Origin of the sequence: Fredinandcohnia onubensis, assembly GCF_002734285.1 — a bacterium.
Taxonomy (GTDB): Bacteria; Bacillota; Bacilli; order Bacillales; family Bacillaceae_L; genus Ferdinandcohnia; species Ferdinandcohnia onubensis_A.
In genome coordinates this window covers 1-57,671 of record NZ_NSEA01000008.1, presented here as the reverse complement: position 1 = coordinate 57,671, position 57,671 = coordinate 1, and the positions used below count along the sequence as shown (strand labels likewise).

The following is a 57,671-nucleotide window of genomic DNA, read 5'->3' as shown; positions in this document are numbered from 1 at the left end:
TGGTGATTCACTACAAAATCTCCAACTCCCGCCAGTTTCTAGAATGGACCTAATAAAATATTCTGGTGCTTCCAACGATTACAATCCAATCCATACTATAGATGATGAAGCACATAAAGCTGGATTACCAGGAGTAATTGCGCATGGTATGTGGACTATGGGAAATCTAGCTAAACTATTTACACCTTATTATGAGGAAGGCTATATTCAAACCTATTCCATCCGTTTTCGGAATATGGTGTTTTTGAACGATGTGATAACGTTAAAAGCTACATTAAAAGAAATTAATGAAAACGTGTTAACCTTTGATGTTGCTGCATACAATCAGCATGATAAATACGTAATCAAAGGAAAAGTCGTTTTTGAAAAATACTAGTAAACCCATTCTCAAATGGGTTTTTCCAATTTCTCCATACTTTATTAAGGTAGATTACTACTATACTACTATACTAAAATTCCCCAAATCCATTGACAATCGATTTAACTCAAGTTTACAATCTTAATAAGATAATAGATAACAAGAAAATTCAGAAATTAGAGGTTTTTAGTTATGACTCAAAAAATAGCAATTGGAAAGATTGCTGTACTTTTAGCAACATTAACGGAAAACGAGATGGAAACTTTATCATTTACGTTGAAGGATGTTAATTACTGCCAAGGAAAAGTCGGATCGATGAACATGCAGAAGGTAATTGCTGCTGTAGAAACAGCTGCGAAGCGTCATGGCCTTATACATGAGTCACAGTATCGTGAAACACATGCGTTGTATCATGCGATTATTGAAGGAATCGAAGGTGTGACAAGAGGGCAAACGGCAATAGGTGAAATCAGTCGAACAGTCGGTCTACGATTTGCCATTGTCCGAGGTGCTCCTTATACCAATGAGGAAGAGGGAGAATGGATAGCCGTTGCTTTTTACGGAACAATTGGTGCGCCAATTAAGGGACTTGAACACGAAACAATTGGTCTCGGGATTAACCACATTTAAAGCTTGTAGGGCATGCGATGATCAGTTTTATGTCCACGTATATTGAGAATACTACTTACTAAAGGGAAATGACAAAAGCATCTCCTTTTCTAATGTAAGGAGGGGAGTAATATTGAAAGAACATATTGTGGAGATTCTTAATCAAATCGAAAAAGAATACAACGTTAAAATTCTTTACGCTTGTGAAGCTGGAAGCAGGACTTGGGGCATTTCATCCGAAGAAAGTGATTATGATGTTCGTTTTATTTATATCCATCATCCCGATTGGTACCTTTCAATTGATCAGAAGCGAGATGTTCTTGAAATTCCAAAACATGATAAAGTCGGCATCTCTGTCCATCCATTAGTCGATATGAGTGGTTGGGAACTTACAAAGGCACTTCGGCTATTTCGTAAATCTAATCCAGCGATTCTGGAATGGTTGCACTCGAACATCACTTATTTCCAAGCATATTCTTTCTTTGAGAGAATTCAACAATTAGAACCTACCGTTTTTTCACCTATTCCTAGCATGTACCACTATGTAAAAATGGCAAAAGGAAATTTTAAAACCATTCAAGAAAAGGGGGCAAATGTTAAAACGTATATCAATGTGATTCGGCCATTGTTGATGGCAAAATCTATTGAAAAGCATAACAAAATGGTTAGTCTTGATTTGAATAAACTTGTTGCTGAAGCGATAAAAGAGGAAGAGTTAAAAAAGGATATTGAGAAACTTATTAAAGCTAAAACTTCTGTTCAAAAATTAGTAAATCAATTATCCGAACTAAACAAGTTTATTGAACAGGAAATTGATCACCTAGAACTCTACAATTCAAGATTAAAACCAAGTACCCTTAATCCAACTGGCCACCTAAATCAACTTTTTAGAGACATATTAACCGAAGCCTGGAATCCTTGTGAAACGAGCAGCCAGCAATAGGGGTAACAAAGTTATCCCTGTTTCTATGCAATTTTTTCATCTGAGTCATCTTCTATTTTTTCCAGATGAGAGTGTCTAACATCCCAATAATAGACCCTTGGCAGTCCCCAATGTAGCCAATATTCATGAGCTAAAGTTGCTCCGACAAATAAAATCATTTGAATTTCTAGTTGCTTCACTGTATATCTCCCCCTCAAAACAAGTATACGGGTAAATACAGTTGTCCAATAACCAACTAAAAAAGAAAAAACCCGTTCCAATTAACTACTAGCTTAGGAACAGGTCAAATATGTACCGGTACGAAAATTTGCCGAATGTACGTTATATTACTAAATATAAAGTATGTTATTTATTTGTTTTTCTTATTTTCGCGTGCAGCTTTCTTCCTTGCCTTTTTACTTAAGCCTTGCTCTGCGCCAAATTCCGTGTCCATACTATTTGCTCCTGTTTGAGTCTGGTTATTTTTCTTTTTAGCCAATTGTAAGCCTCCTTTCGGTACTTATTTCCGCTGTTTTATACAATATTCTTTTTTCCTATATTTTACAGCGTTATCTATATCATAGGTAAAAATAAGAATAATATACAAATTTCGACAAAAAGATGTTTCTTAAGCAGATTTTTAGTAAAATAAATCACATCTAGAGTATAGAAGGGGAATTTGAACAATGACATCATATCTTGTTATTGGAGCAGGGATACTTGGTTCGTCAACTGCTTATCATCTGGCAAAAGCGGGTAAAAAAGTAATCATTGTCGACCGCAAGGATCAAGGTCAAGCAACTGATGCTGCGGCGGGAATTGTCTGTCCATGGCTTTCTCAACGTCGAAATAAAGCATGGTACGGTTTAGCAAAAGCAGGCGCAAAATATTACTCAACATTAATAAGCGAGCTTGAAGCATTAGGTGAAACTGATACTGGTTATAAAAAGGTAGGAGCGATTAGTCTTCATTTTGATGAAAACAAACTAGATAAAATGGAAGAGCGGGCGCATACCCGTCGGAAAGATGCTCCGGAAATTGGAGAAATTACACGTTTAAGTTCCACAGAGACAACCGAATTGTTTCCACCGTTATCTGAAGAATTTTCAGCTGTACACGTAAGTGGGGCTGCCAGAGTGAATGGACGGGAGCTTCGAAATGCATTGATTCGTGCTGCCAAACATTATGGTGCAATTGAACGAAATGGAAGTGCGAGTCTCGTAAAAAAGGATAAACACGTAACCGGTGTAAAAATAGAAAATCAAATAATTGAGGCTGATAAGATTATTGTAACAGCAGGAGTTTGGGCAAATGAGTTACTTCAGCCTCTCGGTATTGATTTTCTAGTTTCCTCACAGAAAGCTCAAATCGTTCATTTAGGTCTTGAAGATTCAAACACAGACAATTGGCCAGTTGTTATGCCACCAAATGATCAATATATCTTAGCATTTGATGGGGGGAGAGTGGTTGTCGGTGCAACACATGAAAATGATAAGGGACTGGACTACAGAGTAACCGCAGGGGGACTTCATGAAATTTTCGATAAAGCTTTACATATTGCTCCTGGGTTGTCGGAGGGAACGGTATCAGAAACCAGAGTTGGCTATCGGCCGTTCACACCAGACTTCCTACCAGTGATTGGTGGTATCCCTGGCTTCGAGAATCTTTATGCCGCTAATGGACTCGGTGCTTCAGGATTAACAGTTGGCCCATTTTTAGGTGGCGAATTAGCGAAGCTTGCCATGGGAAAAACCCTTGAAATCAACCTGAGTCTCTATGAGATTACAGGGGCAATTAAATCATAAAAATAAGAATACTAAACACTTTTATAACCTGATTCCTATAGGGGTCAGGTCTTTCTATTTCCTCATACCTAAATTAGAAATTATTTCTAAATTTGTAGAGAATAATTTCCAGAATAATGTTAAAATAGGCGTTATTAGCATACAATCTTTTTCAACACAAAATAGGGGGAAGGCAGCTTGAACACAAAATTTTCACGACCAAAGGGATTTGGGGAAATTCTGGATCTTACATTTAGTTTGAGTAAAAATCGCTTTCGTGACTTTTTTACAATCTTACTTATTTTCATGGGACCTGTATACATACTCGAGGCGCTTATCTTATTAGCTTCGGGAACAAGCTTTTTTAGAGAAGTTGGTCCTGGGGATGATTGGTTTACTCAAGTGCTAAATAGCTTTGATGAAACAGTAGTAGCCGAGGAGATTGGATTTGGAGGAGCATTAGGAACCATGTTTGTCGGTTTAGTAGGTGTGGTTTTATTTCCTATTGCTGAGGCTGCAATACTAATAGCATTAAATCATATTCGTAAAAACGAAGAATATACAGTAGGTTCGGTTATAAAAAAGGCATTTACACGTTTTTGGGCAATGCTCGGAAGTAACATTTTGTTTGGTCTAATTGTATTTGGTTTCTTCTTTGTAGCCGTTATGATCTTAGTGCCAATTGGTATCTTTGGTGCCATTGCCATACCTATTATCGGGATTCTGTTTGCAATTGCTTTAGGCTTAGGTCTGTTCGTTGGGATTGGTTATCTACTTACACGGTGGGGCTTTTATTTTGGTTCTGTGGTATTAGACTATGAATCTCCTGGATTTTCTAGGAGTTGGCATTTATCAAAGAAACGTGGTTGGGTCCTTTTTTGTCTATATGTTGTTTTCTTTTTAATTATCAGTGCGATTAGCTTTGCTGTTGAAGCAACTTTCGGAATCTTTATGGGCAACAGTGTTCTATTGACTTTAATTGTTAACTTAACAACCATTTTTACGACCTTACTGTTTGCCGTAGGATATGGTGTAATGTACCTTGATGCAAGGGTTAGACATGATGCAGAGGACTTAGATGAAATGATTGAAGATTTCAATGAACCTAGATAAGTGGTGATCAACAATGGCACAAATAAATGATGCAAGAGATCGGATCGATGAAATATTAAATGAAAAAGAATACCGGATATACTATGACGAGACCAGGAATGTGTTTCAGGAATGGTGGAATAAAGTAAAAGAATGGCTGGCCGATCTACTAGAAAATTTGTTCCCTGCAATAGAATCGGGCAGTGGTGCTGCAGATGTTGTTCTAATCCTGGTCATTCTTGCAGCCATTTTATTAGTAGGAATAGCGGTCTTTTTACTTGTTCGAAATCAAACTAGAAAGTCAAAGTTTAATAAACATAAACCTCTTCATTCAGTTGAGGAATTAAACTGGACCTATCAAAAGCATTTACGTGAAGCGATCAAGCATGAAGAAAATGAACATTTTTCACCTGCAACGCGCCATTTGTTTTTGGCACTGCTCCTTTTTTTTCATGAGAAAGAATGGCTTGAGGCAAGAGTGTGGAAAACAAATTGGGAGTATTATGATGAACTACGCAAAGTAAATCAATCGTGGGCCGTTCAGTTTTATGATTTAGCACTCGTCTTTGATGAAGTTACTTATGGAGAATATGAGATTGATAGAGCGGAGTACAGTCAATTTCGGGAAAAAGCCTTAATCTGGCTAGATGTAAAAGGAGGAGGGGAGAACAATCATGCGCAAAACTAAAGTATGGATTCCCTTAATTGGGCTTATTGGGCTCCTACTCTTTCTAACTTTCTTTATTGAATCCTATAACCCAAAAGCGTATCCAAATTATGTGTCTGATTCACCTTCTCCAACCGGCGTAAAGGCAATCTATACATATTTAAAAGATGAAAGTTCCGTAAAAAGATGGTCACATTCTCCAAATCTTCTCACCAAACAGGATGAGAATCAAATTCTGATTATGGTAGAACCTTATTTCACACCAGAACAAGAAGAGGTAGAAGGTTATTTGAATTTTATAAGGGCTGGAAACAAGATGATCTTGTTTAAGGAAAATCCAAGAGGAATGTTTGATATGAAGACCCTTCCAGCTGATATTGACCCTTTTCTTGATGAGGCGGTTACCATCAGGGATAAAAACGGAGTAGAATTTGATGCGTTTTTTCAGGCTACAACCCGAATTATTCCAAGCGATAAAGAAAAGGTGCTTTTTGAGGATGAAGCAGGTGTAATTGCAACAAGCCAAAAAATCGGAGACGGTGAATTGATTACAACTATTACACCAGAGTGGATGTTAAATGGCAATCTATCAGACTACGATCACATCCCACTTGTATTATCGTTAATTGAGGATAAAGAGGCGTCGATTTATTACTTTGATGAATATGTTCATGGTCCCAAAAATGCTTCTAATTTGACAACATTGTACCCGAGCTGGTTTTTAGTATTGCTTTTACAGGGTGGATTAATCGTCCTACTTTGGCTTTGGAACAGAGGAAAACGGTTTGGGCAGGTTATTGTACCCCGCGAAGAAAATGTTCGTTTTAGTGATGAAGGTATTCGTGCTCTAAGCGCATGGTATATAAGAGGCAGGTACTATCATGAATCGTTAAACATTCAAGCAGATTATGTGAAACAGCTGATTCAGGAAAAATGGGGGATTCCTTCTCATCGGGACTGGGCAGACCTTTGGACGAAGCTTGCACATCGATGGTCAGGTAAAAAAGAAAACGAAGTAAAGCAGTATCTACAGAATCTCACAAAAATCTTAGAAAATAAAAAACTAACCAAACAAGATTATTTAATTTGGTCAAAAAACTTAGATGAATTACGAAATGAGGTGGAGAAAGGATGAGACCAGAACTGACATCCTTACTTGAGAAATACGAGCAACGAATTTTAGGCCAAAATACAAATTTACGACTTTTATTATCTGCCATTTTAGCTGGAGGCCATGTCTTAATTGAAGGTGTACCCGGAACTGGGAAGACACAAATGGTGCGCACACTTGCAACCTTACTTGGTGGTGATTTTACACGTATTCAGTTTACACCCGACCTTTTACCAAGTGATATTACAGGTAGTATGATTTACAACATGAAGGAAGGCAGCTTTGAAACATTAAAAGGGCCTGTTTTCACAAATATCCTTTTAGCCGATGAAATTAACCGTACGCCTGCAAAAACACAAGCAGCACTATTAGAGGCAATGGAAGAAAAACAAGTAACCATACAGGGCGAAACGTATCCGCTACCAGACGTTTTCTTCGTTGTTGCCACCCAAAACCCAATTGAATTTGAAGGTACCTATCGTTTGCCAGAAGCCCAACAGGATCGCTTTTTATTTAAACTACATATTAATTTTCCAGCTTCCGAGGAAGAAAAAAATATTGTGAAGCAAGTAATCGAACAAAGTTTCATTCAATACGATACTCAAAATGTCCTTGACCTTCAAACATTTGTATCGATTCGACAGGAAATTGAAAAAGTGACCTTAGGTGAAGGCGTATTAAATTACATAATCGAGATTGTTCGGAAAACAAGAGAATCCGAAACGATTCAATTTGGTGCGAGTACCAGAGCAGCAATTTCAATCGGAAAAGCTGCACAGTCTTGGGCATATTTAGCGGGAAGAGATTATGTGACTCCTGATGATGTAAAAATGGTCTCAAAACCCGCACTAAGGCACCGAATTCAGCTATCTCCACATGCAGAATTGGAGGGAATCACCATTGACGAGATCATTGAAGAGCTTGTGGGATCGGTTCCTGTTCCTAGATAGAGGCATCCTACCTACAAAACGATTGATTATTTTGTTACTAATCCTGTCTGTTGGTTTTTTGTTAAGTCTTCCATTAAAGCTTTCTTGGGAGCTGATGATTGGGTTAAATCTCTTTATTATCATATGTAGCTTAATAGATTTGTTATTTTCACCGAGGAAAAAACAGCTTTCTGCAAAACGTAAACTACAAGCTGAAATGGAGCGTGGGCTTCCCAGTACCATCGAGATTGAAGTAACAAACCATTCGACTTTTGGGCTATCATACCGATTAATAGACGGCATTCCCGTTTCCTTTACTCAGCCTTTTCCGATCAGTGGATGGATATCAGGTGAAACGACTTCCCGAATCACATATGTTACACGAGCTATGGAGCGCGGCGATTATCAAATGAACAAAATATATTTCCGCTACAAAAGCATCCTAGGCTTATGGGAAAAACAACTCACATTCACAATTAGTAACGAAGTAAGGGTTATACCAGATTTATCCGAAACAAGGCAATATCTTGAAAATGCTCAGAAATTTTTATTATATGAAGGTGTAAAAATCCGAAAACAACAGACAGGTGCTGGTGAGTTTTCAAAAATACGAAGTTATGTCATAGGTGATGACCCCCGAACAATCAATTGGAGGCAAACCGCTAAGCTCCATGAAGTGATGACGAATGAATATGAACCAGAGCATGGGAAGTATATTACGATATTAATAGATTGTGGGAGAATGATGGGTGCTGAGCTAGAGAAGGTAAATCGACTTGAGAAGGCGATGGAATCCGCTATTACAGTTGCAACAGCAGCACTACAAAATGGGGACTATGTTTCTTTTTTAGCTTTTTCAACAGATGTAAAGGTTTTTGTCCCAGCCGGAAAAGGGATGGCACATCTCCAAACCATTTTGAATGCAATATATAATTTAAAAGTAGATGCTGCAGAATCCAATTATGGGGCCGTTTTATCTTATTTGGAAACGATGCAGAAAAAGCGAAGTCTTCTCTTGTTGTTTAGTGATGTTCATACATTTTTAAGGGAAGAAAGCATGTTAATTTATTTAAGAAAACTTAGACAAAGGCATTATTTCCTATTGATCGGTATCCGGGATGCCACATTAAACAAAAGAATTGATGAAAAGCCAACAACTGTTCAAACAGCCATGCTAAAAAGCATGGCACAGCAACAGATGCTTGTGAAAAAGAAGGAGAAACAAAAATGGGAAAAACAAGGCCTCATGATGGTTGAGGCCGATGAGGATAAATTAGCAGTTACTGCTGTTTCCTACTATATCAATATCATGAATCGGAACTTGCTGTAGCTTCTTTTTTTAGTAAAAAGAGTTTTCCTGTTACAGCGTAAAGAATCAATCCAATCACCGTAATGATTGCAACAGCATATTTAGCTTCAAGTGAAATCGCAGCAGGTGTGATAAAACCTTCAATAATACCAGCTATTATAAATAAAGGAATCGTACCTAACAGCAATTGCACAGAGCGTTTTGCCTGATACTTGAGCTGATAGCCTCTTGTATATTGGCCAGGAACGAGCAATTTATAGCCCATTAACAACCCAGCACCACCTGCTATAAAAATAGCTGTAAGCTCAATCATTCCATGAGGGACGATATATGCCCAAAAATCATACGTTTTCCCGTAATGCCAATATAATCCAGCCAATGCACCAACGATGATGCCATTGTAGATTAAAATATAGACGGTTAAGAGACCAAAGGTGATTCCACTGGCAAACGCAAGGATAGCAACTTGAATATTATTTGTCATAATACTTGCGGACATAAGGGATGAATCCACTTCACCATCTGCACTTCCTAAATAGTCTGGATCAACTCCTTGGGCTATTTCTGCGGGCAATATGGAAAACATATGAAGGGGATCCAGTTGAACTGAAAAAAAGCTTCCTACACCACCTAAAGTAAATAATATAAAAGCAGCTACAGCAAATTTCCATTGTTCGAGTAATAGTCCAATAAATTTCGTGCTGAAAAAATAACGAATCTGTTGAAAACTGGATACTTGGTCTTTGTAAAGGAGATTATGAGCTTTAGAGACAAGACCATTTAAATAAGGCGTATTCTCCTCATTTGGAAAATAGGTCTGGCTATACGATAGATGCCCGGCACACTTTTGATAAAGTCTATGAAACTCATTAATATCGGTACTGCTACGCGATTTTCGACGCTTATGTAAGATGGAAATCAATTGCTCAAGCTGCTTCCATTCATCACGATGCTGATTGACAAATTGCTTCATGTTCAATATGTAATCACCTCTTGAAATAGCAATATCCTTATTATAGTAATTTTAGAGAAAAATAGAAACATCATATGTAAAAAACTACCTAGAAAAGGGGGATTCTTTTTGAATCAAGAACAGACCAATATAAAAACACCCGAGTTTGTTTCCATCCAATTTCAGTTAGCAGGGGTAGGTAGCCGAGCTGCAGCTTTTTTTCTAGATACATTAATATTATCAACAGCAAGTCTTCTTGTTTTACTTACTCTATTACTTATTTTACATGGAAGCACCGATCTTTGGTTGCTCGGAGAAAGCTTTTCTTCTGGACCGATCGCCATTACTATCATTCTTTTATTTATCTTAAACTGGGGTTATTTCTTTTTGCTTGAATTTTTTGCAGGAGGGAAGACGATTGGAAAAAAAGTCGTAGGAATCCGAGTTATCCAAGAAAATGGGCATAGCATTACATTGCTATCAAGCTTTATTCGTAATTTTCTTCGCATCATTGATTCCATGCCAGCGGCCTATTTTGTAGGAATCATAATGGTTTTCTTTCATTCAAAACATAAGCGTATTGGCGATTTAGTTGCCGGTACAATCGTTATTCACGAAAGAAGAGCTAAAAATCATAAAAAACAAAGTCCACTTGATAAAGAGATTTGGAAAAGGGGACTTACAAAGAATTCTCTTGCAGTTGATCAATGGGCATTGAAATCATTTGGAAATAAGGAATGGAAGCTGTTACAAACATATTGCAATCGTTTTTTACAATTGAAGGATGATGTAAAAGATAGAAGAACAAAACAAATTGCAGACATTTTGCTACCAAAGGCAGGAATCGAAATAGCTGGAAAAACATATGAACAATTAGAAAATGAGCTATTGGTCCTATACTTAATTTTGAAGGATGAATGGGAATTCGAATTATAATCTCCTACTTTAGACTGACATCTTAGGGTATCCTATGTATAATATATGTGGCAGATTACTTATTACGACATAGGTGGAATGTCCTACAAAAACTAGGATCTAAGATCATACAGGAGATTCGGAAAATGAAATGGAAAACTTTTAGCATTGGACTTTTAATCATCATCCTTTTTTCAGGGTGTTCAGCACACGCGAAGGAAGTAAAAATCGAAAATACGGAGGTAAAGGTGGATTCAGAAGAAATCATTGCTACAACAAATAAATCATTACCGCTTGATTATTCAGAGAATCGTACAAAACAAATCACGCATCTTATGATTCATTTTATTAGCAATGCCGCGCTCAAGCCCGAAGACCCTTATAATGTAGATGATGTCTACTCCCTTTTTGAGGAATATAATGTTTCCGTTCATTATTTAATTGATCGAAATGGAGAGATCTACAGTTTAGTCCCTGAGAACAGGGTTGCTTATCATGCTGGAAAAGGAAGTTTGATTGATTTTCCAGAGTATGAAAATAAAATGAATGAGTACTCAATAGGCATCGAACTTATTGCGATGGGAACAAAAGAGGAAATGACAGCAATTATACCAGAAGACACCTATAATCAAATCAATACATCTTTGGCTGGATATACGGATGCTCAATATCAATCGCTTAACAGATTAGTACATAACATTTTAAAAAGAAATCCAACGATTTTACATGACAGACGCCATATCATTGGCCATGATGAATATGCTCCGGGAAGAAAAACTGATCCTGGGTCATTATTTGATTGGTCTAGAATCGGATTTTGAGTTGTCACTAAACCTATACTTTTTAAAGGAAATTTTCCTTTAGAGTATAGGTTTTTTCATTTGAAATAGTTTGAAAACTTTGGAAATATTCATTATAATGAAAACGTATACACGCTTCGATTTAACTTACTAAAGGGGGAGAACAATTTGTACGTGCCTTTGCTTTTATCACAATTCTTAGATCGAGCTGTCAAACTGTATGGTGCAAAAACGGCGTTAATTGATGACGACAAAAGCTTTACGTATGCAGAAGTAAACGAAAGGGTGAACCAACTTTCACGTGGATTAAGGCATCTTGGTGTGGAAAAAGGAGACCGCGTCGCGTACTTAGCTCCGAATACCTCTGAAATGTTTGAGGGCTTTTATGGTGTATTTCAAATTGGAGCCATCATTGTTCCTTTAAACACAAGACTGATTCCAACGGATTACGAGTATATATTAAATCACAGTGAAACAAAAATATTGTTTGTCGACCATGAGCTAATCGGAAACATTGAACCGATTCGGGATAAACTAAAAACGGTTGAAAAGATCATTGTCCATGGACAAAAGGGTGACACAGAATGGTCTGTTCCTTATGAGGAATGGCTGGCACGTTTTGAAAAAACAGCAATTGAACGTCCAGAGATGGATGAGCAAGACATTGCGACACTATTATATACAAGTGGAACAACTGGAAAGCCAAAGGGTGTTATGCTTTCACATCGCAGTAATTACCTCCATGCGTTAACAACCATGCATCATCTTCGTGTATCTGACCGTGATACATTACTACATATTTTACCCATGTTTCATGTAAATGGCTGGGGCTCACCTTTTTATTATACAGCGAACGGTGCTACACAGGTTTGCTTACGAAGGGTCAAGCCTGATGAGATTTTCAGAAAAATAGATACCTATAAAGTAACCGTTATGCATATGGCACCAACTGTTTTAAATACATTATTACAATATGCTGCCTCCAATGAAGTAGCACACCAGGACCAAGATGTACGAATTGTGATCGCCGGCTCGGCGCCTCCACCAGCGTTTGTTAAACGGGTAGAAGAAGAGCTACAGTGGGAGTTTATCCAAGTGTATGGCATGACAGAAGCTGCGCCACTGATTACAACCTCAATCATACGAGATACACAGAGTGATATTTCCCAAAGTGAAAAATATCGTCTTAAAGCAAAAGCTGGTTATGAATTTATTGGAGCCGACGTACGCGTTGTTAATGAATTTGGGGAAGACGTTGCTCAAGACGGAAAAGAAATTGGAGAAGTCATCGTACGCAGTAACACTGTTATGGAAGGATACTTAAACAATAAAGAAGGCACGGACGAAGTCATTCGCAATGGCTATTATCATACAGGCGATATGGCGATTGTAGACGTACAAGGAAATATTGAAATAGCAGACCGGAAGAAGGATATCATTATCAGTGGCGGTGAAAATATCTCTTCGATTGAGGTTGAAAGCGCACTGTACGACCATCCCGCCGTTTTAGAGGTTGCGGTTATTTCTATACCTCATGAGAAATGGGGAGAAACGCCACAGGCAATTGTGGTCAAACGCGATGGCTTTGATGTAACAGAAGAAGAATTAATTGCATTTTCTCGCAGTCGTTTGGCACATTTTAAAGCACCTACAAAGATTGTCTTTAAGACTGAATTACCAAAAACAGCCTCTGGCAAAATCCAAAAAGTACATCTTCGCAAAGAATACTGGCAGGAAAAAGAAAAGTTTATTAACTAATTAAAAAGACCCCAGTTTCCTAATATGGAAAACGGGGTCTTTTCATGCACCAAGCTTTTGCACGATTTTTTTATCCTTTGAAAAAGTCCAGTTTACTAGAAAGATGCCTAGAAAAATAAATAGTGAGCCAGCATAGACATACCATTCTACTACTTCTTTTAAAAGTATCCATCCAGATAAAACTCCGAAGAAGGGGGCAAGAAATAAGAAGGCTGACGTTTTTCCTGGATCACCGATATTTATTAAATAAAACCAAATGGCAAATTGCACTATTGACGCCATAATTGCAAGCCATAAAATAATAAAAATCGATGTAGGCGCTATAGTTATAGCGGGTGTTTCTAGTGTAAAACTCATTAAGAGAAGCAGAAGGCCACCAAAAAGCATCTGATAAGCCGTTAATACCCAAATATTAAAACGTGCTCCCCATTTTTTAATTAACAATGTTCCAATCGACCATGAAAGTGAGGCACCAAGGCCTAATAAAATTCCAACTTCTAAATGAAGATGAAAGCCAAGTGTAATAAAGACTCCTGCAAAACCAACGATTACCCCAATCCAATGAAAGAGATGATAGCGTATACCAAGAAAAATGGTACTTAAAATGACTACGAGTAATGGATTGCTAAATGTGAGGATGGATGATTCACCAGCAGAGATCGTTCGTAGGCTTAAGAAAATACAGCCCATGACACCTGCTGTTTGAAAGACACCGATTGTAAAAATACGTATCCAATCTAGTACCTTTTTGGGAAGTGGCTTTTTCCAAACGAATACAGCCATAAGAACACCAGCAATTGTAAAACGTAATCCGACAAGAAGAAGCGGTGACACATAATCCAATCCAATTTTACCCACCGCAAAAGATGAGCCCATTAACGCAGTAGTGGTCACAACAAGTACAGCAAATAGATATGGATTCATATTATTACTCCCACTTTTTTCCTCATCATACCATAAATTAAATGTAAATATCTGAATTTCATCTGAAAACAAAGAAAAAGGTAAGCTGGATTTGCTTACCTCTTTCATCATCAATGAGAAATCGAACATACTGATTGAATATCCTTCCTACGCTAGAGCTGGAATTCGTAACAAATACAAAATCTTAGAAGTTAATCTTCTTATGGAGATTGTTAACTTTACGAACGTAAAAAATAACTCTGGGAATAAGCGAAATAGAATATTCATCGTATTTCCCTCCACATTGATATTTTGTGATTGTAAAACTAATCACAGGATTATTGTTTCCTAATCGAGTATTATTAATGTGTACAGGTATGTTTTATCTTTTCACTGGAAAGATAAAAGAGTACATAACTTTTTTTGGGGAGGGTTCAAATATGGAAAAGATTAAAGTTGGAGAAGTATTTTCAATTAGTGATGAAACTGGTGAGGAGCAAGACGTAGAAGTTCTTGGCGTCGTAACAATTGAAGAGACAGAGTATGTGGCAGTTGGTTTTCTTGAAGACTTAGAAGAGGATACTGAAGATGATATCGACATCTTCTTTTTGAAAATCGATGAAGAGGGCGATTTTTCTGCAATTGAAAGTGATGAGGAATTCGAAAAAGTGTCTTCTGCTTTCGATGAGATTTTCGACGAGGAATTAGACGAAGACTAAAATTAAATGGTAACCACTAACTCCACGTGAAAGCGTGGAGTTATTTTCTATTCCTCATCCCATTCTTTAATAATTTCTTTTACCTTCTTTTTATCGATAACATTAATGGCATAGTAAATAATTTCTTTTGTTTTCATTTTCCTTACGGGATGATGTGATACACCGTACAAATCTCCAAGGACTAAAACATCCATCATTGTAAAACCTATTAAAATAATCATCGGCTTCCTGTTTCCTGTCCATGTACCTTTCGTCCCTAGGACCACTGGTAGCGGTTTTTTCCTTTTACTTATGTACTCATATACCCAATCCTGTTCAGTGATTGTTTTAAACATGTACACAACTCCATTAACCAAATTGCATACTTAAGATTCTACAAAAAAGTGCAATTCTATTCAAAAATTAACAAAGTTCATATAAAATGGACGTTATAGCCTAATAAAATTTTCCACTAGAGGTAACATCGACCTGGATGAATCGAATCGTTATGATATGAAATTAAGAGAATGTTCATATTAAGGAGGAAATTATATGAAAAAGGCATTAATAAATGTAGATTATACAAATGATTTTGTCGCTAGTGATGGCGCATTGACTTGTGGAGAACCCGGTCAAGAAATTGAAAAAGAGATTGTTCGCATCACCGAAGAGTTTATCAAAAACGATGACTTTGTTGTATTTGCAATTGATCTTCATAAAGAAGGCGATGAATTACATCCTGAAACGCAACTTTTTCCACCTCATAATATTGAGGATACGTCAGGAAGATTGCTGTATGGTGATTTACAACGTGTGTTTAATGAGCAACAAACCAATTCAAATGTGTACTGGATGGACAAAACGAGATATTCTGCATTTGCAGGCACCAATCTCGAAATTAAATTACGTGAGCGTGGAATCAATGAGGTTCATATTGTAGGGGTTTGTACAGATATATGTGTACTTCATACTGCTGTTGATGCCTATAATCGTGGTTTTAAAATTGTCATTCATAGCTCAGCGGTTGCAAGCTTCAACCAGGCTGGTCATGAATGGGCATTAGGCCATTTTAAGGATTCTATAGGCGCAGAAGTACGTTAAACGGGTCAATTACTGGAGGTATTTTGGATGAATAAATATTTTAAAGACGACAGCTTTGCATTACATACAGATTTATATCAAATTAATATGGCAGAGATTTATTGGAGAGAAGGCTTAAATAACCGAAGAGCCGTTTTTGAAGTAAACTTCAGGAAACTTCCATTTGGAAATGGGTATGCCGTTTTTGCTGGTCTTGAGAGGATCATTCATTTTCTTGAAAATTTCTCGTTCAGTGAAACCGATATTGCTTATTTAAGAGAAGAGGGGTATAAGGAGGATTTTCTGGACTATCTAAAGGATTTACGTTTTACAGGTACGCTTCGATCGATGAAGGAAGGAGAAGTCGTCTTTGCTAATGAACCACTTCTCCGTATTGAAGGCCCGATTTGTGAAGTCGTTTTATTGGAAACGCCTATTTTAAATATTATTAATTATCAAACATTGATTGCGACTAAAGCATCTCGTATCAAACAGGTTGTTGGCGATCAAACTGCGATGGAATTTGGTACAAGACGGGCACATGAATTGGATGCAGCGATTTGGGGTACAAGAGCTGCCTATATTGCTGGCTTTGATTCAACCTCTAACGTTCGGGCAGGTAAATTATTTGATATTCCTATTTCAGGTACCCATGCACACTCCATGATACAAGCATATCGCGATGAATATGAAGCTTTTAAACATTATGCAAAAACCCATAAAAACTGTGTGTTTCTCGTTGATACATATGACACATTGAAATCCGGTGTTCCAAATGCGATTAGGGTTGCAAAAGAAGAAGGAGACAATATAAATTTCATTGGAATTCGCTTAGATAGTGGAGACTTGTCCTATTTATCAAAGGAAGCACGCAAAATGCTGGACGAAGCCGGATTTAAAGATGCCAAAATTGTAGCATCAAATGACCTTGATGAACATACGATTATTAACTTAAAATCACAAGGCGCAAAAATTGACTCATGGGGCATTGGAACAAAGCTGATTACGGCTTATGACCAACCCGCATTAGGTGCAGTCTATAAACTTGTATCCATTGAAGATAAAAACGGAAATATGGTAGACACTATCAAAATAAGTGGAAATCCTGAAAAGGTTTCAACACCAGGCTTAAAGCGCGTGTATAGAATAATTAATAAGAGCAGTCAAAAGTCTGAAGGTGACTATATTACACTTGAACATGAAGATCCACAACACGAAGAACGCCTTAAAATGTTCCATCCTGTTCATACGTTTATCAGCAAGTTTGTTACCAACTTTGAGGCAAGGGAATTACAACATACGATTTATGAAAATGGTACACTCGTATATGAGATTCCAACCCTACAACAAATTCGTGAATATCTAAATGAAAGTTTGGAATTACTTTGGGACGAGTATAAGCGTACGACGATGCCGGAAGAATATCCAGTAGACCTCAGTCAAGAATGCTGGAATAATAAAATGAATCGAATTGAAGAAGTTAAATTAAATATTGAAGAAAAAATTGGTAAGTAAACGGATAAGAGTTTGTTCCTAAACAACCATTAAAGGAGGGAACTTTCATGAGTATTCAACAACAGATTATAAATGATTTACATGTAAATCCTAGTATTGACCCAAAAGAGGAAATAAAACACAGAATAGCTTTTCTAAAAGCGTATCTGTTAAAAAGTAAGACAAAAGGATTTGTATTAGGAATCAGCGGTGGTCAGGATTCAACTTTAGCGGGCAAGCTATGTCAAATGGCTGTAGAAGAATTACGAAATGAAGGGCATGAGGCGAACTTTATAGCTATTCGTTTGCCTTACGGTATTCAAAAGGATGAAGATGATGCCCGGGCTGCACTCTCTTTTATCCAACCAGACCGCTCATTAACCTTTGATATTGCAACAACGGTGGATGCATTTGTCTCTGAGTACAAGCAGGCAACAGGTGAAAAGATTAACGACTTCAATAAAGGAAATGTAAAAGCACGTGAAAGAATGATTGCCCAATATGCAGTTGGAGGCATGCACAATTTATTAGTTGTTGGAACAGATCATGCCGCTGAAGCTGTTACTGGATTCTTTACTAAGTACGGTGACGGTGGGGCTGACGTTTTGCCATTAACAGGGCTAACCAAACGACAAGGTCGTGCCCTTTTAAAGGAATTAGGAGCAGAGGAACGTTTGTATTTGAAAGTCCCGACAGCAGATTTATTAGACAATACACCACAGCAAGCCGACGAAACCGAGCTCGGAATCTCATATGATCTTCTTGATGATTATCTAGAAGGAAAACAGATTTCGCAAGAAGATGCCGATAAAATTGAGAAACGTTACCTCATTACTCAGCATAAACGACAAGTCCCAGCAAGCATGTTCGATGATTGGTGGAAATAGGATAGAGCCTGTTCTAAAATGTGAAAAACATTTGGGGCAGGCTTTTTTTCTATAATTGGCTATTGCATCTTGGAAACTTTTGTTAAAATTAAACAGACTAATAATGCAAAGGAGTCTACCTTTTTGAAAAAACTGTACTTTTTTGTCTCTAGTTTAATAGTCATAATCTTGCTAATTTCAATTTTTAATTATGAAAAATCGTTGAAGGACTCATCACCATCAAAAAACATAGTGGATCCTCCTGTTTCAGAACAGAAACCAACCCCATTGCAACCAACACTTGTCACAAACAGAATCGGATATTCATTGCAAAATAATGAATTAAACATTACATATGACAATGGGAAGGACTGGGTTACAGTTCCAGTTGAAGTGGATCACCTTTTTAGCGGTGAATATAACGGAAACAAAACTGAACTCATTCCTGACAGTTATATACTTTCCGATAAAAGAGCAACATTTCTAACTACTGTAGGTCCAATAAAATTAATAACCTCACTGGATAATGGTGTTACCTGGCAGGAATCAATTGTATATGAAAATGCCCCTGGTATTCGATTTAAAAAGGTGGACTTCCTTAATGACCAATTTGGCTATGTCATTTTATCCGGTGACAGAACAATGTCTCAGGAATGGTCGGCTATTTTCATCACGAATGATGGAGGTAATTCCTTCCGAGAAGCAGCTTATCCTGGTACAACAAGACTTATTTATAATGGAGGTTTTGTCGACGAGAATATTGGCTTTTTATCGTACGGAGTCATTAATCCTGAAGAACCTGACTTTTATGTAACCACAGATGCTGGATACTCATGGAAACAAGCAAGTTTTACTATTCCAGAAATGTATCATAAGGTATTCGTTACGGCAGAGGTACCTTATAAAGAAGATGAACATCTTTCCGTGCTTCTTAATCAAGGGCCAAATGGAGACTATATGGGTGGAAAAGTAAAAGGAAAATTCATTTCATTTGACCAAGGTTTAACCTGGGAGTTTGCATCGGAGGTAGCACCTAATGAAGAACCGTAAAAAACTAATTGGTTGGATTTCGTTTGTAATGGCTATCGGATTATTTTGTCTTCAAATGAGTTATTTTTACCTCCATGCTAATTTTTTTGTGGAGTACAGTGACAATCGTTTATTTTATGTGTTAAATATTGCAATAGCTATATTATTAGGTCTTTCAATGATCGTATTATTTAACATTAAAAAGATGGGGAAATTTATAAGCTTATCCATCTTACTACTATTTATTTTGACTAATACTACATTGCTTTTTAAACATCCAATCCTTCAAATTGTAAGTGTTTCCCCAGATTTAAAGAATATTTTCGTTGTAAAAGAAATAAAGGGAGAAGCCAAGTATTATCGGACCTATTATGGCATTTTCGCACGTCAAAAGGAGACACTTCCGTATCAACTGAAGGGCGAATACAAAATTAACTGGTTAACAAATGATGTTGCTGCGATGACATATAAGGCTATGGATGGTTCACTCCACCAATATATTGGAACTTATGGCGACCGAGGAAGCGGAAATTTTTATTATTATGTAGGTTCAGCCTTACATGGTGATTGGAGAGGGAGCAATAGTTCGATATCTACACAAACAGAAGGAATTACAGTTGAACATGGCGGGAGGAAGGAAACCTTTAACTGGGACCAAATCGTTCAATTTGGCACATTAGCTGTTGTTTTAGTAAAGGATCATGAAGCTAAATGGACAATTGCATTAAATGATGATTTTGGAATGGATTTGAATTCCGGCATAGGTGTGGCTGGTACAATCTCTCTTTTTCAAACATCGATGGAGGATAAGGAAATCCTGATATTAAAAAGATAAGAACGCACATGGGTGCGTTCTAGTAGAGTTTATCTTCTTTTCTTCTTTGGATCTACAAGTGCACTCTTTTTTACAACAGTAGCTAACTCAACCTGAACATGGACATTTCTTCCATCAATGTCTGTTACATTGGTTACTTTTCCTTTTCGACCTTTAATTTTAATTGCATCTTCAACAGCCGGAACATTTTGTACGAGTTGTGTTAATAAGAGATTTTTATTTTCAAAGTAATGAACAACAAACATACATATCACCTCATAAGAAATTGATTTATAAGAGCCCAAATATTCACTTGATAATATATGTACGAAAATACTTTTGGTCCATAAAATATTAGATTTTTTAGGGGAGAGGGGGGAAGTTTTCAAGAATATACATTCGTTTGTTTTGATAAACATTACAGTAGAACATAATATTATTATGTAAACTAGTAAGTCGATTTGAACGCACATTAATTTTGTGCGTTCTTTTTTTAATCGAATAATCACTTCACTTTCAAATAACCTATCTCATAATTAGATTAATTTTATCAAAAAATGATATAAACACTAAAAACTCTTATATTCATCATTCTCCAATCTTGGCTTGCACAACATAAAATTCTAAAACCATACTAAAAACCCACTTATATATACATATTCGAGGTAGGAAGAATAAGGGTTTTGACATGATTATTTTTAATTAATATCAAAATTAGATTGATTTTATGAAAAATTAGCATTGATTAGATGGATAAAAACGGTATAAAATAAAAAACAAGAAAAAGACGATTTCATAATCTAAAATTTCAACTCATAACGAATAAACACATGGAAAGGGTGATTGGATGCAACAAATTAGACAACCAAATAAACAGGGGTTATACGATCCTCAATTTGAACATGATGCTTGCGGGATTGGCTTTATTGCTGATTTGAAAGGAGAAGCCACACATCAAACGGTAGCACAAGGTATATCCATGCTTTGTCGTATGGAACACCGCGGCGCACAAGCTGGTGATTCAAATACAGGAGATGGAGCAGGAATCTTAACTCAAATCCCACATTTGTTTTTCCAAAAGACTTGTTCAAAACTGAGCATGATGGAACCAGGTAGCTATGGTGTAGCAATGGTCTTTTTACCTCAAAACCCTGTCTTAAGGAAGCAATGTCAGGATGCTTTTGAAACAATTGTCGAGGACGAAGGACAGGAAATACTAGGATGGCGGGCGGTTCCTGTAGATGATAAGAGCATCGGTGAAAGCGCAAGAATGAGTCAACCTTTTATTTATCAACTATTTATAAGTAACAATGTAGGAGACGTCGAGGAATTTGAAAGACTCCTTTATGTGATCCGTAAGAGAACGGAAAAAAAGATACGAGAAGCACAGCTAACTAAGAATGAAACATTTTATGTAGCCAGTCTTTCAGCAAGAACCATTGTTTATAAAGGAATGTTAACTCCAGGGCAACTCGATCAATATTATCTTGATCTAAAAGACAACGACTTCCAATCATCCTTTGTACTCGTTCATTCTCGCTATAGCACAAATACTTTTCCTAGCTGGGAAAGAGCACATCCAAACCGAATGTTAGTCCATAATGGTGAAATTAACACACTTAATGGCAATGTCAATTGGATGAAGGCAAGAGAAAAAAAGCTGGAATCACTTATTTGGAAAGAAAAATTATCAGAACTTGTTCCAATCATTGATAAGAATGGAAGTGACTCCGCAGCCTTTGATAACAGTCTAGAATTTCTAACACGTTCCGGAAGATCATTACCACACGCAGCTATGATGATGGTTCCGGAACCATGGGAGAATAATCCTTCTATGGATGAATCGTTAAAAGCTTTTTACGAGTTTCATAGCCATTTAATGGAGCCATGGGATGGACCAGCAGCCTTTGCATTCACAGATGGATTGCAAATTGGTGCTATGCAAGACAGAAACGGTCTACGTCCTGCGCGATATTATGTAACAGTTGATAATACCATCATTTTTGCTTCAGAAGCAGGTGTAATCGACCTTGAAGCTGACCAAATTCTAGAAAAGGGAAGATTAAGTCCAGGAAAAATGCTTCTAGTTGATTTAAAGAAACAGAAAATCATTCAGGATGAAGTAGTCAAAAGCGAGATAGCAAATGAATACCCTTACCAAAAATGGCTAGAGACTAATCGTATTCATATCAATCAATTAAAATCTTTATCTCATGAACAAAAAGAGTTTCCTATCTTAAAATACCAGCAAGTATTCGGTTTTACCTTAGAGGAAATCAACCAAGTAATTGCTGCTATGGCAGTCGAATCAAAGGATCCCATCAATTCAATGGGGAATGATATGCCATTAGCCGTTCTTTCCAATCAATCACAGCTCCTATACAACTATTTTAGACAGCTATTTGCACAAGTAACAAACCCTCCAATCGATGCAATTCGGGAGAAATTTGTGACATCAGCATCCACTCTTCTAGGTGCAGAAGGAAATCTACTCAATCCAACTGAAAGTAGCTGTCAACGTATTCGTCTGGAAACACCAATTTTATCAGATAATGAACTGGCAAGACTTCAAGAACATTTCAGACTAAAAGAAATTCCAATGTTGTTTAGAGCAGAGGATGTTGAAGGTACACTGGAAACGGCTTTACAAGACCTATTTAGTCAGGTTGATGAGGCGATTCAAAAAGGCCACACTCTTATCCAATTATCTGATAGGCATGTCACTCATGAATGGGCACCGATTCCAGCACTCCTTGCAGTGAGTGGACTTCATCACCACCTCGTACGACAGGGAACTAGAACAAATGTAAGCCTTATTGTCGAAACAGGTGAAGCTCGTGACGTTCATCAACTAGCCATGTTAATTGGTTTTGGAGCAGATGCAATTAATCCTTATCTTGCAATGGTAAGTATTTTGAATCTAGTAAAAAATGGAGATTTCCAAGAAGAAATCATTCTTGATAAAGCCATTCATAATTATACAAATGCCATAACAGAAGGTATCGTGAAAATCATGTCAAAAATGGGGATTTCAACGATTCAAAGCTACCGTGGTGCGCAAATATTTGAGGCAGTTGGCATAGCAGAAAGTGTAATCGATCAATATTTTACAGGAACACCTTCAAGTTTAGGTGGGATTACCCTAGATATTATGGCAAAAGAAGTCCTAATGAGACATCAACTCGCCTTTAATGAAGAAGAAATACCATTAAAACCAGGAAATGAGTTCAAATATCGGAAGGATGGAGAACTCCATGCTTTCAACCCAGCCACGACACACGCATTAAAAACGGCTTGCCGAAAAAATGATTATGAACTTTATAAAAAATATGTAGAAAAAGCAAATCAGGAGCAACTTATTTTCATTCGTGACTTGTTTAAATTTAACGCAACGACACCGATTCCAATTGATGAAGTAGAGCCTGTGGAATCAATTGTTCGCCGTTTTAAAACGGGCGCGATGTCCTATGGTTCATTAAGTCAGGAAGCACATGAAACGTTAGCAATTGCAATGAATCGACTTGGAGGAAAAAGCAATAGTGGAGAAGGTGGCGAACATTATGTCCGTTTTACCCCTGATTCCAACGGTGATTCCAGACGTAGTGCAATAAAACAAGTAGCTTCTGGAAGATTTGGAGTTTCCAGTCATTATTTAGTAAATGCTGATGAAATTCAGATTAAAATGGCACAAGGTGCAAAACCAGGTGAAGGCGGGCAACTACCAGGAAATAAGGTGTACCCTTGGATTGCCGAAGTTCGTGGTTCAACGCCGGGAGTCGGCCTAATCTCACCACCACCACACCACGACATTTACTCAATTGAGGATCTTGCACAACTGATTCATGATTTAAAAAATGCAAATCCTTCAGCAAGAATTAGCGTGAAACTTGTTTCGAAAGCAGGGGTGGGGACGATTGCAGCCGGTGTTGCAAAAGGTTTAGCCGATGTCATTTTAATCAGTGGTTCAGACGGAGGAACCGGTGCAGCCCCTAGGTCAAGTATTAAACATGCGGGAATGCCTTGGGAGATTGGACTGGCGGAAACTCACCAAACACTTGTATTAAATGGACTTCGTGATCGTGTGGTACTTGAAGCCGACGGAAAAATGATGACAGGACGCGACATCGTAATGGCAACATTATTGGGGGCAGAAGAATACGGATTTGCAACGTCTGCTTTGGTTGTCCTTGGTTGTGTACTTGTTCGACAGTGTCATTTAGACACATGTCCAGTGGGAATAGCAACACAGGATCCAGAGCTTAGGAAGAAATTCCTTGGTAAACCTGAACATGTTGAAGCATTCATGAGATTTATTGCTCAAGATGTCCGTGAGATCATGGCTCAGTTAGGTTTTAGAACCATTAACGAGATGGTTGGTCGTACTGACTTACTTGTACCAAGTGATCAAGCAACTTCACATTGGAAAGCAAAATATCTAGATTTATCTAAAATAGTTTTTCAACCATTTTCCGGTAAAGGGCCGCAATACAACAAGAAGAAACAAGACCATGGACTTGAACATTCTCTTGATTATAAGAAACTACTAAAAGTATGTAAACCAGCACTCGACATGCAGCAACAAGTGGAAGCACAATTTCCGATCCAAAATACAGACCGAGCAGTTGGAACGATAGTTGGCAGTGAAATCTCCAAGCAGTATGGGCGTGAAGGTCTTCCTGAGGATACCATTCGACTCACGTTCAAAGGATCTGCAGGTCAAAGCTTTGGTGCATTTATACCTAAAGGAATGACATTAGCTCTTGAAGGTGATGCGAATGACTATGTTGGAAAGGGCTTATCTGGAGGAAAAATCATAGTTAACCCATGTGAAAACTCAATCTTTGTTCCCGAAGAAAATACGATAATTGGAAATACTGCCTTCTACGGAGCAACTTCAGGTGAAGCCTATATTCGTGGTCTAGCAGGGGAACGTTTCGCTGTTAGAAATAGTGGCATGAAAGCTGTTGTAGAAGGAATTGGCGATCATGGTCTCGAGTATATGACTGGCGGAGTTGTTGCAGTTCTTGGCACGATTGGAAAAAACTTTGCAGCTGGAATGTCCGGTGGTATGGCTTATGTTTACGCAGACGACTTTGATCATTTCCGAAAGCAGTGCAATGTTACGCTAGTGGATTTAGAATCTATCGGAGAAGAGGATGAGCCCCAGCTTCGACAACTTCTTGAAAACCACTATACATTCACAGGAAGTACAAAAGCATCCATTATTCTGAAACATTGGGATGAACATTTAGAAAATTGGGTTAAAGTCATTCCAAAAGAATACAAAAAAGTAATACAGCAACAAGAACTACCGAATGAAACATTAATAAAATAACAATTTTGCATTGGCTTAGTGATTATTATACGATTCTATCTTTCTATCACACCAGATTTCAAAGGAGGAATTGAAATGTCACCCATACATTCATATTCAAGAGAACAAATTATTCAAATCGTGAAAGAGGAAAATGTTCGGTTTATTCGATTACAATTTACTGATTTATTTGGTCAGATTAAGAATGTTGAAATACCTGTTAGTCAGCTTGAAAAAGCATTGGATAACAAAATGATGTTTGATGGTTCTTCTATCGAAGGCTTTGTTCGAATCGAAGAGTCTGATATGTATTTATACCCAGACTTGAATACATTTGTTATTTTCCCATGGACAGCAGAAAAAGGAAAAGTAGCCCGTTTCATTTGTGACATTTATCATCCAGATGGAACACCATTTGAAGGAGATCCTCGCAGTAACTTAAAAAGAATGTTACATGAAATGAGGGAACTTGGCTTCACAGAGTTCAATGTCGGTCCTGAACCTGAGTTTTTCTTATTTAAATTGGATGAACATGGCGATCCAACTCTCGAATTAAATGATCAAGGAGGCTATTTTGACTTAGCACCTACTGATTTAGGAGAGAATTGCCGTCGAGACATAGTCCTTGAACTTGAAGAAATGGGATTTGAAATTGAGGCTTCCCATCATGAAGTAGCACCAGGCCAACACGAAATTGATTTTAAATACCAAGATGCTTTAAAAGCGTGTGATGACATCCAAACATTCAAGCTAGTCATTAAAACCATTGCACGTAAGCACGGTCTCCATGCAACCTTTATGGCAAAACCTTTGTTTGGCGTTAACGGTTCAGGAATGCATAGTAATCTATCATTATTCAGCAATGGAGAAAATGCTTTTTATGATCAAAATGGAGAATTGGAACTAAGTGAAACAGCGAGACAATTTATTGCAGGAATTATGAAGCATGCAATTAGCTTTACTGCAGTTACAAATCCTACAGTAAATTCCTACAAGCGCTTAGTACCTGGCTATGAAGCGCCATGTTATGTTGCTTGGTCCGCTAGAAATCGAAGTCCACTTATTCGAATTCCAGCGTCCCGTGGTTTAAGTACTCGTGTTGAAGTTCGTAGTGTTGATCCATCCGCAAATCCATATATGGCAATGGCTGTACTTCTAGCTGCAGGTTTAGATGGAATTAAGAATAAATTAACTCCACCAGCACCTGTTGATTCAAATATTTATGTAATGTCAAAAGGGGAAAGGGTTGAAAATGGGATTATAGATTTACCAGCAACCTTATCAGAAGCATTGGAACATCTAAAACAAGATGAGGTCATAAAAAATGCATTAGGTATCCACCTACTAGAACATTTTATTGAAGCAAAAGAAATCGAATGGGATCAATTCCGCACATCTGTTCACCCTTGGGAAAGGGAACAATATATGAAGAATTATTAAAATGAAAGGAACGCACTTTATATGCGTTCCTTTTTCTTGACTTCAAAAATGAGGGAGAATCTATTTAGAAGTCATTCCACCAGATACGACAAATTTCATTGCATCCTCAGGTTTAACGTCAATAATTTCAATTTCATCCTTCGGAATAAGGAAGGTAAAGCCAGCGATTTGGAAAGTTTGTTGAATATATACAGCTACATAATCCTTTAATGGATCATAAAAACTTTCTACATCTTCTGTCGTAATAAAACCAATTGCTTTTACTTCTGTACCCGGTATCGTTACAAGTGCGACTTTTGAGAATGATTTCTTTTCTCCAAGAAATGAGTTAAATGTATCCTTTATAACAGAGTAGAGCGTTTTGATTAACGGAATTCTCTCTAACAGTCTGTCAACCAATCGAAAGAGAGCTCCGGCAAATACTCTCGTTGATAACCAACCCAAGATCGTGATGACTACAAACGTGAGTAAAAGCCCAATACCAGGAATATAATCTTCTCTTAAATAAGGTTTCAGGAAGTTCCCCAATATCCCATCTAAAAACAAAAACACTTTAAAAATAACGTACACAACTAAAATAATCGGAACAATTGTCAAAATACCATTAATAAAGTTTCGTAAAATGCTTTTCATATCATTTTCTCCTCGTATTCCTTTTCGCACAAAATCAGTACTGCTTAAAGATTTTACACTATGGCCAAATAAGAATACAAATGAAAATGGTTCTATTTTTTCATAAATAGGTAGAATAATAAAAAAAGGTGCAAAGCTTAAAAAGTTAGCTTGCCCTTTTTTCAACTAACTTTAGTCGATTTGGTTCAGGTAATAAGAGATTCATAACCGCCGCAATTAGAACAATAAAAATTGAAAGATATAGAGATAAGTCGTAATTCCCATAATTACTAAATAAAAGTCCAGGAATATAAGCACCAAGTGCTGAGCCAATTTGATGACTGAGAGACAGACATCCAACAATAAAACCAATTGAATAATCTTTAAAATATTGGGTTACCAATAATGAAGTTGGTGCAACTGTAGCAAAATCAACAAATCCAAAAATGGCCGCAAAAATTAATAGCAACAAAGTATTATGTGAGTAGATTAGAATTCCAATTGATAATGCGCGTGTAAAATAAATGAACACTAATAATTTTCGGCTACTCCAATAATCAATGATAACACCAGATAGTAGGATTCCAACAATATTACAAGCCGCTAAAATACTTACTGCTGTACCCGTCACAGTTGGTGAAAAGCCATGGTGATGGGATAAAGGTATTAAATGTGTATCCATTAAACCTGTTGTCGTAAACCCACAGACAGCAAATGGGAGCATTATGAACCAAAATTGGCGCATTTTAAAAAGTACCTTAAGTGAAACAGATTTCTTTGAGGAGTCTGACTTTGTTTCTTCTTCCTCGATGATTTTTCCGCCTAAAGGCTCCATTGCTTTTTCATTCGGATGATTCCGTAAAAAGAGTAGAACAACAGGGAACACGATAATAATCAACAATGCCCCTAATATAAAAATGGTTGTTCTCCAGTCAAACCAATGAATCAACATTAATGATCCAGGAACGAGAAGCATTTGACCAAAACCAAAGCCTGCTTCCATAATTCCTAGCGCAAGCCCACGCTTTTTATTAAACCAATTCGTAATAAGAACTGTACCGGCCACATTTGAAGCACCACCGACTCCAACTGATACAAGGGAGTAGAGGACGAATAAGTGCCATGGTTGTGTAACAAAAGTGATAAAAAAGAAACTAACCCCAACAAGTAAGGTACTAATTGATAAAATAAGTCGTGAGCCATACCTGTCTATCAACCTACCAATAAAAGGTTGCGATAATCCATAAATAACAAAACTTAGTGTGGAAATAAGAGATGTTGTTGCACGATCCATATGTAAATCCTTTTCCCAAGGTTCCACGAAAGCCCCGAATGCAAGCCTTCCACCTTGGACAGCTAAGAATGCGAGGAATGTGACAAATACAATCATCCACGCATAATGAAATTTTCTCTTCATTACAATCTCCTTCTTTGAGAGTAGAAATTATATTTAATAAAAAAAGGCAAATGAATATTCCATTGGCCTTGAATAATGGTCAATATATTAGAATAATAGTACCAAACTTTTATCAGATATTTCAATTATTTTTTAATTGTCCTATAGATAATCATGTCAATTGCCCTTCCTTTCATAGAATCAGAACATATTTTATGAATATAGTTCATTACAATAAAAAGGAGGGAGTGTTCATGAGTAGGAGAAGAGGAATTGGTTTTTGTATGCCAGGATATAGATGGTGTGGTCCAGGCTGTGGCGGTACGGGTCCACCGACGAATCGTGTTGATTCATGTTGTATGAGACATGACCTTTGTTATCAAAGATATGGACCGTCACGGGACTGCGACTTAGCTTTTATGGAGTGCTTACGACAACAGCGAAATCGCTATACAAAAGAGGGCAGGGATGCAGCATTTTTTTATAATGTTATGAGATTTCGTACTCTTTTTCGATTATAAAAAAAGTGCCAATCGATTCTTACATAAAGTAGACGATTGGCACTTTTTTATTTAGATTTCTTACGCAGTAACAGCTTCAGTTGGTTCTTCTAATTCACTTGCTGGTCCGAAAAATTCGAAGTGAATGTTTTCAGATGCAACTCCCCATTCTTTTAGTGAACGATACATCACTTTCATGAATGGAACAGGACCGCAGAAATAGAAGTCTGCTTCCTTCGTATCTACAGTTGCTTTTAACCACTCAAGGTCAATAAAACCTTCCTTATCAAAATTCATATCCTGACGGTCTTGTTCAGTAGGCGCAGAGTAAGCAACAAAGTTCTTTACATGATCATGTTTTGCTGCAATACTTGCAACCTCATCCTTTAATGCATGAACTCCACTGTTAAGAGCACCATGGATGAACATGACTTCACGTTCAGGTTGTTGTTCTACAATCGTATTTAACATGCTGACCATTGGCGTTAATCCAACACCACCACTAATTAAAATAGCCGGAGTTTCTTTTGATTCAAGGACAAAGTCACCAGCTGGTGCACTTACAGTAATTACATCGCCCTCATTAATTTCTTGATGTAAGTAATTTGAAACAACACCATGCTCTTCACGTTTTACAGAGATACGGTAATAGTCTTTTCCAGGTGCATCTGAAAGACTATAGTGGCGAATATGAGTATATTCATCACCTTCAGGCTGTACTTTAACAGTTAAGTATTGACCAGCTTGATAAGATGCAATTTCTTTTCCATCTTCAGGCTTTAAGTAGAAAGAAGTAATCACTTCACTTTCTTGTACCTTACGATCAACAACAAAGTTTCTGAAACCTTCCCAGCCACCAGGTTGTTCCTTCGCTTCATTGTACATTTCTTTTTCTACACCGATGAATGCGTCTGCAATTACACCATAAGCTTCAGCCCATGCATTGATGATCTCATCCGTCGCCGCATCGCCTAATACTTCTTTAATTGCACCAAGAAGATTTTCACCAACGATTGGGTAATGCTCTGGTTGAATTCCTAATGCACGGTGTTTTTGACCAATTTGTTTTACAACTGGAATAATCGCCGCTAAATTATCAATATTAGCAGCAGCTGCGTATACTGCGTTTGCTAATGCAGTTTGTTGACGGCCTTGTCTTTGATTTGCATGGTTAAAAATATTTAATAATTCAGGGTTATTAGTGAACATACGCTTGTAAAAATGAGTAGTAATAGCTTTCCCATATTTTTCTAGTACTGGAACTGTGCTTTTCACGATTTCAATTGTTTTTTGGCTAAGCATGGTAAAACGTCCTTTCCTAAACCAATATTTTAAATACATGTTTATAATATAATGACAGTGATAATAAAAGATACCCTTATAATACATCTTTTGAAAAGTTGTCACATTTAAAGTAGAAATAGGACTTTCATGCTATACTTATAAAGAACTCACCAATATAAGGGGTTTTTTAAAATGAAATTAACAAATTATACGGATTATTCACTACGTGTGTTAATGTATCTTGCAATGAAAAAAGACGAAGAATTAACCACAATACAGGAAATTGCGGAAGCTTATAATATATCAAAAAATCATTTAATGAAGATCATACATCATCTAGGAAAACTGGAATATATCAAAACAATTAGAGGGCGTAATGGAGGCTTTAAGCTTGCTAAGCATCCAAAGGAGATTAATATCGGAGAAGTCGTATCGAATACAGAAGACGACTTTAACATCGTTGAATGCTTTAAAGAGGGCGGAGGCTATTGCGCAATTTCACCATCTTGCAAACTAAAACGTGCCCTACACGAAGCATTACAGGCTTTCATTAATGTGCTATATGGATATACATTAGAAGACCTTGTTACGAACAAGAATGATTTACTTGATTTGTTTCGCTTACAAAACCAAGAAGAAGGAAATTAAGACGAACTTATTTATCACTTCGAACGATAAAACCTAAGTAATACTCTATTAGGAACCAATACTAGTCGTTTTACATACATTTAAGTAGACGAAGTAATTAGTAAAATAATGGTTTCAAAGGAGTAGAAGTGAGATGATAAGACATACGTCTGGTTATTACTGCCCTTATTGTCATGGTTACTTAGAACCACGGAATATGTATGATGAGTATTATTTCCAACAATACGTACCACAGTATCCAGCACCTTACTATGGGTGGGATTGGAATCGAAATCCTGATATTATTTTAGGTAAGGCCACTTGGACATGGGGAGGTACGCCAACAAAATGTGAAATTGGGTGGTCCTATGATAACAACATGACTGTAGCCGTAGGAGAAAACAGCCCTTTTAAATGTGGCCAACGTTTACGTATCCGAAATGTTTCGTTTGTCCCGAATCAAGATATCATCGTAACAGTGGTTGATGAAGTGAAGAAATTCCCAGCGAATCGAATCAATCTTCACCGTAAAGCGTTTGAAGCACTGGGTGCAGCGCCAAGTGTTGGTGTACTAAATGTAGAAATTACACCCATTGACTAAATGACAAAAGGAGAACAATGTCTAAATTGTCCTCCTTTTTTATTTTATAATTCTCTATTCAATAGGGACAACTGTTCACGATCAATTTCATCATCATGATCCTCAAGCAAATTTTCTGATTGCAATGCATCATAAGCAGGGTTCGTGATATAAAGTACCTGATTCTTCAGATGTTCATCCTTCTTCATGAAATACCATCCTTTCCCAGTTAGTATTATACTAATATGGCTCTTTCTAGTTCATTTTACGCATAAACTAAAACAAAAAAGCCATCTAGCAGGTAGATGGCGAGATCCTTTATTATAAATAAAGTCTTTTATACAGGAGTCGCTAAAAGTTCTTTAAGGTGTTTATCTATTTGTTCAAAATAAGCTGGACCATCTGCGCCGAACAAGCCAAAATGTCCGCAAATGCTGTTGATTACACGAAGTTCACTGTTAGGAATCAATTTTTGTTCTGCTTCACAATCACGCGGAGGGAAGAACATGTCTTCATCAATTGGCATAACAAATGTTTTTGCTTTGATTCTTCCAAGCGCTTCTTCTAGATTACCATTCGTCATTCGACTTACATCCCCGCGTTGCCATTTCCAAGCCATTGTTAATAGCGCGTTTGGATCCATCGCTGCAAAAAGAGGCTGTAAAAAGTCGTTGACGAATTCATCGACAGAATTGACACCAAATTGACGCCATTTTTCCTGTTTGTAAAATTCCGTACTAAGTCCCATAACAGCCCATATTTTAGCATGCCTGTTTAATCCGTCGACAACTTCTGTACAAGACTGATAGTTTCCATAATTCCAGCCGGGATCTGAAGTAATCGCTTCGATTAGTGTATCTGTAAAGATGAAATCATGTGTCGTATTCTTGGCAGTACCAGCAATCGGAGCAGCACGTTTAACCATATCGGGATATCTAACTGCCCATTCGTATGTTTGTTGTGCTCCCATTGACCCGCCAACAACTAACGCAATTTCATTGATACCATATTTTTCAGTAAGGAATTGATGCTGAGCTCGTACATCATCAGCAATTCTTACATCTAGGAAATCCGACATACTTATTGGAGCAGGGCTGTTATGTGGTGAGCTTGAAAGACCATTTCCAATTTGGTTAATGATTACGATAAAGTATTTAGAAGGGTCCAATGCTCGTCCTTCGCCGATATATGGTTCATAGGCTTTATTTGTACCAGAAAACCAAGTAGGAATGACAATAGCATTATCTTTTGCTTCGTTAAGTTCTCCGAATGTAGCATAGGCGAGTTGACAGTTTGGAATGATGCCACCTTCCTCAAGTTTGAAATCTCCTAAATTAAATAGTTCATAGGGTCCGTGGAATTCTTGTGTATAAAATGAATTTTCGATCAATGTAGCAACCACCTTTCTTTTAATGGAATCTATTAATACAATATATAGGTGAAATCTGTTATTAAGAACTACTAGATGGACAAACTTTAAAATAAAATTGATATTTCTGTTGACCGAGGGGTGCACCCCACACCTTATGATAAAAAGGGAGGGCGAGGATGTACAAAATCAGTGAATTTGCGGAATTGACCGGATTAAGCAAGGAAACTTTGCGATACTATGCGGAAGTTAAACTTCTAGAACCAGCCTATATCGATCCCAAAAATAAGTACCGCTACTATGATGATGGTAGTTTTTTTCTAGCAATACTACTTGTAAAACTGAGGGACCTTGGCTTTTCAATACAAGAAATGATTTCTGTCATGGAGGATGAATCCTTCGCAAATCTAGAAAAATTACTCATTCAAAAAAGAAATAAAATCGAGGACCAAATCGTAGAGCTACGACAACAAATGGAAGAGATTGATGAATTTCTCGCATCTGGTAAGGAGGACAACGAATGATTGAATGGAAAGAAGAAGCGATAATTGAGACCAATATTGAAAAGGTTTGGAATCTATTTTCGGACGAACATATAAAGAAAATAATGCCGAAAGTAGAGGAGCATACCCTGATCGAAAAAACAGAAGGAGAGGTAGGGGCAAAGCACCAACAAAAATATCGGGAAGGAAAACGTGTAGAAACCTATATTGTTGAAACGACACAATATGAAAACACCGATAATAAAAAGATAAAACAAACAAGCTTTGTACTAGGAAAAGCATTCGAGATCACTACAACTTTCACCCTACTAAAAATTGACGAGTCCCACACTAAAATCATATATGAGGGACAAAACAAAGGAGTTAATTTTGTCGGACGTGCCATGCTGAAACTAAGCAGTAAAAATGCAAATAACGATGTTGTAAAGGAATTTATGGACCGCGTCCGTATCGAGGCATTAAAAACGCAAAGCTAAAAATTTTTTTTCATAAGGAAGCACATTTTCGTTACCCAATCATATACTACTTATTGTGTGAGAAAAATGTTAGAAGGGAAGTACGGAAAATGAGCAACGAGATTAAAACACCAGTTACAAATGATTACAAGGATAGTGAAGGGTATAAAGTAATAGAAGTCAACCTCAACAATCCAACAGAAAACCTATTTGCAGTCGTAACTCCTATTAAAATGCAGTAACGGTAACGAATTCGAAATACTATCTTTTCGTACGTATTCTTACATAGAAAAGATAGTATTTTTTTTTTGTAATAAAAGGAGCTTCAAGTACAATTAGGATATCGAATCTTTTAAAGGAGCAATACCAATGGACGATTTAAATTATCTCGTTACGTTATTCGAAAGAAATAGAAATCCCGAAAACGCAGTACCGATGCAAAAGTATATGAAAAACCATTTTCCATTCCTTGGGATAAAAACACCTTTAAGAAGACAATTAACACGTGATTTCTATAAAGAAACAGGTATTTTAAAACAGGATTTAAACCTTGAACTTGTCACACAGTTGTGGATGAAGGATGAACGGGAATACCAATATGCTGCACAGGATTACTTAGTTAAATCTATTAAAAAAATCAATAGTAGCCATTTACCTTTTATAGAGGAGCTCATTACTACAAAATCATGGTGGGATACGGTCGATGTTCTTTCTCCACATCTAGTTGGAAATATAGGTAAAGTAACACCTAGTACAATAGAGGAAAAAATCGAAGGTTGGGCTTTTGGGGAACACTTATGGCTTAAACGTTCATCCATTATTTTCCAGTTAAAATATAAGGAAGAAACAAATGAAACCATCCTCTACAAATACATAAAAGCCAACGCTACTAGTAAAGAATTTTTTATCCAGAAAGCAATTGGCTGGGCTTTGCGCGAGTACTCAAAGACAAACCCAAATTCAGTCCGTCACTTTATAAATGAAACACCATTGCCAAAGCTAAGTGTTAGAGAAGGTAGTAAATATATTTAAGGCCAGGAATCTCCCGGCCTTTACTTAATTACTCCTAAAATGGTGTATTTACCAGATTTAAACTGGTATGTGATTTCATATGTTTCACCTTTACTAAATTGAGCACAAAAATCCTCGACCTCTTTTTTATCTTCACTATAAAACTGATACACGGAGTAAGGATCACTAACATTACAACTGTACTCTCCATCTCCATTTTTTTCGGATGATACTGATACTTCCTGAACAATTATTGAAGTTTCTTTCTCATAGGAGGGGCGAAGATTACCAGAACTCATGGTCACAACAATAATGAATAATCCTATTAAACTTATAATAAACGCTTTTTTCTTTTCCATTTTTACAAAAAACATAAAGATCCCGCAACCAATCGCTCCGATTCCTACTGCAAATAGAGCAATCATTAAATAAAATAACATCCCAGCACTCCTTTCTATAAATAGAATATTCAGACTGTTATCCATATTATACCATATAATGAATCTTAGAATCTTGAATCCATCAAATACCTTTACATTTTTGCAAGTACATACTATCCTTATAGAAAGAATATTCGTAAACTACTAGGGGTGCCCGATTGGGCTGAGAGAAAAGCGTGCGTTTTTTAACCCTTTGGACCTGATCCGGATTATACCGGCGGAGGAAAGTAGAATGGAAAATGTCCATTTTCTCTTGATACCTTAAGCCAGGTCCATTTATGTGGAACTGGCTTTTTTGCGTTGTTCTTATTTACTTATGAGGAGGCTACTAGAATGAAACTACAAAATCAAGTTATTCTCGTTACCGGTGGTGCACGTGGATTAGGAAAGGAAATCGTAAAAGCTTTCGCTAATGAAGGGGCAAAGGTGGTAATTAACTATTTTCAAAGTGAAGCGAAAGCTCGTTCTCTACAAGAAGAAATTGGTGAAAATGCGATTGCCATTCAAGCTGATGTGAGGAATCGTGAACAAGTACAGAACCTATTTATTGAAGCGAAGAATTATTTTGATCAACCTATAACAACCGTTGTAAATAACGCCTTAATCAATTTTCGTTTTGACCCAATCGCAAGAAAGAACGCAGAAACTATTTCTTGGGAGGATTTTCACACACAGCTCGAAGGAGCAATAAAAGGAGCTTTACATACAACACAAGCAGCCCTTCCAGACATGAAGGAGCTTGGTTTTGGACGAATTATAACAATTGGTACGAATCTTTTTCAGAATCCTGTTGTTGCTTACCATGATTACAACACAAGCAAGGCTGCACTTTTAGGATTCACTCGGAACATGGCAAAAGACCTCGGTCCATATGGAATAAACGTAAACATGATTTCTGGAGGATTACTTCAAACAACTGATGCGAGTTCGGCAACATCTGAAGAGGTATTCCAATTGATTAAGGAATCTACACCTCTTCAAAAAGTAACAACACCAGAAGATGTAGCAAACGCAGTTCTTTTCTTTGCATCACCTTGGGGTAAAGGGGTAACAGGTCAAAACCTTATTGTTGACGGCGGTTTGGTAATGAATTAAATCGGTAATGGGGGATTCATCTTGAGTAAAACACTAAAAATGACATTAACAGCAATGCTTGTCGCAATCGGAACAGTTACAAGTCATTTATTTGCAATTCCAATAGGGTTCACAAAGGTATTTCCTATGCAGCACTTTATTAATGTCTTGTCAGCGGTTATCTTAGGTCCAGCATATGCCGTGCTTCAAGCTTTTTCTGTATCCTTACTTCGAAACATGCTTGGAACTGGCTCTTTATTCGCCTTTCCAGGAAGTATGATAGGGGCTTTTTTAGCAGCATTCCTATATTCCAAAACAAAGAAGGCTTCAATGGCAATGACAGGCGAAATAATTGGAACAGGGTTCTTAGGGGCAATAGCCTGTTATCCAATTGCCACACTTATTCTTGGACAGGATGCAGCCATTTTTGGTTTCATACCTTCGTTTATTTTTAGCTCAATTGTGGGTTCTATTTTTGGATTTATAATTGTCGGAATCGTAATAAAAAATCCCGCCTTCAAAACATATCAAGAACGTAACTTCTAATACCTAAAAAAGACTAAACTTGTATGGTTTAGTCTTTTTTAGAATACCAAACCACCAATGATATATAACGCGATGGCGATTACACCCCCTATTGCTGAAACCTTCAATTTATATTGTGCATACTCGACTAGGTCTAAATCTAAGATTGATGCCGTAGTTATCGTTGTGTCACCAAGTGGGGAAGTTAATGCTCCAAATGCACCACTCGCAAAAACAGCTCCTACGGTTAGTGGGATGGAGGCACCAGTTGATAGGGCCAAAGCAATTCCAAGCGGCATAAATAACCCCCAAGTTCCCCAAGAAGAACCAATAAAGTACCCAACAACTGACCCAATTAGAAAAATCGTCGCAGGTGTTAAAAATCCTGGTAAAAATGACCCTAAAGTGGAACTTATAAATTCAGAAAATCCGAGCTCCTCGGCCGATAAAGTAAGAGCCCAAATAAGGATAAGAAGGGTAATCGCCTGCATCATTTGATTTCCACCATCGTAAAAATGATACATAATTTCATGTAATTTCTGCTTTCGAATCACATAAAACACAAAAGTGAAAATCAGTGTTATGAATACAGCCAGCAGCATGACAAAAGTTGCATCAGCCATTGAAAAAGCTTCAAAAACCGTTTGAGCACCAAGTGATCTGCCGTTTTCCCATAATAGATAGAGAGACAATCCTAGAAGTAAAAACACCGGGACAATTAAATGCCAAGGCTGCGCTTTTACAAGAGAAAGTTCTTTCTTAATACCCATTCGGTGAAATTCATGATCATGTTCTTCTTCATCTGTGTGGTGTTGGGATTTATGGCTTTTTTTAGATGGCCAAAACGTTTGGATGATTCCAATTAGAAGCATCACAATCGCATAAAAATTAAACAAAATACTCAATAAAAATACTTGATAGGCTGACATCCCTAAATCAAGTCCTTTAATGCCAACTTCGACAAGTGAAACCATAAATCCAACAAATGCAGTTGCAACAGGTAATAGAACAATAACCGATTCGGTTGAAATATCTAATGTCATACCGACCTTTTGTTTTGATAGGTTCATTTTTTTAATGAGTTGTTTTATGATGGGTCCAATCATCATAATCCGAAACATTGGCATCATAAAGGTAAAAGGGAGCGTAAGCCAAATTAATCCTAGCAGGCCACGTTCAGTCTTAATTTTCTCCCCAATCCATTCCGTAAATCCTTTGATACCTCCGGCGATGTTCATCATCCCAACTAAACCACCAAAAACATATAAAAAGCTTACGATTTTAATATTTGTTGGATCAGATAAAGTCGCCACAATATATGTAATTGATTGCTGGGTTCCACCTAAAACATCAGATGTAACAAGGATTGCCCCAACCAATAATCCTAAAACAAGTCCAGGTAAAATATCCTTTAACCAAATCGCCATTCCAATTACAATTAAAAAAGGAATAAGTGAGATCCATGAATGTTCCAAACCATAATCCTCCAATATCCAAAATGTTCATTTGGTTAGTATGACCAATTTGAGAGAGGAGTATTTTAGTATTGACGAGTTAAGTACTTCATCAAGAGTAAGAGGAACATAACCTAAGCTTCATTATTGAGTTAAGTACATCATCAGGAGTATATAGTATACTCCCTGGAGATTTCAGTAGTGATATAGAAATACTGTCACATTTTCATTTTCATCTATTGTTCCAAGTAGAATTTCATTAAGTGTAACATGTTTGTAGGTGGTTGAAATTTTTTGTAACAGCCAATCTTCATTTTTACCAATTTGCTGTAATTCGTTATAGTCAATCTTTTTCTCCTTGATTAAAGTCCTAGGATAATTGAAAGGTTTAATAGGTTTGTTAATGGTACTCGGGGTAAGCGGTTGGTGTTCACTTTTTAAAAAGATTGAAAAAGAACCACCGGGCTCCCAAAACGCAAGTGCAACTTTCTGAATATCTTCCGTACTCTTCATCCTTAATTCTGATAATAGTACATCAATTGAAATCCGTGCTTTGTTCAAATTTTTATAAAGTATATTTCCATTTTCAATCAGTAGGATAGGAGAGGGGATAAACAATTTTCTTATTCTATGTGAACGTAAACTTAATAAAATACCAATCAAATATAAGATCAATATTACAGTCATTGTAATCATCGAACCTTTTAAACCTAATCCCTCATCTGATAATGGATGAGCAATAATATTTCCAATTAGTAAGACAATAACAAAGTCAAGAAGCCCAACCTGGGAAATCGTTCGCTGCCCCATCATTCTAGCTATCACGATAAAGAATGCGAAACCTACAATTGCTCTGAGTATCCATTCAACCGCAGTGAGATGCTCTTGGGAAGCAAAAAAATGCATAACTATTCCACCTTAACCTAATTTATCCTAATTAGTTTGTACTAATTAGATTATTACTATTAAATTTTGCAATCATAGCAAAAAAAACACTTTCTATCGTTGCGAATAGAAAGTGTTTAATATGTTTTAGAATAATCCTACCAACTGTTGAAATGATAAAATCACAAATAGGATCAAACATGCTACTAATACAATGTTAGATAGTAAATTATTTCTATACTCTTTTCCAACACGCTTGGAGTTAAGCAACCACAATAAACTTATCGATAAAAATGGCATAAACAGAGCACCAAGCGCACCGTACAAAATTATTAATTCAACTGGTTTACCAAAAAATAAAAGAAGCATAGGAGGGAAGGTTAACCATGCTAAATACGCACGATATGCTGGATCTTTTTCAGTAACTGATCGATGATATTCTTTTTTCATTAGTCGTACAAAATCTGCAAATAGATAAGGAACCCCATTCCAAACTCCTAAAAGAGAAGAAAATGCAGCAGCCCAAAATCCAATTAAGAAGAGCCATGTGAATACGCTACCAAATTTATCCCCAATCATTTCAGATAATTGATATAACCCTTGCTCTCCCTGAATTTCTATTCCACTACCATAGAGAAACTGACTTCCTACTATTAATAGAGAAAGAGTGAACAACGCAGTCATAAAATAGGCTGCCTTTGCGTCTAACCTCATCATCGGAATCCATTCTTTTCCTTTCCAGCCTTTTTCTCTTAACCAATAACCATACGAAGCCATCGTGATTGTTCCACCAACACCACCAATTAGTCCGAGTGTAAGCATGAAGGAACCTTTTGGAACAGTTGGGACAAACCCCTTTAATAAATCACCAATGTTAGGGAGGAATAACATTGCAGAACCAACTACTGAAACAAACATTAGACCAATTAGAAACATCATTACTTTTTCAAATAGGAGATAACGACCACTCCAAATGAGGAGGAATCCTACAATTGCGTGAATAACAGCCCATGCCCAAAAGGGAAGAACGGGGAACATCGCGCTCATGGCCAAAGCACAGGCAGAGGTTGCCGCAGCTCCATACACAAATCCCCAAATTACAGAGTAAACACCGAAATAACCAGTAGCCCATTTCCCCATTTGTTGCCAGCCTTCGATGATCGTTTTACCTGTACCAAGGTGCAATCGACCCACACCTTCATTTAGAAAATATTTAAAAATAGAACCAAGAATAATTGCCCAAACAAATACTAGACCAAAACCTGCTCCTGCAACCAACGCTGCTACCAGATCACCAGTTCCTACGCCGGTTGCTGCTGCAACAAATCCTGGGCCAATCATCGCTATTTTCTTTTTATAACTCGTAGGTGCATGTATTTGCGTATTAAGATTTAGATTTGACATAAAGTGCCCCCTTTGAATGTTATTTGATTATTCCAATAATTCTATAGTCTAAAATTTTATCACACACTAGTTAAATAAACTTGATTCAAATGGTCTGAATATTCCTAGGAATATTGACTCAAGCAGGAAAGTTTGTTTCTTTCCTTTCAATTGATAAAATAGGACTGAAGAAAAATGGAAGAAGGGATTCGTGAAATGACAAATATAAATATACCAGTCTCCGTTCTAAACCTTGCTCCAATTCGCAAGGGAGAGAATGGGAAAGACGCAATCAATGCTATGGTTGACCTAGCACAAGCAACAGAACAAATGGGATACAAACGTTATTGGATTGCTGAACACCACAACTCACCAACACTCGTTAGTTCAGCAACTCCAATTTTAATAAAACATACCTTAGAACACACCGAAAAAATTCGGGTTGGATCAGGGGGCATCATGCTTCCAAACCATTCACCACTTGTTGTGGCTGAACAATTTGGAACAATGGCGACCATTTATCCAGACCGTCTTGATTTAGGGCTTGGCCGTGCACCAGGAACGGACATGATGACCGCAAGTGCTTTAAGACGTTCACATAATGATTCTGTCTATACTTTCCCTAATGATGTAAATGCCTTACTCACATACTTTGGACCAATGGAAAAACAAGGCTATGTAAAAGCTTATCCGGGAGTTGGTACAAATGTACCAATATATATTCTTGGCTCTTCAACGGATTCAGCATATTTGGCTGCCAAATTAGGACTGCCATATGTTTTTGCATCACATTTTGCACCTCGGTTCATGGAAGAAGCTATTACCATTTACCGTAAACGTTTTGAACCATCGGAATATTTAAGCTCACCATACATGATGGTTTGCCTAAATGTAATTGCAACAGAAACCGATGAAGAGGCTAAACGGGAACTCACAACCATGCAACAATTTTTCCTAAATGTTGTTCGTGGTACACAAAACCCATTACTGCCACCCGTTGATAACATGGATGACCTTTGGAATCAGCCTGAAAAAGAAATGGCAACTTCTATGTCCAGTGTTACTTTATTAGGAAGTAAAGATTCCATCCGGAACCAATTAACAAATTTCCAAGAAAAATATAATGTCGATGAACTAATGGCAGTTTCATACATTTATGATCCAAATAAACAAAAACGTTCGTATGAGATATTAAAAGAAGTTGTGGATGGAAAGTAAATGCCTTTGCTTAAGAAATAACGGGTTCTCTTTTGGGGGACAAAACAGTAAAATAGCATAAAAAATCACAGACCTATACGCGATAGCGAGTAGGTCATTTTTTGTTGGTATATAGACATTTGTTGAAATCCCAAGTAAAAATGACACTGATTTTAGCAGAAAAACTTGCTTGTACAATAGCCATTGTACAACGTATATTATTTACAATTTTACGGTTCTATAATATATACTAAAATTAGGGTATTTTCCCTATCAAATGGGAGCGATAAATTTGCGATTTATGATGCCAAAAGAGAAGAATTTAACAAAGAACGATAGGGAATTACCGCAGAAAACTTTAGATTTGGTTAAAACCTACTCTAAACTAAATTGATTACACCATAAATGAAGTTTGTTGAATTTTAATTGAACCAAATTCAGGGGGATGAACGGTTTCGAGATTGGGCATTGAAAAAGCGGAATACCAAGAAACTCTCGAAGCTATTGGATATCGAGGAATCGCAGACGGAGGGATTGCCAGTTGAGTAAAAAATAAAACGACAATTTCTGCCTTCCTTATAAATCATTTGTTATGCAGAAGTTGACTTCCACACAGCGTTGGGTATTACAGACAAGAGATTTAAAATTGAAGATATATTGTATTTCAGGTAAATAGACAACTGAAATTATTAAAGGTCATTGGGAATACACTCTAAAATTGAAAAATAAATAGCAAAAGTCGTGAGGGGGTGAAGTTAATTGAAAAATTACCTATTGTTAGTATTTAATGTTGCGTTGTTAGTGATTTTTTCCGTTGATAGGTATACTGAATGGAATAGCGTATTGGGGATTTTAGGATATTTTAGTCCGATTGTATCTCTTTTTTATCTCGGTTATATGATGAGGAAAGATTGGAAAAGTGATATTTCTAAAGTAATTAGTATTATCGGACAGGCAGTTGTAGGAATTACATCTGTGGGACATATAGCTTTTATATTTTTAATTCTTTAAATACCATTAGCAGGTGTACCCAATATGGGACTTACTAATAGCAGATTAGATTGCGATTTTTTATCCTAAATATTAAAACGATTAATAAGCATCGAAGCTAAAACCGATGCTTTTTTGATACTGAAATTCGTGTGATTTCTGCTGTTTTTTTATTTTTTGTCCACCTAAATAGAACTCGTTAGCTTAAGAAACAGGGAACTTTTATAATTAATTGGGCGGTTAGAAGCAAATTGCTTCACAATAATCTATAAACTTGATACAATAAATTGTAATTAAATAATGATCTATCTTCGGGGCCGGGTGAAAATCCCGACCGGCGGTGATGAGTTAATTCTCTAAGCCCGCGAGCCGCAAGGCAGGATTTGGTGCGATTCCAAAGCCGACAGTATAGTCTGGATGGGAGAAGATGGAGGTTCTGCGCGTTCAAAAATTTTTACGTTTTGAACGTTTATTAAGCATGCCTTTACATTAACTCCCTCAAGAAACTATTTCTTGGGGGTTATTATTTGGGTATGTCTTAACAAGCTGAACCTTTCTTCTTTTGAGGTGGATCGACAAAAGAGGAGAGGAAAGAAAAATGAAAAAAATACCTTTACGTCAATTTGTGGCAATTGCAATGTTGAGTACGATTTCGTACATCCTAATGTTCTTCAATTTTCCATTGCCAACATTCCCAAGCTTCTTGAACGTCGACTTTAGTGATGTTCCAGCTTTACTAGCAGCACTTATTTTTGGACCGATGGCCGGTATCTTAGTTGAATTATTCAAAAACTTGATTGATTATTTTATTACCGGCAGTGAAACAGGTGTACCCGTCGGTCACATCTCAAACTTTGTAGCAGGGATTATATTTGTTCTAACAACCTACTACATTTTTAAACTATTAAAAACAAAATTAGGCCTAACAATCGGATTAATTGGCGGCACAGCCATGATGGCCATCATCATGAGTGTTCTTAACTATTATGTCTTCTTACCGGCATTCAACTTTTTCTTGAATATCCCAGCGATGTCTTCACCAGAGACACTCAAAATGGTGGTTTACGCAATCTTACCGTTTAATTTACTAAAAGGATTGATAGTGGCAACAATCTTCATGCTGTTGTATGCTCGCTTACATCCGTGGATCAATAAACAAGCCTCATCGATATAGAGTTCTGTAATGGCAGGCACCCAGGTTGGGTGCCTGTTTTGGTTATTAATTATGGGATTGATTTAAGTACTTAACTTGTTGATGAAACTTGGGTTATGTTCTTCATACCCTGGATGAAGTACTTAACTTGTTGATGAAACATAGCTTATGTTCCTCATGCGCTTGGTGAAGTACTTAACTCGTCAATGTAGCTTAAGTTATGTTCCTCAAACCTTGGATGAAGTACTTAACTCGTTAATGATGCTTAGGTTACGTTCCTCATACCCCGAATGAAGTACTTAACTCGTCAATGACGCTTAGATTATGTTCTTCATGCTATAAATATATATAAGTCTATAATTTTTTTAAGTTATATTAATCATAGTAAGTCCATTGATGCAATCCGTTTTTATTATAAAACTTATCCAATATCCTACCAATTCGTCGTTTGGACTCCACAACCTTACACCAATCATGAATAATATTTGTTGTGATCTTTAAATCGGGAAAGAGTATTTTTAGTTCGTCCGTGCTACGTTTTACAGCATCCACAACCATCTCTTCCCTACCACATTTTTGGCAAATACACTTTCTTCCAACAACATTCACAGAAAATGAACCACAATTCACACAACAAATCCCTTTACGCAAGTCACTATACTTATATTTCGGTAATGTACTATACGGAGACTCCTCCATATGCAATGATACTAGCTTGTACGCTAGTACATTATGTTTCTTATTTAATTTTGCAGTAGACTTATTTAGGTTTTGGAAAAATGAATGTAATTGTGTTGGAAAGATAATGGGTTTTGTAAGTGGTGCTTGGTAAAGGGTAAAAGCGGGGTTTACAAATACAACGAAAGCTTGAATTGGTATTGTAAAACCATAACTTTGGAGTAATTGGCGAAGTAAAGATTCACTACGATGAAGCTGGTTAAGTGGATTGCTGACTTCTTTCTTTGGTTTCTTGTAGAGGATGTCTGATTCAAAATAATAATCGCCTTCATAATTTTTCACTTCAAAAATATACAGTTTGTCTGGGGTAATTAGTAGGGTATCGATTTGGAATGTGGTGTTATTATATTGGAGTAATAAATCATTTATAATCAAACATTGGCATGCTAACTTATTAGTATAAGAATCAAACAAAACTTCTCCTTCATATCCCTTAATCAGATTTGAACAATATTGTTTTTCTTTTAATTCGTTTCTACTTTGTAGTAATTTCATAATTTTAATCACAATCGATTCCGTTCGTTCCTTGTAAACCATAATTCACAACCTTCCTATTTAACTTCAAATCTATTATACTCATTTTTCGCAACTAGCACCAGAAAATGGTAAACTATTTATACGTATAGAAAAGGGGATGGAGTTATGAAAAAGAAGATTGTCCTTGCGGGTGGTACCGGGTTTGTGGGTACTTATTTTTATAAAAAATTAACTGAACTTGGCTATGACGTTAAAGTTGTTTCTAGAAATGAACCAAACATAACATGGAACGATAAAAGAGGTATTATACAAGCATTAGAGGATGCTGAAATGCTGATTAACCTTGCTGGTAAGTCTGTTAATTGTAGATACAACGAGAAAAACAAACAAGAAATTCTCAATTCACGAACAGAAACTACAAAACTATTGGGGGATGCAATAAAAGAATGTAACAATCCACCAGCCTTATGGATTAATTCTAGTACAGCCACAATCTATCGCCACGCGGAAGACAGACCGATGACCGAGGAAAACGGTGAAATTGGAACTGGTTTCTCAGTAGAGGTAGCAAAAAGGTGGGAGGAGTCCTTTTTCTCCTTTACTTTACCGAAAACAAGGCAAGTAGCTCTGCGCATTTCGATAGTCCTTGGTTCAGATGGAGGTGTAATGATTCCTTATAAAAACTTAGTATGCTTTGGGCTAGGTGGAATTCAGGGGCCTGGGACTCAAAAATTCAGTTGGATTCATATTGAGGATTTATTCAATATCATTCTTTACATTCAAGACCACAACCACTTATCTGGAGTATTTAACTGTTCAACACCGAACCCCATTACAAATCGTGAGTTGATGAATGCTCTTAAAAGAGCTTTTAATCGGAGACTAGGCTTGCCTGCACCAGCTTGGCTTCTTGAACTTGGTGCGATTTTTATTAGAACGGAAACGGAACTAATATTAAAAAGTAGATGGGTTATTCCAGAACGTCTCGTAAAAGAAGGCTTTACTTTTAGCTATCCTACAATTGACCTGGCTCTTGCACAAATAAAAAATAAAAAATTTTGAAACTATTTTCCCATATATCCGTAAATAATACTATTAGAACTTAATGGAGGGGATTTTATGCAAGGTAAAGGCTGCGTTAAATGTGGAAGTACGAATGCGGGGACGAAGGATGTTTCGATGACAGGTTCAGGGATTACAAAAATGCTAGATATCCAAAATAATCGTTTTACTGTGGTGTATTGTAAGAATTGTGGATACTCCGAATTTTATAACAAGGATTCTTCGAAAGCATCAAACATACTTGATTTATTCTTTGGATAATTACTGAAGGAGACAAATTAATCATGCTGCAAAAGTTCACTATACAAACAAATAAGCGTGACCAAATGATCGATGTAACTGACAAAATTCAAGACGTCGTTGATCAAAGTGGAATGAAAGGGTGCGCAGTGGTCGTATATTGCCCCCATACTACAGCTGGAATAACAATAAATGAAAATGCGGACCCTGATGTGAAACAGGATATGTTACGTCGTTTCGATGAAGTCTACCCATGGCATCATGAGCTAGACCGTCATATGGAAGGAAATACTGCCGCTCATATGAAGGCAAGTACTGTCGGCGCATCACAACACGTAATTGTGACAGAAGGACGTTTACTATTAGGTACATGGCAAGGCATCTATTTTTGTGAGTTTGATGGTCCACGAACACGTACCTTTTATGTAAAAATCATATAAAAAGGCGAATCCTGCTAGATTCGCCTATCCACTGTTGTAAAAAACAATTTCATCTATATCATGAATCCATTCCTTAGCATCAGTTCCATCAGGATTTGCCTTCCAAAGTGTTCTTTTATGATCAAGGATAGATGCGGCCCGAGTCCATACCAATTTATTAATAGAAGGCACAAATTGTGGACTAAAGTCTCCAAAACCATTTGGAGGATCTGTTATTTTTGTTTGGTTATTTTCTTTTAAATTAATCCGAACAAGATAAGGGCGGGGGTGCTTGCTAAAATCATTAGTCCATTCCTGTTCGTGGATTCGAGAGACAACAATCGATTCGTCTGATACCCACTCAAAATCTAATTCTGCATAGTCTGTTGGAGTATACGTACTTGAAACTGGCATTTCCCGAACCTTTAAATCTTTGTTTTTAAAGCCAAAGACGATTCTTCCGCCACCCGCAATATACGCAAGTGTATCTGCACTTGGGGACCATTTCGGTTTTCCAACTCCAAAAATCACCTCATCCAATACTTCAAAATTTTTGCCGTTGCTATCAATTACGCAAAGCATATTGCTGTCCATTGACCAAGATGCAGTAGGAGAAACAATAAATGAGATCCATTTTTTACTTGGTGAGTATTCAAAATGATCCGCATACACGGCTATTAATTTATTTTCTTTTGCTGTGCCAACTTCCCGCGGAAGTTGGAAAAAACGTTCCACCCCACCGTATAAAGCAATGTCATTGTAGTTATCATTCACCTTTTTTGTATAAAGTGTCGCGCTTGTCCATCCGTCTGGCTGTAACACGCCTGAGGATGAGAGGAGGAAGCCACTTCCATCTGGAAGCCAAGTGAAGCCATGTACACCTGTTGCAATATTATAGAAACGAATAAAATCAGAGATATCTAGGATTCCACTAGCATTAAAAGCGACCACATTTTTCGTTGGAGACCAGGTTGGTGCATAGCCATCATAGAATAGTTTCTTTTTCTCACCAGTTTCTACATGATAAGCCCATATCTCTGATTGTTGTTGATCCTTCTCAAACTCTGATGGTGTAGAGAGTTGATATAAGATCCACTTGCCATCTCGGGACCAAGAGGGCTTTGAGTATACGTTTTTCGAAGTAGTAATTTGAATTTCTTTGTCGTTTATTAATAACCAAACATCACCATTTCGAATAAAACTTGCTTTTATAGATTCTTGGTTTTCTGCAAAAATAGTGATTGGGCCTAACAAAAATAAACAAAGTGCCATTATGATATAACGATACATACATAATCCTCCTTTAATCCTATATACCTTAATCTCCAACAAAACTCTTTAAGTATGTGTTGCAGAAATAATTCTAGGTTTTTGTTAAAATGGAGGTATGTCTAAAATATTTCGAATTTTCAAGGAGGGGAATAAGGATGGATGAACGTTATCCGATAGGAGAATTCCAATTTCAGGGTGTTTTAACAGGGGAATTAGTAACCAATTGGATTAATGAGATTGAGAAATTACCTGCATTAGTAAGGGCGGCAGTGAAGGATTTAACAGACCAACAGCTTGATACACCATATCGCGAAGGTGGCTGGACTCTTCGACAGGTAGTTCACCATATTGCAGACGCATCGATGAACTCTTATATTCGTTTTAAATTAGCCGCAACAGAAAATAATCCAGTTATTAAACCGTATGACGAAGCTGAATGGGCAAAGCTTGCAGATTCGACTCTACCAGTTGATGCTTCATTAGCAATTATCGAGGGTGTTCACAAGCGCTGGGTAAAACTCTTACAAAACTTTGCAAAAGACGACTTCCAACTGACCTATGTTCATCCAGAAGGTGGCGAAATGAAACTAGGTGTATTTTTAGGATTCTGCGCTTGGCATGGCAATCATCATCTTGCACATATAACAACATTGTCTAAAAGGAAAGGTTGGTAAAATATTTAGGAAAAGCCATGCAACTATATGCATAGCTTTTCCAACCTAAATATAATTAATTGGAGGTCACACAATGGCAAAGGGACATACAAAGACAAATGCCATGAGAATTTTAGATTCTAAAAAGATTCCATATGAAATCTATACATATGAAAGCAATGACGGAAAAATTGACGGAGTTTCTGTGGCAAATAAGGTCGGAATCGACCCAAAACTAGTCTATAAAACACTTGTAGCCCACAGCAATACAAAGGACATCTTTGTATTCGTGATTCCTGTTGAGGAAGAACTTGATCTTAAAAAATCAGCAACCGTATCCGGTGTTAAAAAGATAGAGATGATACCCGTTAAGGATATCCAAAAACTCACAGGATACATTAGAGGTGGTTGTTCCCCGATTGGTATGAAAAAAGCGTATCCAACATTTATTGACGAACATGCTAACAATCTTCAAAGTATTGTTGTAAGTGCTGGTAAAATCGGGATGCAAGTGGAATTAAAAGTAGATGACCTAATAGTCTCCACTAATGGTAGTATCGTAGATATCATTAAAGCTTAAAATTTCCGTGACGCAAGTCTTTGAAAAATAAAGAACTTAATTCAAACAAAACCTTTCATTTTCAGGAAGGTTTTTTTAGTGCAAATAGATGATAATATTGATAAGCTAAGTCTTTTCATGGTGACTTCCTAAATAATTTTTCTACTATTGTCCAAAAATAGGAAATGAATCGATAAACTCATTTAAATTATTAGCAATGGAAGGATGTTTTTATATGGAATTCGTATGGAAAGCAATATTAATGGTAATGGCAGGCATTTTATTATTGAGAGTAGCCGGTAGAAAATCAATATCTCAAATGACATTAGCTCAAACGGTTGTCATGATTTCAATTGGTTCTGTCATTATTCAGCCTATAGTTGAAAGCAGTGTTTGGAGAACAATAGGAGTAGCAGCTATATTTATTGCCTCACTTATTTTAATGGAATACTTGCAACTAAAGTTTAATTTTATTGAGAAGTTTATCACAGGAAAATCGAAGATAATTGTAGATAATGGTGATTTGAATATAAAAAATATGAAAAAACTGAGATTTACTGTTGATCAATTGGAAATGCGCCTTCGCCAGAATGGAATTACAAATATTAAGGATGTTAAATATGTGACATTAGAGCCTAATGGGCAAATAGGATACGAATTACAGGATGATGCAAAGCCATTAACAGTTGGTGAATTTAAAAAACTGATAGGGCCACTTCTACAAAATCAACAGCAGCAACCTACAGATAAGTCACAACCTAATATTTTTGAAGAAATTAAAGATAAATATGAGCACGAGAATCCCACTCAATTTCATTAAAGGGTTGTTGGAAAAACGATAATATGTTAATATATAAGTATCAAATATTTAAATTTAGTACCCATAAGGGGAGTAGCTTTAACAGCAAAGTCGTCATTACAGAGAATAATTCTCTCGGCTTTGTTGGCAACTATAACGTTGTTAGCAAGACCTTACCAATAACACGGTATAGGTCTTTTTTGTCTTTTAAGGCCTATATCGATTATGATATAGGCTTTTTCTCATCCATTAAAAAGGAAGGGGAGTTCATATTGAATATTTTTACAACGAAGAATTTACCATTATTTATCACAAAGGAGCTTGAGCAGCTACATAAGAAAATTAGTCCGATCATGGCGAAGACCTCTAAATACATTTTCTGGTCATTTCCATTGATTACAATTTCACTTATCAACTTAGGATTCTTATTATTTTTCATGCCATTTACAAATGAAGCAATTCCATCACTTGTTATATATGCAATCCTCGGAGCTATTGGATTTGCCTTATCAAAAGAAGCAAAATTTAAGAAAAAAGAAATTGAGGCTATTTCCTCAGAATATATCATTGAAAGAATTAAAAAGAGTGATGCTGTAACAGAAGGGCGTCAGAAAGACTATATTTCGAGACTACAAAGTCAGCCAAAGCTTGCTTTACACTTTTTTATCGAGTTTTTAAATGAGGAAAAACAGAGAGAAAAGCGAAATCTTTATTCATAAAGGAGTTTTAATATATGTCGGAACCCATAATCGAAGCAAAGTCGAAGGAAACAGTCTTTGTAAAAAAAACAAAAACGAAAAAAACAATCCACCAAATCCTTGTTAAACTGCAAAGCCAAGGAGTAAATGCATCCCTTAGTAAAAAAAGAAGTAAACTTGTTTTAGGATCATAATGACAAAACCTGACCCGTAAGAGTCAGGTTTTTTTAGTTGTTACTAGATAATATACTACTAGCATGAGTAAGAAGTAGACCGTATATCCAAAAAGTGAATATACATGCTTCCATGATGTGTCGTGAACAAGCCAGCCGAAGCCTTCAGACAGTTTTTCTCCGCAAGCCATAGTAGAAGCAAATACGAACACAGCCACGAACTTTCCAAACAAATTAAGTTTTTGACAGATAGATAGGAATACAATTAACATAACCGGTAAACCGAGCAAGGTAAACCCTACATGAATGGAAAACACTTCAGGAAAAGGGCGCTCCGGAAAAGAGTAGAAGCCTTTACCAACAAAATACAGGTCGAGATATGTCCCAATAAGAGTGCCAAATAGGACTGTAACTAACAGGCCTAAATTAGTCCAAAATTGAAATGGCCTTTTTAGCAATTGCTGCAAGTTCGAATTTTTCGAGTGTTTTACAGTATTCATTTTGTATCTCTCCATCCACGTTTTCGTTATCATCGGTAAGGTAATGAATCACTTCCCAATCCTTATACCAATCGCCAATTTCAACAGGTTTATGTTTTCTATTTTTCCAAACCAATTCTAATCGCGGGCTATATATTCTTGGAGAACCTTTTGTTAGTTCACAGGATCTCACACGCGATTTCAATATTGTACCAGGCAAGCCTTCATCCACTTGATTAAAAATATGCGGCCAGTAATCCTTTCTAGACCCTGTATGCGGGACTTTATTTGCCCACACTTCCACTTGTTTCAGCGTCTTTTTATTACCAAATAAGATGGAATACAATCGTTTTCCTAACAAGATACGTTCTCGAACACTTTTAAATTGATGGAGGGTTTGACCGATCAAGTGAGTTTTCCCTCTTTCCTCGAACGGAAAAAGAATATGATTCAAATCGAATAAATCCTGAAGCTTGAATTCAAGTGTATCGAGGACTTCTTTTTTATAAGTGGTATTTGAAATGATACGCTTTTCAAGATAGCTTTGCTCGTTAATAATTTGAGCCATCGTTAGTAGATACATGTCCTGTTTCACCCAGAAATAATTCCACATCGTTTCCATAAACATCGAAACATGAAAATGGGGGAGTAGGTAAAATAAATTTCGCTGATATCGTTTACTAGCCTCGTACAGTAAAAATTGAGGAAAAGCATCCTGAAAAATCAACCAGTTCCCCCGTTCCAAAAATGAAAAATAAGACTCTGCTTCTTTCTGCGTTAACAATCTTGAAAGCTGGCCACCCTTTAAATCTGTCATATTCCACCCTCCATTCCTGGACACCATGTGTCCAAGGAATGCCCACTGGATTTCAGGGTGAGCATGATAGAAATCCAGATATGCTTTCGTCCTCGTAATATTATTTACATTAAGACTTCCCGTTATTGCATGTATTCGCTGTATCAAATACTGCTCTTCTACTGAAGCTGGGGGAATCATTTTTTGTCTTTGCCGTCTTTTAAGCGCTTTTTTGATTTGTAAAATAGATTCAGAGAGTGGGAGCTTCTCCTTTAGGAAAAATTTGCACATGTGTTGACCTCCTCTATGAATGCCCGTGGATAACGCTGAATATGTATGGAGTAGGTTGAAGGGAGGTGGCGTATGTTAGACAAGGTTACTAACAAATTACATGATCTGATTGAAAAAGTTAGGATGGACCAGTCTCCAAATGGCTCATGGAAGTATCCGTTTGAAACAGGAATTTCAACCGATTGTTATATGATTATCTTATTAAGAAGCCTTGAAATAAATGATGAGAAGTTAGTTCAACAATTAACAGAACGGATTTTAAGCAGGCAAGAAGGGAATGGGGCATGGAAACTTTTTTATGATGAAGGAGATGGAAATTTATCCGCGACCGTGGAGGCATATTACGCACTTCTATACTCAGGGCTTATAAAAAAAACAGACCCAAGAATGATACGCTCAAAATCGTTTATTGTGAAAAATGGAGGTCTCAGGAGATCCCATATGTTCACAAAATTCATGCTAGCCTTAACAGGGCAACAAAAGTGGCCAACATTTTTCCCGCTACCACTTGAATTAATTCTAATTCCCACATCGTTTCCTGTTCATTTCTATAGTTTTTCAGAATTCGGCAGGGCAAATCTCATACCGATTATGATTCTTGCTGATAAAAAGTTTCAGCTAAGAACAAAGAATAGCCCTGATTTATCTGAATTAACCAGTAAAAGAGAAGAAGAAGTGTTTGATTTTCGACATTCACTCGAATGGCGTTCATTTTATTCAGATATTAAGCAAGCAATCAAAGGTTTAATAGGTTTACCTACACAACTTCACCAAGTAGCAACGGAACAAGCAAAACAATACATGCTACGTCGGATAGAGCCTGACGGAACTTTTCTAGGTTATTTTAGTTCTACATTTCTTATGATTTTCGCATTACTTTCCTTGGGCTATCCAAAAAATCATTCATTGATTAGAAATGCTGTTAATGGCTTAAAGACAATGAAAACCGAAATAAATGGCCATACACATATGCAATATACTACTGCTGATATATGGAATACTTCGCTTCTCGGATATGCCTTACAAGAAGCAGGGGTAGCCGCATCAGATCCAATGATTAAAAAGGCCAACCAGTATTTATTTGATCGTCAACATTACAAATACGGGGACTGGGCCATCCAGAATCCCACTGGACCTCCTGGCGGATGGGGCTTTGCAGACATGAACACCATACATCCAGATGTGGATGATACAACTTCTTCACTGCGATCAATTGCAAGAACGGTAAAAAAAGAACCTATTTACAGACAATCTTGGCAACTAGGATTGCATTGGCTTATGACTATGCAAAATGATGATGGAGGTTGGCCGGCCTTTGAAAAAAACACGAATAGCAAACTACTAAGCTTGTTACCAATCGAAAAAGCAGAATATATTTTAACAGATCCATCGTCAGCAGATGTGACTGGCCGAACACTTGAGTATCTTGGTAAATATACAAATCTTCCTAAAGATCATCCTTCTGTAAAATCGGCCATCAGATGGCTTACAAATAATCAAGAGGAGAATGGCTCATGGTATGGGCGGTGGGGAATCTGTTATATATACGGAACATGGGGAGCAGTCACGGGCTTACGAGCTGTTGGTGTGTTACCGACGTACTCGGCTATAAAAAAAGCTGTCACCTGGCTTGAATCCATTCAGAATCAGGATGGAGGATGGGGTGAATCTTGTAGGAGCGATAGTAAAAATAAATATGTTCCTCTAAAAACAAGTACATTAACACATACCTCCTGGGCGCTGGATGCGCTAATTTCAGTAAGTGAAAAACGAACAAAAACCATTGATAAAGGGATTCAATTTCTTCTCGAAAATTTAGACCGAGATGACTGGACGACAAACTATCCGAAAGGGCAAGGGATGGCAGGGGATTTTTATATTCACTATCACAGCTATCGATATATATTCCCGCTACTGGCACTCTCACATTATCAAAAGAAGTATACAAAAAAAGGCTAAAAGAACAAAATGCTCTTTTAGCTTTTCTTTAATTTTGATGGGTTGTTGATTTTATAGTGAACCGGTTCTTCAATGATGAACTCTTCATCAACGTCCTTGCCTTTTGCAAGTTTCTTCTTCACGATTTTGGCATCAAATTCAAGGGTATTCCCTGGCTCAAGCTCTAATTTCTTTAATGTTTTTGAATGAGAACACCAAGCCAGTCCAATTTCAACTGGTTCTTCTTGCTGAACGACCACATTCTCAAGAACAATAACTTCATCATTATCCTCATTAAAATGGTTCCATGTTAACGCGAATTGTTTGACCTTACCCGTAAAATGAACCTTATCTGTTGGCAGCTCAATTTTTGGTGCTTTTTCTTTTTTCGCTTTCTTTTCGGGTTGTTCCTTTTTAACTGCTGGTTTGGATTCAGTTGTTGTCGGCTTCTCAGCAACTACCTTGCTTACAGTTTCCTTCTTCTTCGGCTGTGATACAGTTGTGTCTGAAATAGCGGCTTTTGTAAAGCTTGGAGACTGCATTTCTTTTAAATAGGCAGGGTGAATACAAGTGAGATTCCCATCTTGAAACTCAAGGACAATTGTATTGTGTTCTTGAGTCTTACCGTACACCTCAAATCCTTTGATTGTAACAATTCGCTGATGTGTTCTTTCTTTATACCAGTATTCCTTTTTAACAGAAAGGCCCCATTCTCGGACCTTCTCTTCATAGTCAGAATCATCAACAAATGTTTCATAATCACCTTTTGGTGGGAGATATACAGTTCCGCCTGAGTCCTCTACATGAGGCAATGTGTTCGCCATGTATGAACATCCTTTCATTTTTTACAAATTTATGTAATTCATATACAATAAAATGAAACATATCTATCTCATATCATATATTTCTTTCTTACATAATAAAAGTAATTTCAATTTAATTCAAAGGAGAATTGCGATGACAACTACGTATTCATCTCGAAATGAAGTGCCTGAACAGGAAAAATGGAATTTAGATGATCTCTATTCTGACCTAAGTAAATGGGAGGAAGACTACAAGCTCATTGAGAAGATGGGGGAGGAGCTAGGAAAATTTGATGGAAATATTCATGACGGACATTCGTTATGTGAGTATTTAACATTGAGTGAAAAACTTTCTTTCCATTTTAACAAGCTTTTTGCCTATGCGATGCTAAAGGTAGATGAAGATACTCGGGTTACAAAATCACAATCATATTTAGACCGGGCTAAGCAGCTAAGTGTAAAGGTGAGCACGAAGAATTCCTTTTTCATGCCCTTCTTATTAAGCTTAGAGGAAGAAACATTAAAGCGTTACATTGCCGAGGAAAAAGGACTTCAGTACTTCGAAAAAGAATTACTTGAATCGTACCGGTATAAACCACATGTTTTAAATAAAGACCAAGAAGAGATTCTCTCGCAATTAGGCGAAGCACTTTCTGCACCAAGTACGACATACGGTATGATTAATAATGCCGATATTCGCTTTGGTAAGATCACAAAGGATGACGGTGAGAAGGTAGAGTTAACAAGAGGAATGTATGCAAAGCTGATCGAGGATGAAGATCGCGAAAAGCGAAAAGAAGCTTATAAAGCCTATTATGAGCCATATGTTCATTTGAAAAATTCAATTGCTTCGACTTTATCGGCCGCCATTAAAAATAATGTGACCATTTCAAAAATGCGTCATTATCCATCTGCACTTGAAAAAGCATTATTCGGAGACAATGTTCCAAAAGATGTCTATGAAAATCTAATCGAAACCACAAAGAAAAACATTGCTGCCATGCACAAATACACAAGCATCCGCAAGGAAAAATTAGGTCTTGATGAGCTTCGTCAGTACGATTTAAGTGTTCCACTCGTAAGCGGGGCAAAGAAGGATATTTCGTATGATGAAGCATTTGAAATGATGTGCAATGCACTTGCTCCATTAGGCGAAGATTATATTCAAACACTGAAAGATTTTAGAACAGCTCGTTATTTCGATGTACGTGAAACGCCTGGAAAACGTTCTGGAGCCTATAATCTAGGTGTGTATGGTGTACATCCATATATTTTGTTGAATCATCAGGATGATTTAGACAGTTTATTTACATTGGTTCACGAATGCGGCCATGGAGTTCACAGTAAGCTAAGCTCTGAGCATCAACCGCAAATTACGGCACGATACAGTATTTTTGTCGCTGAGGTAGCTTCAACTGTAAATGAAGTCCTTTTAATCAACTACTTATTGAACAATGAAGAAAATGAAGAGGTTAAGAAATTCTTAATCAATCACTTTATCGATAAGTTTAAAGGAACTTTCTTTACCCAAGTGATGTTTGCGGAGTTCGAAAAGAAAACGCACGAAATGGCAGAACAAGGATTGCCTTTAAATGTCGAATCGTTTAGTGAAGTATATGAGGGATTATTTAGAGAGTATCATGGTGAGGAACTCGTGTTTGATGATGAAGTAAAATATGGTTGGTCCCGAATCCCACATTTTTACCGCCCATTTTACGTATATAAATACGCAACCGGGTTTGCATCAGCGATTCATATTGCCACCAAAATTTTAGAAGGGGACAAAACAACACTCACTTCCTATCTTGAATTCTTAAAAAGCGGCAGCTCCGACTACCCGCTAGAATTGTTGAAAAAGACTGGAGTGGACCTTACAACTCCATACCCAATTGAAAATTCATTAAAGAAATTTAATGAATTAGTAGAGGATTTTTCAAACCTTTAATAAAGAAAGCCTTCCCATATGAAATCAAGACTAAAAAAATAAAAACA

62 protein-coding genes and 2 riboswitches (1 of these 64 running past the window's edge) are annotated in these 57,671 nt (G+C 37.0%); of the genes, 42 read left to right on the top strand and 20 right to left on the bottom strand.

The window, feature by feature from the left end; genetic code table 11:
* From CKJ95_RS08345 to CKJ95_RS08335, 3 genes are all read left to right on the top strand, one after another.
* Positions 1-376: the 3' portion of a MaoC/PaaZ C-terminal domain-containing protein gene (locus CKJ95_RS08345; protein ID WP_099352952.1), read on the top strand. Its footprint begins 26 nt before the window's first position; 376 of the gene's 402 nt are visible here — the last part of the coding sequence; its start codon lies off the left edge, out of view; it ends in the stop codon at positions 374-376.
* 174 nt (positions 377-550) lie between these two features.
* Entirely contained in the window at positions 551-988 is a 438-nt protein-coding gene (gene hutP, locus CKJ95_RS08340; protein WP_099352951.1) for a hut operon transcriptional regulator HutP, read from the top strand.
* 112 nt (positions 989-1,100) lie between these two features.
* Complete coding sequence (locus CKJ95_RS08335) at positions 1,101-1,910, top strand: nucleotidyltransferase domain-containing protein (protein WP_180271450.1); 810 nt, start codon at positions 1,101-1,103, stop codon at positions 1,908-1,910.
* Between the two features lie 23 nt (positions 1,911-1,933).
* Here CKJ95_RS08335 and CKJ95_RS23325 read toward each other — a convergent pair whose 3' ends face one another.
* Positions 1,934-2,089, bottom strand: coding sequence for a hypothetical protein (locus CKJ95_RS23325; RefSeq protein WP_180271449.1), 156 nt, complete (start codon positions 2,087-2,089; stop codon positions 1,934-1,936).
* Between the two features lie 170 nt (positions 2,090-2,259).
* Entirely contained in the window at positions 2,260-2,388 is a 129-nt protein-coding gene (locus CKJ95_RS23775) for a hypothetical protein (RefSeq protein ID WP_257215737.1), read from the bottom strand.
* Between the two features lie 187 nt (positions 2,389-2,575).
* On the opposite strand from CKJ95_RS23775, the gene CKJ95_RS08330 reads away from it, so the two are divergent.
* From CKJ95_RS08330 to CKJ95_RS08305, 6 genes are all read left to right on the top strand, one after another.
* Positions 2,576-3,694 (top strand): NAD(P)/FAD-dependent oxidoreductase, encoded by a 1,119-nt coding sequence (locus tag CKJ95_RS08330; RefSeq protein WP_099352949.1) that lies wholly within the window; start codon positions 2,576-2,578, stop codon positions 3,692-3,694.
* Between the two features lie 177 nt (positions 3,695-3,871).
* Complete coding sequence (locus tag CKJ95_RS08325) at positions 3,872-4,786, top strand: hypothetical protein (protein ID WP_099352948.1); 915 nt, start codon at positions 3,872-3,874, stop codon at positions 4,784-4,786.
* 13 nt (positions 4,787-4,799) lie between these two features.
* Positions 4,800-5,453, top strand: a complete 654-nt coding sequence (locus CKJ95_RS08320) for a DUF4129 domain-containing protein (protein ID WP_099352947.1) — start codon at positions 4,800-4,802, stop codon at positions 5,451-5,453.
* Entirely contained in the window at positions 5,440-6,567 is a 1,128-nt protein-coding gene (locus CKJ95_RS08315) for a DUF4350 domain-containing protein (protein WP_099352946.1), read from the top strand. Before CKJ95_RS08320 ends, CKJ95_RS08315 begins: the two co-directional genes overlap by 14 nt.
* Complete coding sequence (locus CKJ95_RS08310; RefSeq protein ID WP_099352945.1) at positions 6,564-7,493, top strand: AAA family ATPase; 930 nt, start codon at positions 6,564-6,566, stop codon at positions 7,491-7,493. Before CKJ95_RS08315 ends, CKJ95_RS08310 begins: the two co-directional genes overlap by 4 nt.
* Positions 7,444-8,802: a DUF58 domain-containing protein gene (locus CKJ95_RS08305; RefSeq protein WP_099352944.1), complete on the top strand. Its 1,359-nt coding sequence runs from the start codon at positions 7,444-7,446 to the stop codon at positions 8,800-8,802. The genes CKJ95_RS08310 and CKJ95_RS08305 overlap by 50 nt, the downstream gene beginning before the upstream one ends.
* Here the strand turns inward: CKJ95_RS08305 and CKJ95_RS08300 are convergent.
* A complete protein-coding gene (locus CKJ95_RS08300; protein ID WP_099352943.1) occupies positions 8,780-9,760 on the bottom strand; it encodes a stage II sporulation protein M in 981 nt (326 codons plus the stop codon). The genes CKJ95_RS08305 and CKJ95_RS08300 overlap by 23 nt on opposite strands.
* A 102-nt stretch (positions 9,761-9,862) precedes the next feature.
* Between CKJ95_RS08300 and CKJ95_RS08295 the strand changes: the two genes are divergently transcribed.
* The 3 genes from CKJ95_RS08295 (at position 9,863) to CKJ95_RS08285 (ending at position 13,206) form a co-directional block, all read left to right on the top strand.
* Complete coding sequence (locus tag CKJ95_RS08295) at positions 9,863-10,669, top strand: RDD family protein (RefSeq protein WP_099352942.1); 807 nt, start codon at positions 9,863-9,865, stop codon at positions 10,667-10,669.
* A gap of 125 nt (positions 10,670-10,794) precedes the next feature.
* Positions 10,795-11,469 (top strand): N-acetylmuramoyl-L-alanine amidase, encoded by a 675-nt coding sequence (locus CKJ95_RS08290; protein WP_099352941.1) that lies wholly within the window; start codon positions 10,795-10,797, stop codon positions 11,467-11,469.
* Between the two features lie 147 nt (positions 11,470-11,616).
* On the top strand, positions 11,617-13,206 hold the full coding sequence (locus CKJ95_RS08285) for a long-chain-fatty-acid--CoA ligase (protein WP_099352940.1): 1,590 nt from the start codon (positions 11,617-11,619) through the stop codon (positions 13,204-13,206).
* Positions 13,207-13,248: 42 nt separating this feature from the next.
* Here the strand turns inward: CKJ95_RS08285 and CKJ95_RS08280 are convergent, their stop codons facing one another.
* Positions 13,249-14,130 carry a DMT family transporter gene (locus CKJ95_RS08280; protein ID WP_099353212.1) on the bottom strand — a complete coding sequence of 294 codons (882 nt, stop codon included), beginning with the start codon at positions 14,128-14,130 and terminating at the stop codon, positions 13,249-13,251.
* A 419-nt stretch (positions 14,131-14,549) separates the two neighbouring features.
* Here CKJ95_RS08280 and CKJ95_RS08275 point away from each other — a divergent pair, with 419 nt between their 5' ends.
* Positions 14,550-14,828, top strand: a complete 279-nt coding sequence (locus tag CKJ95_RS08275; RefSeq protein WP_099352939.1) for a DUF1292 domain-containing protein — start codon at positions 14,550-14,552, stop codon at positions 14,826-14,828.
* A gap of 47 nt (positions 14,829-14,875) precedes the next feature.
* Here CKJ95_RS08275 and CKJ95_RS08270 read toward each other — a convergent pair whose 3' ends face one another.
* Positions 14,876-15,163: a hypothetical protein gene (locus tag CKJ95_RS08270; protein WP_099352938.1), complete on the bottom strand. Its 288-nt coding sequence runs from the start codon at positions 15,161-15,163 to the stop codon at positions 14,876-14,878.
* 196 nt (positions 15,164-15,359) lie between these two features.
* On the opposite strand from CKJ95_RS08270, the gene CKJ95_RS08265 reads away from it, so the two are divergent.
* The 5 genes from CKJ95_RS08265 (at position 15,360) to CKJ95_RS08245 (ending at position 20,111) form a co-directional block, all read left to right on the top strand.
* A complete protein-coding gene (locus tag CKJ95_RS08265; protein WP_099352937.1) occupies positions 15,360-15,908 on the top strand; it encodes a cysteine hydrolase family protein in 549 nt (182 codons plus the stop codon).
* A gap of 27 nt (positions 15,909-15,935) precedes the next feature.
* Positions 15,936-17,402, top strand: a complete 1,467-nt coding sequence (locus tag CKJ95_RS08260; protein ID WP_099352936.1) for a nicotinate phosphoribosyltransferase — start codon at positions 15,936-15,938, stop codon at positions 17,400-17,402.
* 47 nt (positions 17,403-17,449) lie between these two features.
* A complete protein-coding gene (gene nadE, locus CKJ95_RS08255; RefSeq protein WP_099352935.1) occupies positions 17,450-18,268 on the top strand; it encodes an ammonia-dependent NAD(+) synthetase in 819 nt (272 codons plus the stop codon).
* A 123-nt stretch (positions 18,269-18,391) separates the two neighbouring features.
* Positions 18,392-19,297, top strand: coding sequence for a WD40/YVTN/BNR-like repeat-containing protein (locus CKJ95_RS08250; RefSeq protein WP_099352934.1), 906 nt, complete (start codon positions 18,392-18,394; stop codon positions 19,295-19,297).
* The gene (locus CKJ95_RS08245; protein WP_099352933.1) at positions 19,284-20,111 is read left to right on the top strand and encodes a hypothetical protein; all 828 of its coding nucleotides are present in this window, start codon (positions 19,284-19,286) and stop codon (positions 20,109-20,111) included. The genes CKJ95_RS08250 and CKJ95_RS08245 overlap by 14 nt, the downstream gene beginning before the upstream one ends.
* 29 nt (positions 20,112-20,140) lie before the next feature.
* Here the strand turns inward: CKJ95_RS08245 and CKJ95_RS08240 are convergent, their stop codons facing one another.
* Complete coding sequence (locus CKJ95_RS08240) at positions 20,141-20,356, bottom strand: hypothetical protein (protein WP_099352932.1); 216 nt, start codon at positions 20,354-20,356, stop codon at positions 20,141-20,143.
* A 581-nt stretch (positions 20,357-20,937) separates the two neighbouring features.
* On the opposite strand from CKJ95_RS08240, the gene gltB reads away from it, so the two are divergent.
* Together gltB and glnA are read left to right on the top strand one after the other, a co-directional pair.
* Positions 20,938-25,425, top strand: a complete 4,488-nt coding sequence (gltB, locus tag CKJ95_RS08235; protein WP_099352931.1) for a glutamate synthase large subunit — start codon at positions 20,938-20,940, stop codon at positions 25,423-25,425.
* 84 nt (positions 25,426-25,509) lie between these two features.
* Positions 25,510-26,844 carry a type I glutamate--ammonia ligase gene (gene glnA / locus CKJ95_RS08230; RefSeq protein WP_099353211.1) on the top strand — a complete coding sequence of 445 codons (1,335 nt, stop codon included), beginning with the start codon at positions 25,510-25,512 and terminating at the stop codon, positions 26,842-26,844.
* A 60-nt stretch (positions 26,845-26,904) separates the two neighbouring features.
* On the opposite strand, the gene CKJ95_RS08225 is transcribed toward glnA, so the two are convergent.
* Positions 26,905-27,477: a DUF502 domain-containing protein gene (locus CKJ95_RS08225; protein ID WP_099352930.1), complete on the bottom strand. Its 573-nt coding sequence runs from the start codon at positions 27,475-27,477 to the stop codon at positions 26,905-26,907.
* A 145-nt stretch (positions 27,478-27,622) separates the two neighbouring features.
* Complete coding sequence (locus CKJ95_RS08220) at positions 27,623-28,873, bottom strand: MFS transporter (protein WP_099352929.1); 1,251 nt, start codon at positions 28,871-28,873, stop codon at positions 27,623-27,625.
* A 233-nt stretch (positions 28,874-29,106) separates the two neighbouring features.
* On the opposite strand from CKJ95_RS08220, the gene CKJ95_RS08215 reads away from it, so the two are divergent.
* Entirely contained in the window at positions 29,107-29,373 is a 267-nt protein-coding gene (locus CKJ95_RS08215; protein WP_099352928.1) for a Parvovirus coat protein VP1-like protein, read from the top strand.
* 60 nt (positions 29,374-29,433) lie between these two features.
* Here CKJ95_RS08215 and hmpA read toward each other — a convergent pair whose 3' ends face one another.
* Positions 29,434-30,654: an NO-inducible flavohemoprotein gene (gene hmpA, locus CKJ95_RS08210; RefSeq protein WP_099352927.1), complete on the bottom strand. Its 1,221-nt coding sequence runs from the start codon at positions 30,652-30,654 to the stop codon at positions 29,434-29,436.
* A gap of 174 nt (positions 30,655-30,828) precedes the next feature.
* Here hmpA and CKJ95_RS08205 point away from each other — a divergent pair, with 174 nt between their 5' ends.
* The gene (locus tag CKJ95_RS08205) at positions 30,829-31,284 is read left to right on the top strand and encodes an RrF2 family transcriptional regulator (RefSeq protein WP_099352926.1); all 456 of its coding nucleotides are present in this window, start codon (positions 30,829-30,831) and stop codon (positions 31,282-31,284) included.
* 133 nt (positions 31,285-31,417) lie between these two features.
* Complete coding sequence (locus tag CKJ95_RS08200; RefSeq protein ID WP_099352925.1) at positions 31,418-31,864, top strand: RlpA-like double-psi beta-barrel domain-containing protein; 447 nt, start codon at positions 31,418-31,420, stop codon at positions 31,862-31,864.
* Between the two features lie 44 nt (positions 31,865-31,908).
* Here CKJ95_RS08200 and CKJ95_RS23320 read toward each other — a convergent pair whose 3' ends face one another.
* Both CKJ95_RS23320 and CKJ95_RS08195 read right to left on the bottom strand, forming a co-directional pair.
* Positions 31,909-32,052, bottom strand: a complete 144-nt coding sequence (locus CKJ95_RS23320) for a hypothetical protein (protein ID WP_180271447.1) — start codon at positions 32,050-32,052, stop codon at positions 31,909-31,911.
* Positions 32,053-32,180: 128 nt separating this feature from the next.
* Entirely contained in the window at positions 32,181-33,233 is a 1,053-nt protein-coding gene (locus CKJ95_RS08195) for an alpha/beta fold hydrolase (protein ID WP_099352924.1), read from the bottom strand.
* A gap of 158 nt (positions 33,234-33,391) precedes the next feature.
* Between CKJ95_RS08195 and CKJ95_RS08190 the strand changes: the two genes are divergently transcribed.
* From CKJ95_RS08190 to CKJ95_RS08180, 4 genes are all read left to right on the top strand, one after another.
* Entirely contained in the window at positions 33,392-33,736 is a 345-nt protein-coding gene (locus CKJ95_RS08190) for a MerR family transcriptional regulator (protein ID WP_099352923.1), read from the top strand.
* Positions 33,733-34,191, top strand: a complete 459-nt coding sequence (locus CKJ95_RS08185) for an SRPBCC family protein (RefSeq protein WP_099352922.1) — start codon at positions 33,733-33,735, stop codon at positions 34,189-34,191. The genes CKJ95_RS08190 and CKJ95_RS08185 overlap by 4 nt, the downstream gene beginning before the upstream one ends.
* An 89-nt stretch (positions 34,192-34,280) precedes the next feature.
* On the top strand, positions 34,281-34,412 hold the full coding sequence (locus CKJ95_RS23770; RefSeq protein WP_257215736.1) for a hypothetical protein: 132 nt from the start codon (positions 34,281-34,283) through the stop codon (positions 34,410-34,412).
* A gap of 127 nt (positions 34,413-34,539) precedes the next feature.
* Entirely contained in the window at positions 34,540-35,202 is a 663-nt protein-coding gene (locus CKJ95_RS08180; protein WP_099352921.1) for a DNA alkylation repair protein, read from the top strand.
* Positions 35,203-35,222: 20 nt separating this feature from the next.
* Here the strand turns inward: CKJ95_RS08180 and CKJ95_RS08175 are convergent, their stop codons facing one another.
* On the bottom strand, positions 35,223-35,621 hold the full coding sequence (locus CKJ95_RS08175) for a hypothetical protein (protein ID WP_099352920.1): 399 nt from the start codon (positions 35,619-35,621) through the stop codon (positions 35,223-35,225).
* A gap of 136 nt (positions 35,622-35,757) precedes the next feature.
* A riboswitch (TPP riboswitch) is annotated at positions 35,758-35,864 on the top strand.
* A 90-nt stretch (positions 35,865-35,954) separates the two neighbouring features.
* On the opposite strand from CKJ95_RS08175, the gene CKJ95_RS08170 reads away from it, so the two are divergent.
* Entirely contained in the window at positions 35,955-36,716 is a 762-nt protein-coding gene (locus CKJ95_RS08170) for a 3-oxoacyl-ACP reductase (RefSeq protein WP_099352919.1), read from the top strand.
* Positions 36,717-36,737: 21 nt separating this feature from the next.
* On the top strand, positions 36,738-37,241 hold the full coding sequence (gene thiW, locus CKJ95_RS08165; protein WP_099352918.1) for an energy coupling factor transporter S component ThiW: 504 nt from the start codon (positions 36,738-36,740) through the stop codon (positions 37,239-37,241).
* Between the two features lie 38 nt (positions 37,242-37,279).
* Here thiW and CKJ95_RS08160 read toward each other — a convergent pair whose 3' ends face one another.
* The 3 genes from CKJ95_RS08160 to CKJ95_RS08150 form a co-directional block, all read right to left on the bottom strand.
* Positions 37,280-38,695: a Na+/H+ antiporter NhaC family protein gene (locus CKJ95_RS08160; protein ID WP_099352917.1), complete on the bottom strand. Its 1,416-nt coding sequence runs from the start codon at positions 38,693-38,695 to the stop codon at positions 37,280-37,282.
* A gap of 174 nt (positions 38,696-38,869) precedes the next feature.
* Positions 38,870-39,580 (bottom strand): DUF421 domain-containing protein, encoded by a 711-nt coding sequence (locus CKJ95_RS08155; protein ID WP_099352916.1) that lies wholly within the window; start codon positions 39,578-39,580, stop codon positions 38,870-38,872.
* Positions 39,581-39,706: 126 nt separating this feature from the next.
* A complete protein-coding gene (locus CKJ95_RS08150; RefSeq protein WP_180271446.1) occupies positions 39,707-40,963 on the bottom strand; it encodes an Nramp family divalent metal transporter in 1,257 nt (418 codons plus the stop codon).
* Between the two features lie 195 nt (positions 40,964-41,158).
* On the opposite strand from CKJ95_RS08150, the gene CKJ95_RS08145 reads away from it, so the two are divergent.
* The 3 genes from CKJ95_RS08145 to CKJ95_RS08135 all read left to right on the top strand — a co-directional run bounded on the left by CKJ95_RS08145 (position 41,159) and on the right by CKJ95_RS08135 (position 44,303).
* Complete coding sequence (locus tag CKJ95_RS08145; protein ID WP_099353209.1) at positions 41,159-42,160, top strand: LLM class flavin-dependent oxidoreductase; 1,002 nt, start codon at positions 41,159-41,161, stop codon at positions 42,158-42,160.
* Between the two features lie 738 nt (positions 42,161-42,898).
* Positions 42,899-43,150, top strand: coding sequence for a hypothetical protein (locus tag CKJ95_RS08140; protein ID WP_099352915.1), 252 nt, complete (start codon positions 42,899-42,901; stop codon positions 43,148-43,150).
* A gap of 282 nt (positions 43,151-43,432) precedes the next feature.
* Positions 43,433-43,562, top strand: a riboswitch (FMN riboswitch).
* A 165-nt stretch (positions 43,563-43,727) separates the two neighbouring features.
* Positions 43,728-44,303 (top strand): ECF transporter S component, encoded by a 576-nt coding sequence (locus CKJ95_RS08135; RefSeq protein ID WP_099352914.1) that lies wholly within the window; start codon positions 43,728-43,730, stop codon positions 44,301-44,303.
* A gap of 354 nt (positions 44,304-44,657) precedes the next feature.
* Here the strand turns inward: CKJ95_RS08135 and CKJ95_RS08130 are convergent, their stop codons facing one another.
* On the bottom strand, positions 44,658-45,557 hold the full coding sequence (locus CKJ95_RS08130) for a nuclease-related domain-containing protein (protein ID WP_099352913.1): 900 nt from the start codon (positions 45,555-45,557) through the stop codon (positions 44,658-44,660).
* 105 nt (positions 45,558-45,662) lie between these two features.
* Here CKJ95_RS08130 and CKJ95_RS08125 point away from each other — a divergent pair, with 105 nt between their 5' ends.
* The 3 genes from CKJ95_RS08125 to CKJ95_RS08115 are packed head-to-tail and all read left to right on the top strand — an operon-like array spanning position 45,663 to position 47,239.
* Positions 45,663-46,559 carry a TIGR01777 family oxidoreductase gene (locus tag CKJ95_RS08125; protein WP_099352912.1) on the top strand — a complete coding sequence of 299 codons (897 nt, stop codon included), beginning with the start codon at positions 45,663-45,665 and terminating at the stop codon, positions 46,557-46,559.
* A 57-nt stretch (positions 46,560-46,616) separates the two neighbouring features.
* A complete protein-coding gene (locus CKJ95_RS08120; RefSeq protein ID WP_099352911.1) occupies positions 46,617-46,820 on the top strand; it encodes a zinc ribbon domain-containing protein in 204 nt (67 codons plus the stop codon).
* A gap of 23 nt (positions 46,821-46,843) precedes the next feature.
* Positions 46,844-47,239, top strand: coding sequence for a secondary thiamine-phosphate synthase enzyme YjbQ (locus CKJ95_RS08115; RefSeq protein ID WP_099352910.1), 396 nt, complete (start codon positions 46,844-46,846; stop codon positions 47,237-47,239).
* 24 nt (positions 47,240-47,263) lie between these two features.
* On the opposite strand, the gene CKJ95_RS08110 is transcribed toward CKJ95_RS08115, so the two are convergent.
* Complete coding sequence (locus CKJ95_RS08110) at positions 47,264-48,508, bottom strand: TolB family protein (protein ID WP_099352909.1); 1,245 nt, start codon at positions 48,506-48,508, stop codon at positions 47,264-47,266.
* 137 nt (positions 48,509-48,645) lie between these two features.
* Here CKJ95_RS08110 and CKJ95_RS08105 point away from each other — a divergent pair, with 137 nt between their 5' ends.
* The 5 genes from CKJ95_RS08105 to CKJ95_RS23315 all read left to right on the top strand — a co-directional run bounded on the left by CKJ95_RS08105 (position 48,646) and on the right by CKJ95_RS23315 (position 51,393).
* On the top strand, positions 48,646-49,164 hold the full coding sequence (locus CKJ95_RS08105) for a YfiT family bacillithiol transferase (RefSeq protein ID WP_099352908.1): 519 nt from the start codon (positions 48,646-48,648) through the stop codon (positions 49,162-49,164).
* A gap of 73 nt (positions 49,165-49,237) precedes the next feature.
* Complete coding sequence (ybaK, locus tag CKJ95_RS08100; RefSeq protein ID WP_099352907.1) at positions 49,238-49,723, top strand: Cys-tRNA(Pro) deacylase; 486 nt, start codon at positions 49,238-49,240, stop codon at positions 49,721-49,723.
* A gap of 214 nt (positions 49,724-49,937) precedes the next feature.
* Positions 49,938-50,522 carry a DUF421 domain-containing protein gene (locus CKJ95_RS08095; protein ID WP_099352906.1) on the top strand — a complete coding sequence of 195 codons (585 nt, stop codon included), beginning with the start codon at positions 49,938-49,940 and terminating at the stop codon, positions 50,520-50,522.
* Between the two features lie 251 nt (positions 50,523-50,773).
* Positions 50,774-51,220, top strand: coding sequence for a DUF5392 family protein (locus tag CKJ95_RS08090; RefSeq protein ID WP_099352905.1), 447 nt, complete (start codon positions 50,774-50,776; stop codon positions 51,218-51,220).
* Positions 51,221-51,234: 14 nt separating this feature from the next.
* The gene (locus tag CKJ95_RS23315) at positions 51,235-51,393 is read left to right on the top strand and encodes a hypothetical protein (RefSeq protein ID WP_180271445.1); all 159 of its coding nucleotides are present in this window, start codon (positions 51,235-51,237) and stop codon (positions 51,391-51,393) included.
* Positions 51,394-51,416: 23 nt separating this feature from the next.
* Here the strand turns inward: CKJ95_RS23315 and CKJ95_RS08085 are convergent, their stop codons facing one another.
* Both CKJ95_RS08085 and CKJ95_RS08080 read right to left on the bottom strand, forming a co-directional pair.
* Entirely contained in the window at positions 51,417-51,872 is a 456-nt protein-coding gene (locus CKJ95_RS08085) for a CBO0543 family protein (RefSeq protein WP_257215735.1), read from the bottom strand.
* On the bottom strand, positions 51,799-52,938 hold the full coding sequence (locus CKJ95_RS08080) for a DUF2515 domain-containing protein (protein WP_099352904.1): 1,140 nt from the start codon (positions 52,936-52,938) through the stop codon (positions 51,799-51,801). The genes CKJ95_RS08085 and CKJ95_RS08080 overlap by 74 nt, the downstream gene beginning before the upstream one ends.
* 72 nt (positions 52,939-53,010) lie before the next feature.
* Here CKJ95_RS08080 and shc point away from each other — a divergent pair, with 72 nt between their 5' ends.
* Positions 53,011-54,897, top strand: coding sequence for a squalene--hopene cyclase (gene shc / locus CKJ95_RS08075; RefSeq protein WP_099352903.1), 1,887 nt, complete (start codon positions 53,011-53,013; stop codon positions 54,895-54,897).
* A gap of 17 nt (positions 54,898-54,914) precedes the next feature.
* On the opposite strand, the gene CKJ95_RS08070 is transcribed toward shc, so the two are convergent.
* Complete coding sequence (locus CKJ95_RS08070) at positions 54,915-55,700, bottom strand: hypothetical protein (RefSeq protein WP_099352902.1); 786 nt, start codon at positions 55,698-55,700, stop codon at positions 54,915-54,917.
* 133 nt (positions 55,701-55,833) lie between these two features.
* Between CKJ95_RS08070 and pepF the strand changes: the two genes are divergently transcribed.
* On the top strand, positions 55,834-57,624 hold the full coding sequence (gene pepF, locus CKJ95_RS08065; RefSeq protein ID WP_099352901.1) for an oligoendopeptidase F: 1,791 nt from the start codon (positions 55,834-55,836) through the stop codon (positions 57,622-57,624).
* Positions 57,625-57,671: the final 47 nt, after the last annotated feature.

What these genes read in the sequence shown, in the direction of transcription:
- hutP (WP_099352951.1), top strand. Translation starts at nt 551, where the DNA reads ATGACTCAAAAAATAGCAATTGGAAAGATTGCTGTACTTTTAGCAACA.
- CKJ95_RS08330 (WP_099352949.1), top strand. Translation starts at nt 2,576, where the DNA reads ATGACATCATATCTTGTTATTGGAGCAGGGATACTTGGTTCGTCAACT.
- CKJ95_RS08320 (WP_099352947.1), top strand. Translation starts at nt 4,800, where the DNA reads ATGGCACAAATAAATGATGCAAGAGATCGGATCGATGAAATATTAAAT.
- CKJ95_RS08315 (WP_099352946.1), top strand. Translation starts at nt 5,440, where the DNA reads ATGCGCAAAACTAAAGTATGGATTCCCTTAATTGGGCTTATTGGGCTC.
- CKJ95_RS08310 (WP_099352945.1), top strand. Translation starts at nt 6,564, where the DNA reads ATGAGACCAGAACTGACATCCTTACTTGAGAAATACGAGCAACGAATT.
- CKJ95_RS08290 (WP_099352941.1), top strand. Translation starts at nt 10,795, where the DNA reads ATGAAATGGAAAACTTTTAGCATTGGACTTTTAATCATCATCCTTTTT.
- CKJ95_RS08280 (WP_099353212.1), bottom strand. Translation starts at nt 14,130, where the DNA reads ATGAATCCATATCTATTTGCTGTACTTGTTGTGACCACTACTGCGTTA.
- CKJ95_RS08275 (WP_099352939.1), top strand. Translation starts at nt 14,550, where the DNA reads ATGGAAAAGATTAAAGTTGGAGAAGTATTTTCAATTAGTGATGAAACT.
- CKJ95_RS08270 (WP_099352938.1), bottom strand. Translation starts at nt 15,163, where the DNA reads ATGTTTAAAACAATCACTGAACAGGATTGGGTATATGAGTACATAAGT.
- CKJ95_RS08265 (WP_099352937.1), top strand. Translation starts at nt 15,360, where the DNA reads ATGAAAAAGGCATTAATAAATGTAGATTATACAAATGATTTTGTCGCT.
- CKJ95_RS08260 (WP_099352936.1), top strand. Translation starts at nt 15,936, where the DNA reads ATGAATAAATATTTTAAAGACGACAGCTTTGCATTACATACAGATTTA.
- nadE (WP_099352935.1), top strand. Translation starts at nt 17,450, where the DNA reads ATGAGTATTCAACAACAGATTATAAATGATTTACATGTAAATCCTAGT.
- CKJ95_RS08245 (WP_099352933.1), top strand. Translation starts at nt 19,284, where the DNA reads ATGAAGAACCGTAAAAAACTAATTGGTTGGATTTCGTTTGTAATGGCT.
- CKJ95_RS08240 (WP_099352932.1), bottom strand. Translation starts at nt 20,356, where the DNA reads ATGTTTGTTGTTCATTACTTTGAAAATAAAAATCTCTTATTAACACAA.
- gltB (WP_099352931.1), top strand. Translation starts at nt 20,938, where the DNA reads ATGCAACAAATTAGACAACCAAATAAACAGGGGTTATACGATCCTCAA.
- CKJ95_RS08225 (WP_099352930.1), bottom strand. Translation starts at nt 27,477, where the DNA reads ATGAAAAGCATTTTACGAAACTTTATTAATGGTATTTTGACAATTGTT.
- CKJ95_RS08220 (WP_099352929.1), bottom strand. Translation starts at nt 28,873, where the DNA reads ATGAAGAGAAAATTTCATTATGCGTGGATGATTGTATTTGTCACATTC.
- CKJ95_RS08215 (WP_099352928.1), top strand. Translation starts at nt 29,107, where the DNA reads ATGAGTAGGAGAAGAGGAATTGGTTTTTGTATGCCAGGATATAGATGG.
- hmpA (WP_099352927.1), bottom strand. Translation starts at nt 30,654, where the DNA reads ATGCTTAGCCAAAAAACAATTGAAATCGTGAAAAGCACAGTTCCAGTA.
- CKJ95_RS08205 (WP_099352926.1), top strand. Translation starts at nt 30,829, where the DNA reads ATGAAATTAACAAATTATACGGATTATTCACTACGTGTGTTAATGTAT.
- CKJ95_RS08200 (WP_099352925.1), top strand. Translation starts at nt 31,418, where the DNA reads ATGATAAGACATACGTCTGGTTATTACTGCCCTTATTGTCATGGTTAC.
- CKJ95_RS23320 (WP_180271447.1), bottom strand. Translation starts at nt 32,052, where the DNA reads ATGAAGAAGGATGAACATCTGAAGAATCAGGTACTTTATATCACGAAC.
- CKJ95_RS08190 (WP_099352923.1), top strand. Translation starts at nt 33,392, where the DNA reads ATGTACAAAATCAGTGAATTTGCGGAATTGACCGGATTAAGCAAGGAA.
- CKJ95_RS08185 (WP_099352922.1), top strand. Translation starts at nt 33,733, where the DNA reads ATGATTGAATGGAAAGAAGAAGCGATAATTGAGACCAATATTGAAAAG.
- CKJ95_RS23770 (WP_257215736.1), top strand. Translation starts at nt 34,281, where the DNA reads ATGAGCAACGAGATTAAAACACCAGTTACAAATGATTACAAGGATAGT.
- CKJ95_RS08180 (WP_099352921.1), top strand. Translation starts at nt 34,540, where the DNA reads ATGGACGATTTAAATTATCTCGTTACGTTATTCGAAAGAAATAGAAAT.
- CKJ95_RS08175 (WP_099352920.1), bottom strand. Translation starts at nt 35,621, where the DNA reads ATGTTATTTTATTTAATGATTGCTCTATTTGCAGTAGGAATCGGAGCG.
- CKJ95_RS08170 (WP_099352919.1), top strand. Translation starts at nt 35,955, where the DNA reads ATGAAACTACAAAATCAAGTTATTCTCGTTACCGGTGGTGCACGTGGA.
- CKJ95_RS08155 (WP_099352916.1), bottom strand. Translation starts at nt 39,580, where the DNA reads ATGCATTTTTTTGCTTCCCAAGAGCATCTCACTGCGGTTGAATGGATA.
- CKJ95_RS08150 (WP_180271446.1), bottom strand. Translation starts at nt 40,963, where the DNA reads ATGTCAAATCTAAATCTTAATACGCAAATACATGCACCTACGAGTTAT.
- CKJ95_RS08145 (WP_099353209.1), top strand. Translation starts at nt 41,159, where the DNA reads ATGACAAATATAAATATACCAGTCTCCGTTCTAAACCTTGCTCCAATT.
- CKJ95_RS08135 (WP_099352914.1), top strand. Translation starts at nt 43,728, where the DNA reads ATGAAAAAAATACCTTTACGTCAATTTGTGGCAATTGCAATGTTGAGT.
- CKJ95_RS08130 (WP_099352913.1), bottom strand. Translation starts at nt 45,557, where the DNA reads ATGGTTTACAAGGAACGAACGGAATCGATTGTGATTAAAATTATGAAA.
- CKJ95_RS08125 (WP_099352912.1), top strand. Translation starts at nt 45,663, where the DNA reads ATGAAAAAGAAGATTGTCCTTGCGGGTGGTACCGGGTTTGTGGGTACT.
- CKJ95_RS08120 (WP_099352911.1), top strand. Translation starts at nt 46,617, where the DNA reads ATGCAAGGTAAAGGCTGCGTTAAATGTGGAAGTACGAATGCGGGGACG.
- CKJ95_RS08115 (WP_099352910.1), top strand. Translation starts at nt 46,844, where the DNA reads ATGCTGCAAAAGTTCACTATACAAACAAATAAGCGTGACCAAATGATC.
- CKJ95_RS08110 (WP_099352909.1), bottom strand. Translation starts at nt 48,508, where the DNA reads ATGTATCGTTATATCATAATGGCACTTTGTTTATTTTTGTTAGGCCCA.
- CKJ95_RS08105 (WP_099352908.1), top strand. Translation starts at nt 48,646, where the DNA reads ATGGATGAACGTTATCCGATAGGAGAATTCCAATTTCAGGGTGTTTTA.
- ybaK (WP_099352907.1), top strand. Translation starts at nt 49,238, where the DNA reads ATGGCAAAGGGACATACAAAGACAAATGCCATGAGAATTTTAGATTCT.
- CKJ95_RS08095 (WP_099352906.1), top strand. Translation starts at nt 49,938, where the DNA reads ATGGAATTCGTATGGAAAGCAATATTAATGGTAATGGCAGGCATTTTA.
- CKJ95_RS23315 (WP_180271445.1), top strand. Translation starts at nt 51,235, where the DNA reads ATGTCGGAACCCATAATCGAAGCAAAGTCGAAGGAAACAGTCTTTGTA.
- CKJ95_RS08085 (WP_257215735.1), bottom strand. Translation starts at nt 51,872, where the DNA reads ATGAATACTGTAAAACACTCGAAAAATTCGAACTTGCAGCAATTGCTA.
- CKJ95_RS08080 (WP_099352904.1), bottom strand. Translation starts at nt 52,938, where the DNA reads ATGTGCAAATTTTTCCTAAAGGAGAAGCTCCCACTCTCTGAATCTATT.
- shc (WP_099352903.1), top strand. Translation starts at nt 53,011, where the DNA reads ATGTTAGACAAGGTTACTAACAAATTACATGATCTGATTGAAAAAGTT.
- CKJ95_RS08070 (WP_099352902.1), bottom strand. Translation starts at nt 55,700, where the DNA reads ATGGCGAACACATTGCCTCATGTAGAGGACTCAGGCGGAACTGTATAT.
- pepF (WP_099352901.1), top strand. Translation starts at nt 55,834, where the DNA reads ATGACAACTACGTATTCATCTCGAAATGAAGTGCCTGAACAGGAAAAA.